Genomic DNA, 56,158 nt, shown 5'->3' on the forward strand with positions numbered 1-56,158 from the left:
ATCACCATTGAGGGTGTAAAGCGCCTGCATTCGGCCACCTACAAGGTGATGCCGGACCGCATCGAGACCGGGACCTACCTGGTTGCCGCCGCCGTCACCGGTGGCCGCGTCAAGGTCAAGGACACTGATCCGACCATCCTTGAGTCCGTGCTGGAAAAACTCAAGGAAGCCGGCGCTGAAATCACCACCGGTGAAGATTGGATCGAGCTGAACATGCACGGCAAGCGGCCAAAAGCCGTCAACGTGCGGACCGCCCCGTACCCGGCGTTCCCGACCGACATGCAAGCGCAGTTCATCTCCCTGAACGCGATTGCCGAAGGCACCGGTGCCGTGATCGAGACCATCTTTGAAAACCGCTTCATGCACGTGTACGAACTGCACCGCATGGGCGCGAAGATCCAGGTCGAAGGCAACACGGCCATTGTGACCGGCATCGACAAGCTCAAGGGCGCGCCCGTCATGGCCACCGACCTGCGAGCCTCGGCCAGCCTGGTGATCTCCGCGCTGTGCGCAGAGGGTGACACGCTGATCGACCGCATCTACCACATTGACCGTGGCTACGAGTGCATCGAAGAAAAACTGCAGATGCTCGGCGCGAAGATCCGCCGCGTACCGGGCTAGTCCCTGCTGCACGGGCGCAGGGAAGCGCCCGCTCGGGGTATGCAATTGCGTATCCCGGCTGAATGTGTTTCAAATCGAGGCTGTAATGGCCTCGATCTGTGTCTGGCGCCGTTTGCGACCAGACCGCAATAGCCTGATGAAGGACTGACGTTTCCCATGTTGACCATCGCACTGTCCAAGGGCCGCATCCTTGACGACACTTTGCCGCTTCTGGCTGAAGCGGGCATCGTGCCGACCGAGAATCCGGACAAGAGCCGCAAGTTGATCATCCCTACGACCCAGGACGACGTTCGCCTGCTGATCGTGCGGGCTACCGATGTGCCGACCTACGTTGAACACGGTGCCGCCGACCTGGGTGTCGCCGGTAAAGACGTATTGATGGAATACGGTGGCCAGGGCCTGTACGAGCCACTGGACCTGCGTATTGCCCTGTGCAAGCTGATGACCGCTGGCCGGGTCGGTGACGTCGAGCCCAAGGGGCGCCTGCGGGTGGCCACCAAGTTCGTCAATGTCGCCAAGCGTTACTACGCCGAGCAAGGCCGCCAGGTCGATATCATCAAGCTGTACGGCTCGATGGAGCTGGCACCGCTGATCGGCCTGGCCGACAAGATCATCGACGTGGTCGACACCGGCAACACCCTGCGCGCCAACGGCCTGGAGCCCCAGGATTTCATTGCTGACATCAGCTCTCGCCTGATCGTCAACAAGGCATCGATGAAGATGCAACACGCGCGTATCCAGGCGTTGATCGATACCCTGCGCAACGCAGTGGAGTCGCGACACCGCGGTTGACCAACCCGCGTAGCCAAACGGCTGCGCCCGTCTATCCGCCTCATAGCCAGAATTCTCAGGTGCCCAAGCGGAAACGACTGCGGGGAAGGTGCGCTGACGTTCAATAACGAATCGCGCCTTACCCCAAAAGGCAAGTTATGTTAGTAGAAGATTCTTTTTCAATACCTAGCGACGCGTAGCCGCCTGCCTTTTGAGGCAAGGCCCTACGGGTTGGTACTGTGGCCGCGCCATGCTGCGTTGCGGGACTTGGTAAGGAAACAACCCTTACCGGCGTCCCGCGCCTTGCCTGGCACGACCGCAGCACCAACGCGATTCGTTATTGAATGTCAGCGCACCTTCGGGCGCCTGAGTTTTTGCCAATCCTATGAGGCCCTCGCTATGACCACGTCCACTGCAATTGCCCGACTCAACGCTGCCGACCCGGATTTCGCCCATCATCTGGATCATCTGCTGAGTTGGGAAAGTGTGTCCGACGACTCGGTCAACCAGCGGGTGCTCGACATCATCAAGGCCGTGCGCGAGCGCGGTGACGCCGCGTTGGTGGACTTCACCCGCCAGTTCGACGGTTTGGACGTCAAGTCCATGTCGGACCTGATCCTGCCCCGTGAGCGCCTGGAGCTGGCCCTGACGCGGATTACCGTGCCGCAGCGCGAAGCCCTGGAACTCGCGGCGGCGCGGGTGCGCAGTTACCACGAGAAGCAGAAACAGGATTCTTGGAGCTACACCGAGGCCGACGGCACCGTGCTGGGCCAGAAGGTCACGCCGCTGGATCGCGCCGGGCTGTACGTGCCGGGCGGTAAAGCCTCGTACCCGTCTTCGGTATTGATGAACGCGATTCCGGCCAAGGTGGCCGGCGTGACCGAAGTGGTCATGGTGGTGCCGACGCCGCGCGGTGAAATCAACGAACTGGTCCTCGCGGCCGCCTGCATCGCCGGTGTCGACCGGGTGTTCACCATCGGCGGCGCCCAGGCTGTCGCGGCGTTGGCCTACGGCACCGAAAGCGTGCCGAAGGTCGACAAAGTGGTCGGTCCCGGCAACATCTATGTCGCCACCGCCAAGCGCCACGTGTTTGGTCAGGTCGGTATCGACATGATCGCCGGCCCTTCGGAAATCCTCGTGGTGTGTGACGGCCTGACCGACCCGGACTGGATCGCCATGGACCTGTTTTCCCAAGCCGAACATGACGAAGACGCCCAGGCGATTCTGGTCAGTCCAGACGTCGAGTTCCTCGACAAAGTCGCCGCCAGCATCAACAAGCTGCTGCCGAGCATGGACCGCGCCGAGATCATCGAGAAGTCGATCAATGGCCGTGGTGCGCTGATCCTGGTGCGCGACATGGAGCAGGCCATCGAAGTGGCCAACCGCATCGCACCGGAGCACTTGGAATTGTCCGTGGCCGACCCGCAAGCCTGGCTGCCGTCGATTCGTCACGCCGGCGCGATCTTCATGGGCCGCCACACCAGCGAAGCCCTGGGCGACTACTGCGCAGGCCCCAACCACGTGTTGCCGACCTCTGGCACCGCGCGTTTCTCGTCGCCACTGGGGGTGTATGACTTCCAGAAGCGTTCGTCGATCATCTTCTGCTCGCCACAAGGCGCTTCTGAGCTGGGCAAGACCGCCTCGGTACTGGCCCGTGGCGAATCCTTGAGCGCCCACGCACGTAGCGCCGAATACCGCATCCTTGAAGACAATAAGGGGAACTGAGATATGAGCAAATTCTGGAGCCCCTTCGTCAAGGACCTCGTGCCTTACGTACCCGGTGAGCAGCCCAAGCTGAGCAAACTGGTCAAGCTCAACACCAATGAAAACCCCTACGGTCCGTCGCCCAAGGCGCTGGCGGCCATGCAGGTCGAGTTGAGCGACAACCTACGCCTGTACCCGGACCCCAACAGCGACCTGCTCAAGCAGGCCGTGGCCCGCTTTTACGGGATCGACGCCGGCAACGTGTTCCTCGGCAACGGTTCCGATGAAGTCCTGGCACACATCTTCCACGCGCTGTTCCAGCACGACCTGCCGCTGTTGTTCCCGGATATCAGCTACAGCTTCTATCCGGTGTACTGCGGCCTCTACGGCATCAAGTCCGACCCGGTGCCGCTGGATGAGCAGTTCCAGATCCGCGCGGCGGACTACGCCAGCCCGAACGGCGGGATCATCTTCCCCAACCCGAACGCGCCGACCGGCTGCGTGCTGGCGCTGGATGCGGTGGAGCAGATCCTCAAGGCCAGCCCGGATTCGGTGGTGGTGGTGGATGAAGCCTACGTCGACTTCGGCGGTGAAACTGCCATCGGTCTGGTGGATCGCTACCCGAACCTGTTGGTCACCCAGACCTTGTCCAAATCGCGCTCACTGGCCGGTTTGCGCGTGGGCCTGGCCGTGGGCCACCCGGACCTGATCGAGGCGCTGGAGCGGGTCAAGAATAGCTTCAACTCCTATCCGCTCGATCGCCTGGCGATTGTTGGCGCGGCGGCGGCGTTCGATGACCGTGCGTACTTCGAGAAGACGTGCCGGTGGGTGATCGACAGCCGCGAAAAGGTTGTCGCGCAGTTGGAGGAGAAAGGTTTTGACGTGCTGCCGTCGGCGGCCAACTTCATCTTTGCTCGTCACCCACGGCACGACGCCGCCGGCCTGGCGGCCAAGTTGCGTGAGCAAGGGGTGATTGTGCGGCACTTCAAGCAGGCGCGGATTGACCAGTTCCTGCGGATCAGCATCGGTACGCCGGAGCAGAACCAGGCGCTGATCGATGGCCTAGGCGAGCTCTAAGTCACACTGAAGATCTAAACATGTGGGAGGGGGCTCAAGCCCCCTCCCACATTCAGTTTTGCAGTGCTGGTTAGATCAGCGGGTCATCCGGCTTCTTGTGCTTCCAGCCATCATTGCCCGGCAGCAGCAGGTTCAAACCAATCGCCACCACCGCACACAGGGCGATGCCCTTCAGGCCGAAATCGTCCGGACCGTTGCCGGTGCCGACCAGCACACCGCCAATCCCGAACACCAGCGTCACCGACACAATCACCAGATTGCGTGCTTCGCCCAGGTCGATCTTGTGGCGAATCAGCGTGTTCATGCCCACGGCAGCAATCGAGCCGAACAGCAGGCACAGAATCCCGCCCATCACCGGCACCGGAATGCTCTGCAGCAGTGCGCCGAACTTGCCGATAAACGCCAGGCTGATGGCAAACACCGCCGCCCAGGTCATGATTTTCGGGTTGTAGTTCTTGGTCAGCATCACTGCGCCGGTCACTTCGGCGTAGGTGGTGTTCGGCGGGCCGCCAAACAGGCCGGCGGCCGTGGTGGCAATGCCGTCACCCAGTAGGGTGCGGTGCAGGCCGGGCTTCTTCAGGTAGTCGCGACCGGTCACGCTGCCCACCGCGATCACACCGCCGATATGCTCGATCGCCGGGGCCAGGGCCACCGGGACGATAAACAGAATCGCCTGCCAGTTGAACTCCGGCGCGGTGAAGTGGGGCAGGGCGAACCACGGTGCGGCGGCAATTTTGGCCGTATCGACCACGCCAAAGTAGAACGCCATGGCAAAGCCCACCAGCACGCCGGAGATGATCGGCACCAGGCGGAAAATGCCCTTGCCGAACACGGCCACGATCACTGTGGTCAGCAACGCCGGCATCGAGATCAGCATCGCCGTCTGGTAATGGATCAACTCGGCGCCGTCGCCGGATTTACCCATCGCCATATTGGCGGCAATCGGTGCCATGGCCAGGCCAATGGAAATGATCACCGGCCCGATCACCACCGGCGGCAGCAGCCGGTCAATGAAACCGGTGCCCTTGATCTTCACCGCGAGGCCCATGAAGGTATAAACGAAACCGGCCGCCATCACCCCACCCATGGTCGCCGCCAGACCGAACTGGCCCTTGGCGAGAATGATCGGGGTGATAAAGGCAAAGCTCGACGCCAGAAACACCGGCACCTGCCGTCCGGTCACCACCTGGAACAGCAACGTGCCCAGGCCTGCGGTGAACAATGCGACGTTTGGATCAAGACCGGTGATCAGCGGCATCAACACCAACGCGCCAAATGCTACGAAGAGCATTTGTGCGCCAGACAGGATCTGGCGCCAAAGCGGGTCGTTGAATTCATCCTGCATGCTCACGCGTCCTTCTGCTTGGTACCGAAGATCTTGTCACCGGCGTCGCCCAGGCCTGGGATGATGTAGCCGTGTTCGTTCAAGCGCTCATCGATGGACGCGGTGTAGATCTGCACGTCCGGATGAGCCTTCTCGACGGCGGCGATACCTTCGGGCGCGGCGACCAGCACCATGGCGCGGATGTCCTTGCAACCGGCCTTCTTCAGCAGGTCGATGGTGGCAACCATGGAGCTGCCGGTGGCGAGCATCGGGTCGATGATCATCGCCAGGCGCTCGTTGATTTCCGGTACGAGTTTTTCCAGGTAGGTGTGGGCCTGCAGTGTTTCTTCATTGCGGGCCACGCCCACGGCGCTGACTTTTGCGCCCGGGATCAGGCTGAGTACGCCTTCGAGCATACCGATGCCGGCGCGCAGGATCGGCACCACGGTGATTTTCTTGCCGGCGATTTTCTCGACCTGGACGGGACCGGCCCAACCGCAGATCTCATAGCTTTCCAGGGGCAGGTCTTTGGTGGCTTCGTAGGTGAGCAACGCTCCGACTTCCTGAGCAAGCTCACGGAAGTTCTTCGTGCTAATGTCGGCGCGGCGCATAAGGCCGAGCTTGTGTCGGATCAGCGGATGGCGGATCTCGCGAGTGGGCATGGGAAAGGCTCCGGCGGCGGGCAAAAAAACCGGCCTAGATTAATCTATCCGAGGGTGTTGTCCTATAGACATCTAGCACGTTAGTCCATTAAGGCTTGAACGTTGCGCTTCACATGCGTACCTTTGCCCGCTTTTCTTGCCACAGCACCCCCTGGAGAGCGCCATGTCCGCTGATCTCGAGCATATCCGTCAAATCATGCGCGAGGCTGACTGCCTGTACACCGAAGCGCAAGTCGAAGAGGCGATCGCCAAGGTCGGCGCACAGATCACCCGCGAAATGGCCGACACCAACCCGGTGGTCTTCTGCGTGATGAATGGTGGTCTGATTTTCGCTGGAAAATTGCTGACCCATCTGCACTTCCCGCTGGAAGCGTCCTACTTGCACGCCACACGTTATCGCAACGAAACCAGCGGCGGCGACCTGTTCTGGAAAGCCAAACCGGAAGTCTCGTTCATGGACCGCGACGTGCTGATCATCGATGACATCCTCGATGAAGGGCATACCCTGGGCGCGATCATCGACTTCTGCAAACACTCCGGCGCCCGCAAAGTCCACACCGCCGTGCTGATCGACAAAGACCACGACCGCAAGGCACGCCCTGAAATGAAAGCCGATTTCGTCGGCCTGCCGTGCATCGACCGCTACATTTTCGGTTACGGCATGGACTACAAAGGTTACTGGCGTAATGCCAATGGGATTTACGCCGTTAAAGGGATGTAATCAAGGCATCGGCGCAGGGTTGGCATGCTATCGTGCCTAGCCTCTGCGTCTGGAGTTGTTCATGAGCCTGTTGATTCGCACCTGCGCCGCCCTGGCGCTGAGCCTCAGTCTGCCGCTGGCCGCCGCCCCGGCGCCGATGCATAGCCAATTCCTGCCGCCGGACGACCTGGCCCTGCGCGCCGCAGCGCCCGATCAGCAGCAACTGTTGCAAGTCACCGAGTACGCGGTGGTGGTGGGTAACCAGCGTCAATCCACGCAACAGCCGATCCCCGTGACGTCGCCGTTGATGATTCGCCTCAAGGGCAAGTCCTTGAACAAAGGCGCGACCATCGCTCAGGTGATCCTCAATTTCGACGCCGAAAGCAAAAGCCTGAAAAAACCGGTGTTCGACGACAAGACCAGAACCCTGACCCTGTCCTACCCCGCGGCCCAATACCGCGTGATCGTCGACCTGCTGCGCAATGACACGGTGTATGTGCAGTTCCTCAGTTATGCCAACGGGCATATCTGGGCGGATTTGCACACCGGCGCCGTTCGCTCCAAATAGCGAGAACGCTGAAGAACCAAATGTGGGAGGGGGCTTGCCCCCGATAGCGGTAGATCAGTCGATTAGATGTCGACTGACACCCCGCAATCGGGAGCAAGCCCCCTCCCACAGTGGTTCTCAGTGCTTTCGAAGCCGGCGCCTCGCAGGTAGACTTCAACCTCCCGTGTAAATGTCTGCAGGCTGGAGTCGGTAATGCGTAAAGATAAGAAACAGGTGATTGGTGACGAGATCGGCGACGATCAAATCAAGTTGTTCCTCGACTTCGAGCCGGTCGACGCGACTTCACCGTCCCTGCACAAGCTGATCAAGGCCTACCGTGGCCTGCGTATCGACGATTTCGAGCGCTTCCTGGGTTTCTTCAAGGCAGCCGGCCTGGACCTCGACGGCAAGGACGAGCATGGCCAGACCTTTGTCGACCTGATCAAGGACCAGCGCAACGCCGCCGAGTACATTGAGCTGATCGATAACGCCCGCGGCTGATCGCAGGCGAAAAAAAGCCCCGCTTCTCAGATCGAGAAGCGGGGCTTTTTTATCTCGAGGCCTTAAGCGTAGCTTTCAGCTTCGTTATTGTGCTCAACCAGTTCCAGGCTGATGTTGTTCTGCGCGTTGATCTTGCGGTACAGCTCGGCGTCGGTCTCCAGGACCTTTTCACGGGCCGGGAAGATCTCGTGCAGCTTGGCCGCCCACTCGCCCGCAGTCTTGGCCGGGAAGCAACGCTCGATCAGTTCGAGCATGATCGACACCGTCACCGAAGCGCCCGGGGACGCGCCCAGCAGTGCCGCCAGCGAGCCGTCTTTGGCCGCGACCAGCTCGGTGCCGAATTGCAGCACGCCGCCTTTTTTCGGGTCTTTCTTGATGATCTGCACCCGTTGGCCGGCCACTTCCAGGCGCCAGTCTTCGGCTTTTGCTTCCGGGTAGAAGCGGCGCAGGGATTCCAGGCGCTGCTCCATGGACTGCATCACTTCGCTGACCAGGTACTTGGTCAGGTCCATGTTGTCCCGGGCCACGGCCAGCATCGGGCCGATGTTGCCGGCGCGTACCGACATCGGCAGGTCAAGGAACGAGCCGTGCTTGAGGAACTTGGTGGTGAAACCGGCGTAAGGCCCGAACAGCAGGGACTTCTTGCCGTCGACCACGCGGGTGTCCAGGTGCGGCACGGACATCGGTGGCGAACCCACGGCGGCCTGGCTGTAGACCTTGGCCTGGTGGTGCTTGACCACTTCCGGGTTATCGCAGCGCAGCCACTGGCCACTGACCGGGAAGCCGCCGAAGCCTTTGCTTTCTTCGATACCCGAGGCTTGTAGCAGCGGCAGGGCCGCACCGCCGGCGCCGAGGAACACGAACTTGGCGTCCACGTCGCGGCTGTTGCCGCTGTTGACGTCCTTGATGCTCACGGTCCAGCCCGCGCCATTGCGCTTGAGGCCGGTCACGCGTTTGCTGTACTTGACCTGCGCATCGGGCGAGCTGGTCAGGTGGCTCAGCAACTGGTTGGTCAGGGCGCCGAAGTTGACGTCGGTGCCGTTCTGCACGCGGGTCGCGGCGATTTTTTCGTCGAGCGGGCGGCCCGGCATCATCAGTGGCATCCACGCAGCCATATCGTTGCGGTCTTCGGTATAGCGCATATCCGAAAATGCGTGGTGCTTGCTGAGGGTTTCAAAGCGTTTTCTGAGGAATGCCACGCCTTTGTCGCCCTGCACGAAGCTCAGGTGCGGCACTGGGGTGATAAAGGACTTGGACGAGCCAAAGGTGCCTTTTTTGGTCAGGTACGCCCAGAACTGCTTCGACACCTCGAACTGGGTGTTGATGTGGACGGCTTTCTTGATGTCGATGGAACCATCGGCGGCCTGGGGTGTGTAATTCAGCTCACACAGCCCGGCGTGGCCGGTACCGGCGTTGTTCCACGGGTTGGAACTCTCCGCGGCACCCGAGTCCATCAGCTCAACGACTTCCAGCTTGAGGCCGGGGTCGAGCTCTTTGAGCAGTACGGCCAGGGTGGCACTCATGATGCCGGCCCCTACCAGTACTACGTCGACTGCTTCGTTATGCGCCATTTAACGCGTCTCCAAAATCTGCAGCACCAAATTGACGGCATGGCTGCCAGGAGTGACGGGGCGGTTCACGTGTTGCCCCAGGTTACCCATGGCCAGGATCGCCATGTCCGTTTCGCAATTCTTTGCAACTTCAGCGCACGCTTCCTGCCGGGCTAATCTGCCTATGAACGCATTCATGGGCGACTGTGGCAATTCGACTTATGGTCAACGGCGTGCGATTAGTGCAATCAATCCGTAGCGGACAGGCTCAAGCTCCGGTTTTTAAGGAGTACTCGGTCCTGTGTGATTGGGCTGTTCCAGACGCTGATGGTGCTTGTACAAACGCCAAACTATTCATTTGCTCGCCACACTCTTGTGAAGTTGTGAAAACCCGTTTTTTTCACGCTCTTTTGAAGACGTGAACCTCAAAAAAGGGCTGCCCAGCCTGGCACCTGGCCCGGAAAACCTTGCCGGCATGCGGCAAAACGGGCAAACAACTCAAGTGGCCGAGCGCAATGGCAGCTCTGGCAGATTCGGTAAAGGCGGGTGGATTGCAAAGAAAACAGCAAGCGCGCCAGCTTCACACGATCTGTGTGGGCGGCTCTCTGTGGGCGATCTGGGGGGCTAATGCCGAGGCATTAACGATGTTGCGAGGCCCGATCAGGAGACGTCCTTATAATCGGGGGGAGATTGTAGCGAAGAACGCTAAGGAAATGGGCGTGTTTTATGACTTTTATTAGGCGTTTGGTCAGGCGGTCAACGGCTGGTGATGCGCCGGCTGTGCCGAGCGCGCGCTGATGCGGGCGCTGGCGGGCAGTGGGTGGTGCATCCAGCTCAAGCGAATTTCTTCGATTTCCACCCAGTCATCGCCGACCGGAGGCTGGCTGCACTCTTTGAAGGCCTGGCAACGACCTTGCGCATCGAGCAGGGCAAATTGGCGAAGGGCGGGCTTGCGTGTAAACAGCGACCAGAGAAAAGACATGGGATCGGCCTCCTGAGATTGAGACCAAGCATGCCTGCGGGGGATGACGAGTCCGTGTATCGACTGTGACATAGAGGTGACATCGAACCCCTACAGTGCCCACAAGTCATAGGTTGTAACTGACGCTAGTTCCCGGCGAGGGCCGCCCGCTATACTGCTGGCCTGTCGGTACTCGATTTCTGGAGAGAAGAGCATGTTGCAACGCCTGTTGTTCGGTTTGATCACTGTGACCAGTTTGGCCCTGGTTGGCTGCGCCAATAGCCCGCAACAACTCAGCCCGCAACCGAAGCTCACCACGCAGTTGGCTCCGGTGGGTCACGGTCAGCCGGTATCGGTGCGTGTGGTGGATGGTCGTCCTTCGCCGACCCTGGGCTCCCGTGGTGGCCTGTATCCGGAGACCGCGCTGGTGTCGGTAAGCGCCGCCGACGTGCTCCCCAAGCTGCAAGCCCAGGCTGAAGCAGCGGTGCGTCTGCTCGGCTTTACCCCGGCGAACTCGCCGGGCGCTCCGCAGTTGACCATCACCCTGGCCGAGCTGAAATACCAGTCGCCCAAAGAAGGCCTGTACGTGACTGAGGCCTCTATCGGTGCGACGTTCAAGTCCGACGTCAGCGCCGGCACCCGTCGCTACAGCGGCCGTTACGGTGCGTCCCTCAACCAGCGCTTCGGCATGTCACCGAACCAGGAAACCAACACCAAGCTCGTCAGCGATGTCTTGAGCGACGCCCTGACCCGGTTGTTCAAGGACCCGAGCATCGGCCAACTGCTCAGCTCGCAATAACGGTTGATAAAAAACCGGGCTCAGCGCTGAGCCCGGTTTTTTTTGCCTGGCGTTTCATGCCGCGGTGTCGATACCGAAGTCGAGCATGCTCACTCCGGTCAGCAGATCTGTCTCCGGCAGGTCCGCATGCTGGTGCCCGCCAAGGGCGCAATACACCAGCCAGTGGCGGTCCTGGACGTTGAACGCGAGGCCGCCGATCAGCGCCTCTTGCTCATCGCTTGGGGCAATCAAATACAGCCGATCCTGGTTTTGCGCGTGCAACATGACAAGCTCCCGAGTGTTCGAAGGGCCATAGAGTGAACGGTTAAGGTGACGTTCAGGTGACGCCGGAAATTACTGGATACATTAGCCGTCAATGGGGGAGGGAGCTTTAGGCGCAGGAGGCGACTATCGTTCAGGTTTGTATCTGAACTGATACCAAGGCACTGTTTCAACGAGGTTTGTGATGGCGCTGCCCGGACTGCTGATCAATGTTGTTGCTCTATTAGTGGCTTGCCCTGGGGCTGCGCTGCTATTCATTACCCGTTTGAAGGAACAGCGCGCCATGGCCAGGCTCGCCGCGCAAAGCGAAGAGCGCGCCATCGACCAGCCCATGCTGTTTCTGGATGTGCGCACCGAACGGGCGCATCGCCTGGCTTATCGTGTTGGTTTCGCCTGCCTGGGGCTCGCGCTGCTGAGCTCATGGATCAGTACGCGTTTTTAGTTGCGCCCTGAAACGACTGTGGGAGCGGGCTTGCTCGCGATAGCGGAGTAACAGTCGGTACATCTGTGACTGAACCACCGCATCGCAGGCAAGCCCGCTCCCACAGGTTTGGATAGGTGTATTACAGCGGGATGCCCGCCTTGACCCGATATTGATTGCGTACTGGTGTTGCATATTGCACCACCAGAAACGGCCGGTGTTCGACCGGGCACTCGTTCAAGCGCCGCTCCCACTCCGCCTTGGCCTTGGCCAGCTCGTCGGCCGGGAAGATATCCGCTGCCTTGGGCACCTGCAATTGCGGGTCGGCGTCAGTCCACTGGGCATATGCCAGGTAGTGAACCGGGAATAAGCGATAACCCCCGAGAATCTGCCGGTCCATTTCCACGGCGAGCAGTTTGGTGTCCTCGAAACGCTCGGTGATCGGCGGCGCAAAGTTCACATGCACCCGGCCCTTGTAGCCGGTAATGCCCAGGGCAATGCTCACATCGTCTTCGCCCTGGGCCTTGGTGTAGGTGCCGGTGGTGGCGCGGATGTACAACTCGCGGGCCTTGGCGGCATCGCATGGGTCGTACTCGTAGCTGATGGACACTGGCGTCAGGTTCAGCGACTGGATCACCTCGGCAAACGGCTCGTCCTTGCGGCTGACGTGAAACATCTTGAGGATCGCCGATTCGGTACGGTCATCCCCATCCTTGGCGCGCCCTTCGGCCTGGGCGATCCAGATCGACTGGCAGTCGTGGCGGATCGAATGGTTGATGTAAGCCGACAGCAGTTGGTACGCCGCCATTTTCTCCTTTCGCCCGGTAATCGAGCGGTGCACGATGAAACTCTTGTTCAGGCGCATCAGGTCGCTGACAAACGGTTTTTGCAGCAGGTTGTCGCCAATCGCGATTCGCGGCGTCGGCAGGCCGGCGTGATACACGGCATAGTTGACGAAGGCCGGGTCCATCACGATATCGCGATGGTTAGCCAAAAAGACGTAGGCGGTGCCCGATTTGAGCTGTTCTACGCCGGTATAGGTCACGCCGTCGGTCGCTCGATCAATGGTGTGGTCGACGTAATACTCGACTTTGTCCTGCAGCGTAGCCACGGTGGTGACACCGGCGAATTCACGGCGCAGCTTGCGGGCGATCATTGGCTTGAGCAGCCAGCCCAAGGCGCCGGCAAAGCGCGGGAAGCGGAAGTGGGTCAGGATGTCCAGAAAGGCCTTGTCACTGAACAGCCGCTCCAGCACTGCCGGGACTTCGCTGTCGTTGTAAGGTCGGATGGTATCGAATTCGCCCATCATGCTCTCTTGTTAGAAACGGCTAGGGTAAGTAGAGGAAATACCAGGGTGTGGCCTGAGTAATGGGCTCGGCCGAAATATAACCCTGTAAATAGACCGGCGATTATACGCACAAGTCACTTGGGAGACTGCGATGCTGGAAACTGCGCTGTACGATTGTCCTTATTGTGGCGAGGTGGTGGAGACCACGGTGGATTTATCCGGCGGTGACCAGACCTATATAGAAGACTGCCAGGTGTGTTGCCGACCGATCATTTTCAGCCTGCAGGTCCATGGTGAAGAGTGGATGCTCGAAACTCGCAGCGAAAACGAATAGCAGGTGCGCCCATGCAGCGAATCTATGAACCGGAAAACCTGATGGAAGGCGAGTTACTGCAGCAGATGCTCGCCAGCGAAGGGATCGAGGCGCATTTGGTGGGGGCCCATTTGCTCGGTGGTACGGGCGAGTTGCCGATTTTCGGGCTGCTGGGGCTGGAGGTGGACAATGACCAGGCCGCCTCCGCCCGCGAGCTGATCACCATCTATAACGGCGCGCAACCGTTGCCCGGTGATGAACCCGACAACTTCCCTGATGTATTGGTCTGTTAGGCTGTCGGTCGGTTTACCCAAGAGTCGTGTTGCCCCATGTGTGGACGTTATGCCCTGTTTCGCTGGAATCCCACGTTTGCTGCCTTGCCGGGCTTTCCGGCGGATCAGCAGGCCCAGTGGAATATTTCTCCGAATGATTCGGTGCTGATCCAGCGCGCCGCCGACGGCCAGCGCACCCTGGCGCGTGCCCGTTGGGGCCTGACGCCGCCTTGGCTGACGGACCTTTCCCGCACCCCGGCGCATGCCCGCGCCGAAACCCTGGCTGAGCAACCGATGTTTCGCGAAGCGTTTCGTCAACGCCGTTGCCTGCTGCCGGCCAACGGTTTCTACGAATGGCGTGGCACTCAGCGTAAGCGGCCGTACTGGCTGACGCCAGGGGAAGGTTCGACGCTGTTTTTCGCGGCTATCTGGGAAGCGTATCCAGTGCAGGAGCAGGTGTGGTTGAGCACGGCGGTGGTGACGCAGGCGGCGCAGAGTCAGCGGCGGCCATTGATTCTGGACGCGGCGGGGCAGGAGGCGTGGCTGAATCCCGAAACGCCCTTGCACGTATTGCAGGGGTTGCTGACCAGTGAGCCCGTCCCTTTGCGCGAGCGGGTTTTGGCCAACATGGTCAACGATCCCAAACTCAATGGGCCGGAGTGCCTGACCCCGGCTTGAATTTTGATCGGATTGATCCAGCCTGTTGCTGTGGCGGGAATGTGGGATGTATCCGAAATTTAGCGTCTACACGTCTGATGTATCTGGCGCCGATACAAATCACCGCCTAGGATACGCGCCATGTTTTCAGGGCGTCTTTCAGGGAGAGTGTGTTGATGAAAAAATCATTGGCCGTAAGTGTATTGGCGGCGGCGGTGCTGCTGGCCGGGTGTCAGTCGGTCAACACCACCAGCGGCGGTGCCGTTGGGGTGGAGCGCAAGCAGTACATGTTCAGCATGCTGTCGAGCCAGGAAGTCGACCAGATGTATGCGCAGTCCTACCAGCAGACCCTGGGTGAGGCCGGCGGCAAAGGCCTGGTCGACAAGACCAGCGCCAACGCCAAGCGCGTGCAGGCCATCGCCAACCGCCTGATCGCCCAGGCGCCCACCTTCCGTCCGGATGCGGCGCAATGGAAGTGGGAAGTGAACCTGATCAAGAGCGATGAGATGAACGCCAACTGCGGGCCGGGCGGCAAGATCTTCGTGTACAGCGCGTTGATCGATAACCTCAAGCTCACCGATGACGAACTGGCGGCGGTGATGGGCCATGAAATCGCCCACGCTTTGCGTGAACATGGCCGTGAAGCCATGTCCAAAGCCTATGGCATCGAGATGGCCAAGCAAGGCGCCGGCGCGTTGTTCGGCCTGGGCCAGGACAGCCTGGCCCTGGCCGATACCGTGGCCAACTACGGCATGACCTTGCCCAACAGCCGCAGCAATGAAAACGAAGCGGACCTGATCGGCCTGGAGCTGGCGGCCCGTGCCGGTTACAACCCGAACGCCGCCATCACGTTGTGGAACAAAATGGCCAAGGCTTCGGAAGGCTCGCCACCGGAGTTCATGAGCACTCACCCGGCCTCCGACAGCCGGATCGCCTCGTTGCAGGCGGCGATTCCGAAGGTGATGCCGCTCTACCAACAGGCCAAGAAGTCCTGATATTCCAACGCTTATGAAGACCCAAATGTGGGAGGGGGCTTGTCCCTTCCCACAGTGGATTGGGTTTGCAGGCTTAGATCCTTAGATCCAGCCGCTGCTCTGCATAGCCTTGTACACCGCCACGATCGCCAGGACGAAAAACGCTGTAGCCGCCAGTCGACGAATCAAGGTCAGCGGCAATTTCTCCGCGGCAAAATTCCCCGCCAGAACCACCGGTACGTTGGCAATCAACATGCCCAGGGTGGTGCCGATAATCACCAGCCACAGCTCAGGGTATTGCGCCGCCAGCATCACCGTGGCGATCTGCGTCTTGTCGCCGATTTCGGCGAGGAAGAACGCAATCAGGGTGGTCAGGAACGGCCCGAACTTGCGCGAGGTACTGGCTTCGTCATCGTCGAGTTTGTCCGGCACCAGGGTCCACAGCGCCGTGGCGCAGAAGCTCGCCGCGAGAATCCAGTGCAGCACCGCTGTCGAGAAGAAACTACCGAACCAGGCACCCACGGCACCGGCGGCGGCATGGTTAGCCAGGGTCGCGGCGATGATGCCGGCGATGATCGGCCAGGGTTTGCGAAAGCGTGCGGCAAGGATGAGCGCGAGCAGTTGGGTCTTGTCGCCGATTTCGGCCAAGGCAACGATTGCGGTAGGTACGAGCAGTGAATCGAGCATCAGGTTGGTTTCCAGGGGCGGGTCGACACGGCTATGACACGTACAGCCTTCCCGCCCCGGGTAAGGTGTGCGTGTCATAGGTCTTGTCAAACCCCGGTCCGTCTGAGCGGACTCCTGGGTCGCATACGCCATGGTCTGTTGACCAAGTATGTTGACGTATGCCGGACGAGCGTGGCGCTCGTGGGAGACTACTCCCCTAGGACGGAGCGGATTCTGCCTAGGCGAAATCCATTCGGCAAGTGTTCTTTTGCAAACGCCGGTCAGCCGCGCTTGGCGCGATAGATGCGAAAACCATTGCCTTCGGCCTTGATCGCACACACGCCCAAGTGCTCTTCGATCAGTGGCTGGTACTTCAGGAAACTGTTGGCAACCAGCCGAAGTTCGCCGCCTTTTGCCAGGTGTTTCGCGGCTTTTCTCAGCAAGTTCTCCGTGGCGAAGTAGTCGGTGTGGACTCCCACATGGAACGGCGGGTTGCTCAGGATCGCGTTCAAGCCCATCGGCGCGGCATCGATGCCGTCTGCGGTCAGCACGTCGGCTTCCAGACCGTTGGCGGCCAGGGTCAGGCGGCTGCTGGCGGTGGCGAAGGCGTCCACATCCAGCATCGTCACCGCATTGTGCGGGTAGCGACGTTTGACCGCCGCGCCCAACACTCCAGCGCCGCAACCGAAGTCCAGCAGGTGGCCACTGGGCAGTTTGTCCAAGTGTTCCAGCAACAATTCGGTGCCGCGATCCAGGCGGCCATGGCTGAATACGCCCGGCAGGCTCACCACTTTCAGCGGCCCTTCGGCCAGCGGCACTTCGAAGACCTGCGCCAGGCTCTCCAGCTCAACCGCTTGCGGCGCGTTGGCCACGGTGACCTGCCACAACTGGCAGTGGCGTGCGTTATCGAGTTTGCGCGGTTTGCCGAAGGGGATCATCTGCTTGGCGGCGCTTTCGATACCGCCTTTTTTCTCCCCCACCAGAAACAGCTCGGCGTCGGGCAGGCGCGCGGCCACGGCGTTGAGCAGGTAGTCGGTCAGGTCCTTGGACTTGGGCAGGAAGATCACTGCCGCATCAAACGCGCGCTGCGGCACATTCACGCCGAACTGGCTGCGCTCGGGGAAACGTGCGTCGAGCGCCGCCTGGTCACCGGCATGCCAGCACCAGCCATGCGCATTGGGCAGGCGGCCGAGCAAATCGTCGGCGGGTAACCCCACGAGCAGCAGGTTGCCTTGAAAAAGTTCGGCCTGACGAAGCAGTACTTCACTGCGCGGATCCATGGTCTGCTCCTTGAAAAGGGGCGCAGTTTATCAACTGACGACGCGCAGCGGGGCGCCGCTGAAAAAGCCGCGGGCGTTTTCCGCCAGTTGACCGACGATCCGCTGTCGCGCTTCGCGACTGCCCCAGGCATTGTGGGGCGTAACGATCAAGCGCGGGATGTCGTCGGCCAGCAGCGGGTTGCCATGCACCGGGGGTTCGACGCTCAGCACATCGGTCGCCGCGCCGCCCAGGTGCCCATTGCGCAAGGCATCGGCCAGGGCCTGTTCGTTGATCAAGCCACCGCGCGCAGTGTTGACGATAAACGCGCCGGGCTTGAGTAGCGCCAGTTCGCGGGCGCCGATCAAGTCGCGGGTGTGTTCGTTGAGCGGGCAGTGCAGCGTCAACGCGTCGACCTGCGCCAGCAGTTCATCCAGCGGCACGCGATCGGCGCGGGCAGGGCGCCCGGGAATAGCGCCGAGTATGACGCGCATGCCGAAGGCTTCGGCCAGCCGCGCGACGGCGCTGCCCAGTTCGCCATGGCCCAGCAGGCCGAGGGTTTTGCCTTCGAGTTCGACGATGGGGTGATCCAGCAGGCAGAACTGCTTGGCCTGTTGCCATTTGCTGGCCTTCACGTCCCGCTGATAGTCGTTCAAACGCGTCGCCAGGTTCAGCAGCAGCATGATCGTATGCTGCGCCACCGACGGTGTGCCGTAGCCCTGGCAGTTACTCACGGTGACACCATGGGTGCGGGCGGCTTCAAGGTCGACGTTATTGGTGCCGGTGGCTGACACCAGGATCAGCTTGAGCTCGGGGCAGGCCGCCAAGGTTTCGCTGTTGAGCGCAATCTTGTTGCTGATGGCGACTTGGGCGCCTTGCAGGCGTTCGAGCACATTCTGCGGCGTGGTCTGCTCAAACAGCTGCAGGTCGCTGAAGCAGTTTCGCAACTCGCTGAGGTCGAGGTCCCCCAAGTCGAGGGATGGGTGATCGAGGAAGACGGCGCGGCGATTGTTCGTCATCAACTGTACCTTTTGTGACAGGGTTCGAAGGCGTAATCTACCGAGCCTATCAGATGAAATAATCTGTTACTTAATGGAGTGAGTATGTACGTCGCCGAGTTTTTGACCGTGGCCCTGATTCACCTGTTGGCGGTAGCCAGCCCCGGCCCGGATTTCGCGGTGGTGGTCCGCGAAAGTGTCACCCACGGCCGCCGCGCCGGGACCTGGACCGCATTGGGCGTGGGTTCGGCGATTTTCCTGCACGTGGGGTACTCGTTGCTCGGCATCGGCTTGATCGTGTCCCAGTCCATCGTGCTGTTCAACGCGCTGAAATGGGCGGCGGCGGCTTACCTGCTGTACATCGGCTTCAAGGCCCTGCGCGCACAGCCGGCCAAGCCTGCCGCTGAAGGCGAACTGCACCGCGAAGTCGGCGAACGCACCCCACGCGGGGCATTTACCGCAGGCTTTGTGACTAACGGTTTGAACCCCAAGGCCACGTTGTTCTTCCTGTCGCTGTTTACCGTGGTGATCAACCCGCACACACCGCTGGCGGTGCAGGCGGGTTATGGCGTGTACCTGGCGGTGGCCACGGCGCTGTGGTTCTGCCTGGTGGCGATGTTGTTCAGCCAGCAGCGGGTGCGTGCAGGGTTTGCGCGGATGGGGCATTGGTTTGATCGGACGATGGGGGCGGTGTTGATTGCGATTGGGGTGAAGTTGGCGTTTACCAGTATGAAATGAGTCGAACTCTCTTACGACCGGCACCAAGATGGAATATGGTTTTGTCCTTGGCGGAACCAGCGGGTTCGAAAGCCATTTTTTGTATAGGCGGCATCACCATCTCCTGTTGGGGAAATCGACTTCACGTACTGGATGGGCGCTTTCCGGTAAAGGGTCGGTAAGCCCCTCGACATCTGTCTTCTCCTCGAATATTTGACCGTTGTTACCGACCAGCCTATAGCTATACGAAGGCAGTCTTTTCCCCCATTCGTCCACAATGAGGTAGCGCCCAAACCCGGGCTTATCCGGTTCTGGGAGCCAGTCGGGTAACAGCTGCGGGCGGGGGTCCAGACAATCGGCATAACGCCAGCGTGAAAAACACTCGGGCGCGCGTCCTGTGCGCAGGCTTTGTAGTTTCCAGAAGTCTGGCGTCGATTGACCATCTGCCACGACACTACCATCGGGATAGGTGAAAGCGGTGTGGTTTCCCTCCTTTTTTTCCTTTGGCCCCGCCGAATAAACTATGAAATCGGAATGTATGACTGGTTCGAAATATACCTGCCGCGCCTGTAATGCTTGGTAACTGAGGTAAATGCTGCCCTCGCCGGCCAAGCCCACAGTTTTTTTGTAAGGCCCCAAAAACTCTTCATCGACCCAAGGGTAGTAATCCTTCTTGATCGTCAGATCGCCTTCAACCTTGATATCAGCCCCACCCCGTGGCGAGTCGTTGTAGTCAAATATCACAACCACGCCCCCGCCTCCCCCAGAGGTCACATTCTCGCCAAAACGCGTCGGATCGGCATAAACCACGCCAAAGGTCACATTCGCCAAATGCCAGCGGCACGCGCCACCGCCATCTTTCGGTAGTTCCACTTGGTAGAGATCACTCTGCCCCTGGCGCTCCAGTTCCTTGTAAACCGAGTGATGACCATCCCGTTCAGTGCGCTGGCCGCTGGCGCCGTAGTCGACACGCTTACAAATGGGTGAGCGATACATCACCCACATAGTTTCGGTTTTCAGCTCCTTGGGCAGTTTCACGGTGACGGTTATTTTTTCGCTGTTAGCAGGCGGGGCCAGGCTGTGGTCCTGACGGCATCCACTGAGACTGAAAAACATCGCGCACACAACCGTGAGCAGGCGGAGGAACCGGATTTCGTCCTTTCGCGTGTGAATAGGCTTAACCATAGGTTTTCTCGTAATAAGCTTTTGGGTCGGCAATGGCGTTAAAGCGCTGCAGCGCCTCGGCGCCACCTGCTACTTGCTGGGTGATATGCAGGGCTTGGTCTACCAGACGCTGTAAGTCGAGGAACACGCGATTGCGGGCCAGTTCGTCCTCGTGAATGCTCGCGTAGTAATCCTTTAGCTGTTGTTCGAACTTGCGCCGTTGGACCTGTCGCTCCAGCAATGGATCGCGCTCGGCGTCAATCGATTCCAGTAATTGGTTATGGATATAGGGTTGGTATTGCGACATGAAGTGATCGCCAATACGCGGCATTCGCCCCGTCGTCGGGTTGCTGTAGCGAGGGAAGAACCGGGCACGACTTTCGGCGTTCAGCGACGTGTTCAGGCACTGCGTGGCCTGCTCGACTTGCTGGTCACCGTCCTCGCTCAGGCTGGGGACCAAATACAGCTTGGCTTTTTCCGGCAGTTCGTAGGCGATAGTGCTGCGATAAGGCGTGCCATCGGGTTTGCGGTAAGCGGGGTATGGTGTGATCTCCTGTTGCTGGTGTTGCTCGGCCCGGAAAAACATGGCGATCTCACCGTGATGGCTGAACGGGTCTTCATGTTTGAATACTGCGCTGGAGACGGCTTGACGTAGCGACCAACTAAACCCGGCGAGCAGGCCGACAGGGCCATAGGCGTCATATAGGTAATTGTCCAACGCGGCCTCGGGGGGGACGCGAGGAATGGCGTCCATGTCATTGACATGGCGAAAGTGCCATAAGTCGCCCAAAAACTGTACGGCGTGGAGGGTGAAGGTGCGGGGCATGCCGTAGGTGTAGAGCAGGGGGTTATGGTTTTTCAGCGAGGCCGCGTGGATGAGGCCGAGGGCGCCGCCCAGGCTATGGCCGCAGATGAACAATTTTTTATCGCGAACACCACCAAGAATCGTCTTGCCAAAATCAGTATCAAAAACTCTTCTCGCTACCTCAAATGCATCGCGAAAGCCAAGGTGCACACTGCCCACAGCAGTAAGGTCAGGGCAAGGAACCTTAGGCTCGCAAACCGCAGCGATCTCCGGTTTCACAGGACGAAAGGTCGCATCGGTGATGAGGTCAGCAAGCCCTTCCATCTCAGTGCCACGCCAAGCCACCAACACTTGGGAAACACTGATAGCGTAAAACAACTGGGTATGACCTTCCGGCACGTCTGCCTTAGCGGTATCCAAGGCTTTGATCGTCAAATAACGATCACTGAAAGGCACATCAACCACCACACATGGCCATGCCTGGCCGTTATCCCAAACCCGAGGTGTACGTGACAAATCCAGGCATTGCTGCTCGAAAAACTCGTTGACGGAACCCAGTTCGCGTTCATCCCGCGTGCTATACGCCAGAATACTCATCAACCCCAGGTTGTAGGCATTGACCAGGCTGTACCCAGACTGGTGATGCAACATCAGAGACCAGGCGCGAAATGGGCAGACTTCCAGCACATGACGACGGTCCAGTTCATCGCCACTGACGGTGAAGCCGTTGAACTTTCGTTCCGGGAAATGAAACGCCGGTAGCTGATTCGAATCATTCAAGGGGGGCTGGAATGTTGGTTGTCGGTCACATAATTGACCGATTCGTAGATAGTGGTAGCAGCGCCCCGCAGCCAGCGCCTGCTTCTCAATCGGCGAAAAGCCTGAGCGTTGCGGGCCATACAGCGGTGTACGATCCCCGATAACCGGTCGAGGCGGCTCCGCGCGCTCAGCACGCAAACGACGCGTTTGCAGTTGATCGGCCAAAGGGTTGGCCTCCATCAACAACGTGATAGGCAGCGGATGCAAGCCCTCGATGCGAATCACACCCTCGGCATCGCTTTGGCCAAGAAACTCCGGCACAACACGCTCACGAGTGGCCTCATTCACCGCACGGTAAGGCAGGTTCGCCAGGGGCTCGCCCTGCTCATCCAGCAATTGGAACTCTATCCAATGCCGTTTCTGTTTTCCGCCGATGAAATCCTTGTTCGGGTTGAGTGTGTCCGTGCGGTGCATGGGATCGTTGTGCATAGCGGTCCTTTAGCGATGGGTGCGACGAAAGTCCAAAGCGTAAAGAGTTGCTATCCGTGACGAATGTCGGAAGGTTCGCCTTTCAGCGAAGGGTGCTTCCTGATCTTATTTGCTTATGTCCCGAAGCGGATACTGGCGCAAAGCTAGCATTCACAGGAGGCTGCAAATCATTCCTTTGGCTGATTTGGCCGGCACCTAACGTCTCTACAGTGCAGGTCTTCAAGCCAAGACCGTGCAGTCATAAAAAGGGATTCGTATGTTGCAGACCCGTGTTATCCCGCCCGCCGAAGGTGCGTACCAATATCCGCTGTTGATCAAACGCCTGCTGATGTCCGGGGCCCGTTACGAGAAGACCCGGGAAATCATCTACCGCGACAAGCTGCGCTACACCTATCCGACCCTGATCGAGCGGGTCGCGCGCCTGGCCAATGTGCTCACTGACGCCGGGGTCAAGGCCGGTGATACCGTCGCTGTGATGGACTGGGACAGCCACCGTTACCTGGAATGCATGTTCGCGATCCCGATGATCGGCGCGGTGATCCACACCATCAACGTGCGCCTGTCGCCGGAACAGATTCTCTACACCATGAACCACGCCGAGGACCGCTTTGTGCTGGTCAACAGCGAGTTCGTGGGGCTTTACCAGGCGATTGCCGGGCAGCTCACCACCGTCGACAAAACGTTGTTGCTGACCGATGCGGCCGAGAAAACCGCTGAGCTGCCGAACCTGGTGGGGGAGTACGAAACCCTGCTGGCCGCCGCCAGCCCGAAGTACGATTTCGAGGATTTTGACGAAAATTCTGTCGCCACCACCTTCTATACCACCGGCACCACCGGCAACCCCAAGGGGGTGTACTTCACCCATCGCCAATTGGTGCTGCACACCATTGGCGTGGCGACCATCATGGGCAGTGTCGACAGCGTGCGCCTGCTGGGCACCAACGACGTGTATATGCCGATCACGCCGATGTTCCATGTGCATGCCTGGGGCCTGCCGTATGTGGCGACCATGCTGGGCCTGAAACAGGTCTACCCCGGGCGTTACGATCCGGAATACCTGGTGGAGCTGTGGCGCAAGGAGAAGGTCACCTTCTCCCACTGTGTGCCGACCATCCTGCAAATGGTGCTCAACGCCAAGGCCGCCCAGGGTGTGGACTTTGGCGGCTGGAAAATCGTCATCGGCGGCAGCGCCCTCAACCGCACGCTGTATGAAGCGGCCAAGGTCCGTGGGATTCAGCTGACCGCTGCGTATGGCATGTCCGAGACCGGGCCGCTGGTGTCCTGCGCCCATCTTAACGATGAGCTGATGGCCGGCACCGAAGACGAGCGCACCAGTTACCGCATCAAGGCCGGTGTGCCCGGGCCCTTGGTGGAAGCGGCGATCATCGACAGCGACGGCCATTTCCTGCCTGCCGATGGCGAGTCTCAGGGCGAGTTGGTGTTGCGTGCGCCGTGGCTGACCGAGGGCTACTACAACGAGCCGCAAAAGGGCGCCGAGCTGTGGGAAGGTGGCTGGATGCACACCGGCGACGTGGCGACCCTCGACGCGTTTGGGGTGATCGATATCCGCGACCGCATCAAGGACGTGATCAAGACCGGCGGCGAGTGGGTCTCGTCCCTGGCCCTTGAAGACCTGGTCAGCCGCCACCCGGCGGTACGCGAAGTAGCGGTGGTGGGCATCGCCGACCCGCAGTGGGGCGAGCGCCCGTTTGCCTTGCTGGTGGTGCGTGATGGCCATGTGATAGGGGCTCGCGAGCTCAAGGAACACCTCAAGCCGTTCGTGGAATTGGGCCACTTGAGCAAGTGGGCGATTCCAAGCCAGATCGCCATTGTTACTGAAATTCCCAAGACCAGTGTCGGCAAGCTCGACAAAAAACGTATCCGCATCGACATCATTGAATGGCAGGCCAACAACAGTACGTTCCTGTCCACCCTTTGATGCCCTTCGCCGTGCCCGTTCGGGCACGGCAATGCTCTATCTCGCGGCTTCACTTGTGATTTTCCGATTTTCAGCCATCCTTGCCGCGTCGGCCTTCGTCGACGTGGCGAAAGGGCTGTGGCAGACGGGTCGGTGATGCAAATCACACTTTAGAGGGATCAAGCGGTACCCCCTGCTGGCTATAGTCCCTCTCAGAGTTTTTCAAGGATGTTGCGCTTCGAGCCACGGGGGCTCGGTTGCCGGGGCGGCATTGGAATCGTTGTATTCCGGCCGTTACATGCATCACAGAAAGAACTCACTGCCATAACAATAATGCACATGGAGTAGCGTCGATGACCTCAGTAAACCAGTTCTGGCGCCGGGCAAGATTGCCCCTGGCTGTCAGTCTCGCCTCTACGCTCGCCGGGCCGGCATTCGGCGTCAGTTTCAACATTGGTGAAATCGAAGGTAGCTTCGATTCGTCGCTTTCGGTGGGGGCCAGCTGGTCGACAGCCAAGGCCAACCGCGACCTGATCGGCGTCAACAATGGTGGCAAGGGCTTGTCCCAGACCTCCGATGACGGCCACTTGAACTTCAAGCGCGGCGAGACGTTCTCGAAGATCTTCAAGGGTATCCATGACCTGGAGCTGAAATACGGCGACACCGGTGTGTTTGTGCGGGGCAAGTACTGGTATGACTTTGAGTTGAAAGATGAAAGCCGCCTATTCAAGGACATCAGCGACAACAACCGCAAGGAAGGCGCCAAGTCCTCCGGCGGGCAGATTCTCGACGCGTTTATCTACCACAACTACGCCATTGCCGATCAGCCAGGCAACGTGCGGTTTGGCAAGCAGGTAGTGAGCTGGGGTGAAAGTACCTTCATCGGTGGCGGCATCAACTCCATCAACCCGATCGACGTGTCGGCGTTCCGTCGCCCGGGGGCTGAGATCAAGGAGGGCTTGATTCCGGTCAACATGTTCTATATGTCGCAAACCTTGACCGATAATCTGTCGGCCGAGGCGTTTTATCAGTTGGAATGGGACCAGACCGTCACGGATAACTGTGGAACGTTCTTTTCGCAGCCGGACGTGATATCCGACGGTTGCAGCGACAACCTGCGGGTGCTTAACAGCCGCCGTTTCCTGCCTGGTGCAGTCCTCCCCGGTCTTGCTGCCAATGGTGTGGACGTCAATAACGAGGGTGTTCTCGTTCGCCGTGGTGCGGATCGCGACGCTCGCGATAGTGGTCAATTTGGTGTTGCATTCCATTACAACTTCGAGCCGCTGGACACGGAGTTCGGCGCTTACTTCATGAATTACCACAGCCGTGCGCCTATTTTCAGCGCCCAGGGCGCACCGCAATCTGCTTATACGGGGCCAACCGGCCTGCCGGGGTCGTTGCGCCCACTGGTGGTCGCGGGCAACTCCAACTATTTCGTCGAATACCCTGAAGACATTCGTCTGTATGGTCTGAGCTTCTCCACCACCTTGCCTACAGGCACCGCGTGGAGTGGTGAGTTGAGCTATCGCCCTAACGCCCCTGTTCAACTGAGCACCACTGACATCCTCTACGCGGGTGTCACCCCACTCCCAGGCTACGGCAATGCATCGGTGTTGAAGGGGAGTCCAGGCCAGGATCTGCATGGCTATAACCGTAAGGAAGTGACCCAGTTCCAGACCACCTTCACGCACTTCTTCGACCAAGTCATGGGTGCAAGTCGCCTGACCACCGTGGGTGAAATTGGTGTGACCCATGTGGGTGGCCTGGAAAGCAGATCAGAAGCGCGCTATGGCCGTGACCCGGTCTTTGGTCCGGGGGAGCTGCCAGGCGGCTTCTGTAATGCACTCAACAACTCGACGGCGCAAGGCGGGGGTCTAGCCAACGCGGCTAACCTAAACACCAACTGCAACAACGATGGCTTCACTACCGCGACGTCCTGGGGCTACCGCGCACGCGCCATCTGGGAATATCCGGACGTCTTCGCCGGGGTCAACCTCAAGCCTAACGTGGCCTGGTCCCACGACGTAAAAGGTTATTCTCCAGGCCCTGGCGGTAACTTTGAAGAGGGTCGCAAAGCGGTCAGCCTGGGGCTGGATGCTGAATACCAGAACACCTATACCGCGAGCCTGGCTTACACCAACTTCTTTGGTGGCAAGTTCAGTACGGTGGATGACCGCGACTTCGTTGCCCTGAGCTTCGGCGCCAACTTCTAAGCACACTGCATTTCAGGAAGAACCAGAACATGAAAATAACTAAAAGTCTGTTGCACGTCGGTGTGCTTGGGCTGTCGATCCTGGCGAGTAACGTCATGGCGGCGGTATCGGCGGATGAGGCCGCCAAGTTGGGCACGACCCTGACCCCGATGGGCGCCGAAATGGCCGGTAACGCCGCAGGCACCATTCCTAAATGGTCGCCGTTGCCGACGAATGCCGGCGCCGTCGACGCCCGTGGTTTCCTGGCCAACCCTTACGCCAGTGAGCAACCGCAATTCACCATCACCGCGCAAAACGTCGAGCAATACAAAGACAAGCTGGCGCCGGGGCAGTACGCGATGTTCAAGCGCTACCCGGAAACCTTCAAGATGCCGGTCTACCCGACCCATCGCGGCGCCACCGTACCGGCCGAGGTGTTTGCCTCGATCAAGAAGAACGCCACCACCACCAACCTGGTGTCCGGCGGTAACGGCCTGGAAAACTTCGAAACCGCCGTGCCGTTCCCGATTCCGAAAAGTGGCGTTGAAGTCATCTGGAACCACATCACCCGCTACCGTGGCGGCAGCGTGACCCGCCTGGTGACCCAGGCCACGCCGCAGACCAACGGTTCGTTCAGCCTGGTGTATTTCAAAGACCAGTTCGTGTTTCGCGACAAGATGAAAGACTTCGACCCGAAAAACCCCGGCAACGTGCTGTTCTACTTCAAGCAGCAAGTGACCGCGCCGGCGCGTCTGGCGGGTGGTGTGCTGCTGGTCCACGAAACCCTCGACCAGGTGAAGGAACCGCGCTCGGCGTGGGTCTACAACGCCGGCCAGCGTCGTGTGCGCCGGGCGCCGCAAGTGTCTTATGACGGGCCGGGCACCGCCGCCGACGGCCTGCGTACCTCCGACAACCTCGACATGTACAACGGTGCGCCGGACCGCTACGACTGGAAACTGGAAGGCAAGAAAGAAATCTACATCGCCTCCAACAGCTACAAGATCGACGATCCGAAACTCAAGTACGTCGACATCATCAAGGCCGGCCACATCAACCAGGACCTCGCACGCTACGAGCTGCGCCGCGTGTGGCACGTGGTCGCGACCCTGAAGGAAGGCCAGCGCCACATCTACGCCAAGCGTGATTTCTTCATCGACGAAGACACCTGGCAAGCGGCGGTGATCGATCACTACGACGGTCGCGGCCAACTGTGGCGCGTCGCCGAAGCCCATGCCGAGAACTACTACGACAAGCAAGTGCCGTGGTACGCCCTGGAAACCCTCTACGACCTGCAGTCCGGCCGTTACCTGGCCCTGGGCATGAAGAACGAAGAGAAGCAGGCGTATGACTTTGGCTTCATCTCCGGCATCAGCGACTTCAGCCCGGCGGCCCTGCGCCAGGACGGTGTTCGCTAAGCTCCACGCGTAGCCAAATGTGGGAGGGGGCTTGCCCCCGATAGCGGTCTGACTGCCAATAAATCTATTGGCTGACCCAGCGCAATCGGGAGCAAGCTCCCTCCCACATTTTTTGTCGCAGTTCTTTTTCAGGCAAATGTTGCAAAGATCTACAAACCCGCCGTTTTTACCGCTAGTCTGCGGACATCTGCAATGCCGACAACAGCCTTCTACAAGAGCCCGGCGATGACTGATCTGTCCCGAATCCACGGGCCTGCCAGCGCGGTAATCCCGACGCTGGAAGGTCGCTTCTACAGGCCTCCGTTGCCTGACGGCTACGTGCTGCGACCGCGCCTGTGCGAACGGCTGAGCGCCGGCCTGGAAGGGCGATTGCTACTGGTCTGCGCCCCCGCGGGGTTCGGCAAGAGTTCGCTGGCGGTCGAGTTCTGTCAGAGTCTGCCGGCCCATTGGCAAAGTCTTTGGTTGGGCCTGAGCCCACGGGATAACGACCCCGGTCGTTTCCTCGAGCGGCTGCTCGACGGCTTGCAACAATACTTCCCGCAATTGGGTGCCCAATCCTTGGGCCTGCTGAAAATGCGTCAACGTCACCAGCCGTTCGCCTTCGAAGAATGGCTCGATGGCTTGCTCGATGAGCTGGCGGTGCATTTGTCCACGCGTGCGCCTTTGTTGCTGGTGCTGGATGACTACCATTTGGCCCAGGGCCCGGTGCTTGATCGCTGCCTGCAATTTTTCCTCAATCATTTGCCCGATGGCCTGCTGGTGCTGGTTACCAGTCGCCAGCGCCCAGATTGGCACCTGGCGCGCTTGCGCCTGTCTCGGCACCTGCTGGAGTTGCATGAGCAAGACCTGCGCCTGACCCACGCCGAATCCCTGGCGGTGCTGGATCGCCACAGCAGTTCGCTGCGCGGCGAGGCGCTGGATAATTTGATCCGGCGCAGTGAAGGCTGGGTCGCCGGCTTGCGTTTCTGGCTGTTGGCGGCCTCCGAAGCGGGGAATGAAGGCGCCTTACCGCAGAGTCTGCACGGCGGCGAAGGCTTGATACGCGACTATTTGCTGGAAGAAGTGATCGATTGCCTGCCGGCAGAAGTCCAGGCATTCCTCTATGAAACCGCTTCGCAGGAACGCTTTTGCAGCGAACTGTGCGACGCCATACGCGACGCTCATGACAGCGCGGAAATCCTGCGTTACTTGCAGGCTCACCAGGTATTTCTGGTGCCGCTGGACGAGCAGGGGCACTGGTTCCGTTACCACCATTTGTTTTCCGACCTGCTGCGCACCCGGCGCGCGAGCAGCGCCGTGCTGCCGCCCGCCAGCCTGCACCTGCGCGCCTGTCGCTGGTTCAACGCCCAGGGGCTGATCGATGAAGCGGTCGAGCAGGCGTTGCGCGCCGGTCATCTGGATGTGGCGGCGAACCTGGTGCAGAACCTCTCCGAGGAGCAACTGCTGGCCGAGCAGAACGTCGGCATGCTCCTACGCTGGAAAATGGACCTGCCCGACAGCCTGCTGATCAGCACGCCCCGGTTGATCGTGCTGTACAGCTGGGCCTTGGGCCTGGCCTGTCAGTTGGATGCGGCGGAAGAACTCTCGAGCTACCTCAGCCGCTTCCTGCCGGCACCATCGGCCACCGCGCAGAAGTCGATGCTGGCGCAGTGGCTGGCGCTGAGCGGGATCATCGCCCGGGGCCGAGGCGACCGCGAGCTGACCCAGCGCTATTGCAGCGAAGCCTTGGAAAGCCTGCCGCAGCGCCGTTACGGCCAGCGCCTGATGTGCCTGTCGACCCTCTCCAACCTGGCGATCGTCGACGCCGACCTGTGGCGCGCCCGTGGCTTGAACCGCGAATCCCTCGAATTGGCGCAGCGCGTCGGCAACCCGCTGTTCGAGGCCCTGGCCCATTACGACCGAGCGCGGGTCTTGCAGGCGCGCGGCGAAATCCTGCGCTCGCTGGATGAAGTGCGCCAAGGCCTGCAGCGCTTGCACGACCTGTCGCCCCAGCGGCTATACGCCGTGCGCGCCCGATTAGCGCTTTACGAAGGCTACCTGCTGCTGACGCGTTATCAGCCGGAAGCCGGCCTGGACCGCCTGCGCGCCGGCCTGGCCGAAGCCCGCGCCTGCCGGGATATCAGCGTGCTGATCGGGCATTGCGTGATTGCCAACTTCGAAGGGCGCCGCGGCGACTTCGCCAAAGCCTTCGCCGAACTGGCCGAGGCCGAACGTCTGATGCACATCTGGGACGTGCCGCCGATTTACTACCTGGCAATGATCACCCTGATCAAATGCGAGCTCTGGCTAGCCCAGGGGCGTACCGACCTGGCCGACGCCTGGCTGACCCGCCTGGGGCAAACCTACAACGGTGAACACGCGGCGGCCGCCCCGGAGTTTCATCCGCATCTGCCACAGCATATCGAGCTGCAGCAGGCCGCGCTGGATGCCATCCGTCATCAACCGGCGGCGGCCCTCCAGCGGCTCGAAGACCTGGCGCAACACGCCCACAGCAGCGGGCGCCAGATGATTGCCCTGATGGCGCTGACCCAGCAGGCGCAGTTGCTGCTGGAGAACGGCCTGGAGGCCAAAGCGCGAGAGGTGTTGGCCCGCGCACTTGAAGCCGGGGCCGGGGGGGCGCTGCAACCCTTCCAGCGATTGCTTGAAGGGTATCCCGACTGGATGCGCGATCAACTCGGCCAAGATCCCCATGGGGCATTGAACCAGTGCCTGTTGGCGCTGCTGCCGGCCGTCGCGGTCAGCGAGCCGGCGCCCAACCATCAAACCCTGAGCGTCCGCGAGCTGGCGGTACTGCAACTGATCGCCCAAGGCTGTTCGAACCAGGAAATCAGTAAGCGACTCTTCATTTCCCTGCACACGGTCAAGACCCACGCCAGCCATATCAACAGCAAACTGGGGGTGGAGCGGCGCACCCAGGCGGTGGCGCGGGCGCAGGAGCTGCGGTTGATTGGTTAAAGAGTGAACGCCGTGACGAGCGAGCTTGCTCGCGGTGGGCTGCGAAGCCACTCCAGTCTGGTTTAATAGTGCAATTATTCTGGCGAGATTCGCCCGAAACTACCCTTCATTTGCACCCGAGGCCCGTTCATGGACACCGCAAAGCCGACCCTCATCCGCGAAACCTTCCCCGTCGGCCCGTTGCAGTGCAACTGCACCATCATCGGCGATCCCATCAGTAAAAAAGCCATCGTGGTCGATCCCGGCGGCAATCACGAACTGATCCTGGCGCGGCTCGATGCGCTGGGTCTCAAGGTAGTAAGCATCATTCACACCCATGCCCACCTGGATCACTTCCTGGCTTCCGGCCAGTTGAAGGAGAAGACCGGCGCGACCCTGCACTTGCACAAGGCCGACCAGTTTCTCTGGGACAACCTGGAGATGCAGTGCCAGATGTTTGGCGTGCCATATACGCCGGTGCCGCCCCCGGACCGTTGGCTGGCCGACGATGAAGAACTGGCCTGCGGTTGCGGCGTAGCATTGCATACGCCGGGGCACACGCCGGGGTCGATGAGTTTCTGGTTTGCCGACGCCAAGCTGCTGATTGCCGGGGATACGCTGTTTCGCCGGGGCGTGGGCCGCACGGATTTGTGGGGCGGGGACCAGGCGGCGATCGTGCGGTCGATCAAGCAGCGGTTGTATACGTTGGATGAGGCCGCGACGGTGGTGACCGGTCACGGGCCGGATACGCGACTGGGTGATGAGATGCGTGAGAACCCCTTTGTGCGCGCGTGACTGCAGCGCAAGCGGTCAAGGCCTGTAGCAAAAAACTCAGCTTGTGTTCAGCGTGGGTCTGCTACGGTTTGTGCAGCGACGGTAGTCCTGAATCTTTTGTTACAGGTCGGGATACGTCTACGGAATTTTTACCGTTTGTCGCGTTCAAAGCTCGGCAAAGATCCATTGTCCATGTCCTCTGCACCCAGAGTGCAAAAGTAGGAGCTTCTCCATGTTCACTCCGCGTCGTCTGCTAGTTGTCGCTACTGCCGTAGCCTTGTTATCTGGCTGTGCTTCACCTAATCCGTATGACGGTAGCAGCCAGGGACAGGCGAGTAATGAATCCGGTGGCATGAGCAAGACCGCCAAGTACGGCGGCCTCGGTGCCCTGGCCGGTGCGTTGGCCGGTGCGGCCATCGACCATAACAACCGTGGCAAGGGCGCGCTGATCGGTGCGGTCGTCGCGGGGGCAGGCGCAGCGGGTTATGGCTACTACGCCGACCAGCAGGAAAAGAAACTGCGCGCAAGCATGGCCAATACCGGGGTTGAAGTTCAGCGCCAGGGCGATCAGATCAAACTGATCATGCCGGGTAACATCACCTTCGCCACCAACTCGGACGCGATCTCCAGCAGCTTCTACATGCCGCTGAACAACCTGGCCAACTCGCTCAAGCAGTTCAGCCAGAACACCATCCAGATCGTGGGTTACACCGATAGCACTGGCAGCCGCCAACTGAACATGGACCTGTCCCAGCGTCGTGCGCAGAGTGTGGCGAATTACCTGACATCCCAAGGCGTCAGCGCTGCCAACCTGAGCGCTCGCGGTGCCGGTCCGGATAATCCGATTGCCAGCAATGCCGACGTCAACGGGCGCGCTCAGAACCGGCGTGTAGAAGTGAACCTGGGCCCAATCCCGGGCCAGCAGTACGGCCAGCCAGGTGCCCAGCAACAGGCGCCGCAGCAGAACAACCAGTTCCAGGGCAACCCGTACTCGCAATACCAGTAATCACCCGCTAATAAAAAGGGCGCCCTGCAGTGAATGCAGGGCGCCCTTTTTTATGGCTGTCGGTTACATCAATCGATGTACTCGAACACCTTCACGATCCGCTGCACGCCGGATACACCCTGTACCAGGTTCGCCGCACGGGTCGCTTCCGCCTGGGTCAGCAGGCCCATCAGGTAAACGATGCCGTTGTCGGTGACGACTTTGATGCGCGAACCGGGAATTGCGTTATCGGTCAGCATCTGCGCCTTGATCTTAGTGGTCAGCAGCGCGTCGTTGCTGATGGCCAGCAGGGTGATCGGGTCCATCACCTGCAATTCGTTGTGGACCTTCTTGACCCGCTGCACGGCCGAGGCGGCTTGTTCGGCCTGGGCCTTGAGGTCGGCACGCGGCGTTTGGCCGGCGAGCAGTACCACGCCGTTGAAGCTGGTCACGACGATGCGCGACGCGCCATTGCCCAGGTCCGTAGCGGCCTTGGCGACGTTGACCTCGACCTTGGTTTCGATCAACGAGTCGTCAATCTTGCTGCCGAAGGTGCGGGTGCCCTTGTCGTCCTGGATGGGGGTGTCACGTGTCGCGGTGATTGCCGTGCTGCAGCCGCTGATGCCGAGGCACAGCGCGATCGCCAATAGGCTGAGGCGTTTAACGGTCATTCTTCACTCCCGAACAGTTGGCTGTCGATCAGATCACACAGGCAGTGGATCGTCAGCAGGTGGACTTCCTGAATACGTGCGGTGACATTGGCCGGGACGCGAATCTCCACGTCCTCGGGCAGCAGCAGCGAGGCCATGCCGCCGCCGTCGCGACCGGTCAATGCTACGACAATCATTTCGCGATCATGTGCGGCCTGGATCGCCTGAATAATATTCGCCGAGTTGCCGCTGGTGGAAATCGCCAGCAGCACGTCGCCCGGTTGGCCCAGGGCGCGGATCTGCTTGGAGAAGATTTCGTTGTAGCTGTAGTCGTTGGCGATCGAGGTGATCGTCGACGAATCGGTGGTCAAGGCAATGGCCGGCAGGCTCGGACGCTCGCGCTCGAAGCGGTTGAGCAGCTCGGACGAGAAATGCTGGGCGTCGCCGGCCGAGCCGCCGTTGCCGCACGAAAGCATTTTGCCCTCGTTGAGCAAGGCGTTGACCATGACCTGACTGGCTTGCTCGATGTGCGGTGCAAGTACGTCCATCGCCTGTTGCTTGGTGTCGATGCTGGCCTGGAAAAGCTGGCGAATTCGGGATTGCATGTCCATCTGTGTGACCTTAAGTAGCGCGGCTATTTGGCACAGGAATGTGCAGCCCGCAAAGCAAAGAGCAAAAGTGTGTGGTGAAGATGTCCGGCGAATCAGCTGTCGAAGGCATCTTTGAGCCAGTTCAAATCAGCTTTGCCAGACGGTGTGCTTTCAATGGCAACCACATCGAAACGGCAGGGGGAATCGGCCCAGCGATGCTCCTTGAGCAGGAAAAACTGCGCGGCGAGTATCAGCTTCTGACGCTTGCGCCCGTCGATACTGGCGAGCGCGCCACCCCATTGTGCGTGTTTTCTGTAGCGGACTTCGACGAATACTACTGTATCGCCGTCAAGCATGACCAGATCAAGCTCGCCGCGGTTACACAACCAGTTCTGCGCCAGAAGGCGCAGACCCTGTTGTCGAAGGTACTCAAGTGCTTGGAGTTCGGCATCCTTGCCGCTTTGTGCGCTGGACCTCTCGGGCATCAGCGTGGGGTATCGGGCAGACGCTGGACCTCGCCGCTGACGAACTTCGCCCACGGCATCTGGCGGTCAACGCGCTGGTTGGCGCTGATGCCCAGGCTGCCCGAGAGGCCGTCAATGCGTGTGTCCGGCAATGCCTTGAGTTGGCCCACGCGTGGCGCCAGGCGGTAGGCATCGACGCCCATCGCGTACAGGCGGCCAAGGCTGCCATTGGCTTGTGGCCATTGTGCGGCAACCTGGTTGCGCAGCGGGTCGGTGGTGTTGAGCAGCCAAGGGGTTTCGCAGAACATGACGTTGGTCATGTCCAGGTACTGGTTCTTGTCGCCGCTGGCGCTGAACACGTGGGAGGTTGCATACACCGGCACGTCGCCGGCGTACTGGAAGTTCAGGGTCGGCTTGATCTGCTGGGCCAGTTGCGGGGTGACGGCCAGGAAGATGAACTCGATGTCCTGGCGACGCGAAGGCTGTGCGGCGACGTCGGTGCCGACGGCGCTTTGCAGGCTCTTGGCACGGCCTTCGCTTTTGCGCAGTTGAAACAGATCGGCGATCTGCTGGGCGAGGGCGACCGGTTGGTCGACGTACTCGACGCCGACAACGGTGCCGCCGTTGGCTTCCCAGTCCTGACGGAAGGCCTTGTAGACACGCTCACCCCATTCGCCACGGGGCACCATCGCGGCCGCGCGGTGCAGGCCGTCGGCACGGGCGCGGCGCGAGACTTCGCGAGCTTCGTCTTCAGCTGCCAGGCCGAACTGGAACAGTTGCGCCGGGTTTTGATCGGCCTCGCTGTAGTTCAATGCCAGGGTGGTAATCGGCAATTGCGGGCGCGCGCTGAGCTGTTTGACCAGCGGTTTTTCCAGCGGGCCGACGACCAATTGCACGCCGGCGGCCTTGGCCTTGGCGTAGAAGTCGTCGAGGGACGTCAGGCGCGAGCTGTCATAGAACTCGATGACCGGCGGCTTCTGCCCGGCTTGTTCAGCCTGGTAGTGCGCGGCCATGAAGCCTTCGCGTAGCGCTTTGGCAACGGCGGCCAGTGGGCCTTCCTGCGGCAGCAGCAGGGCGATCTTGTTCAGCGGCTGGCTCGCCAGCTCCTTGAGCTTGGTCAACGGCGCCGGCAGTTGCACGGCAGCCGGGTGACCTGGATTCTGCGCACGCCACGTGTCGATGGCGGCTTGCTGTTGCTCCAGTGTGCCGGCGCCCTTGACCGCCTGGGCCAAGGTGATCCAGCCGTCGAGCGTTGGGTTGCCGCTGGCTTGCAGCTGTTCGGCCGGCAGCGCGGCAATCAACGCCCAGATGGCTTCATGGTTGCTCTTCGCGGCGTCGCCGGTCAGCAGTGGCGCCATGGCCACACGCTCGCGAGCGGCGGCCAGGGTCTGGCCGTCGGCTTCATAAGCGCGCGCATGTACGGTGCCGGTGCGAACCTGCTGTTCGGCCGGCAGCTCCTTCAGGTTTTGCAGGCTGGGGTGGTTCAACGCCGTCAGCGCGGCCTTGGGCTGGTTGCGCGCCATGGCCAGTTCGGCGGCCAGGGTGCTGGCGAATATCTGCGCGGCGGGCTTGAGAGCATCCAGTGGCACCTGCGCAAGAATCTGCGACGAGCGGCCAGCGTTGTTCTGGTGGTAGGCCATGTCCGCCGCACTCAAGCGCAGCAGTGCAGCTTTTTCGGGGGTGTTGGCGGTGGTCGCCTGTTCGAGCAGTTGTTCGATACTGGCGTCCGGGGTCCGTGGCAGGTCGCCAAGGCTGGACGAGGGCGAGCTGGCGCAGGCGCCCAGCAAGGCAGCGAGGCAGAGGGCGGAGAGCAGCCGCAGACAAGGGATCATGTAAATGTTCCTGATACCGATCAAATTAGCGTGGAATTGTACCCAAGCACTGGCCCAGGCGCGATGTTACTGGCGTGAAACCGTCAATTTAGATGGTGCAAATGTTGCGTTTGGGTGGCTACGGCCGACCGACGGCTGAAACGGCATCCATCTCGATGGCATATTTCCAGGGCGCCTACGCGCTACAATGCGGCTTTTGCCAACCATCGAGGTGTGCGTTTTGACTGCTCCAGGTCCTTTGAATTCCACTGCAGGCTCGCTTTTTGTCGTGGCGACGCCCATTGGCAACCTGGACGACATCAGTGCCCGGGCGCTTAAAGTGTTGCGCGACGTTAAATTGATCGCGGCGGAAGACACTCGGCACTCCCAGCGTTTGATGCAGCATTTTGGGATCAGCACGCCATTAGCCGCCTGCCACGAGCATAACGAGCGCGAAGAAGGCAGCCGTTTTATCACGCGCCTGCTGGCCGGTGACGATGTGGCGCTGATCTCCGATGCTGGCACCCCGCTGATTTCCGACCCCGGTTACCACCTGGTGCGCCAGGCGCGTGCCGCGGGAATCAATGTAGTGCCTGTTCCGGGCGCATGCGCGTTGATTGCGGCGTTATCGGCGGCGGGGTTGCCATCGGATCGTTTTATCTTCGAGGGTTTCCTGCCGGCCAAGGCGGTGGGGCGTCGCGCACGTCTTCAGGCACTTAAAGAAGAGCCGCGCACGCTGATCTTCTATGAAGCCCCGCATCGTATCCTCGAATGCCTGCAGGACATGGAGCTGGTGTTCGGTGGCGAACGCCTGGCGCTGCTGGCCCGCGAGCTGACCAAGACCTTCGAGACACTCAAGGGGTTGCCGCTGGAAGCGCTGCGCGCGTTTGTCGAAGGTGACAGCAATCAACAGCGTGGCGAGTGCGTGGTGCTGGTGGCGGGTTGGACGGCGCCGGAAAATGAAGACGCCGTCGGTGGCGAAGCCATGCGTGTTCTGGATCTGCTGCTCAAGGAGATGCCCCTTAAGCGAGCGGCAGCGCTGGCGGCGGAAATTACCGGGGTGCGCAAGAATGTGTTGTATCAGGCCGCACTGGATAAACAGAAAGCCGAATAGTTCCGGGGTTAAACCGGTATTCCGTCTGGACGTGATGGCATTGCTGCACTTTTAATACTTGTCCTAAGCCCGTCGTGCCGTTAACCTTCGCGGCGGAGAGTCGATTGGACAGTCGCTGCCTTCTATGAAAATTAGGGGGGGGAGGAAAGTCCGGGCTCCATAGGGCGAAGTGCCAGGTAATGCCTGGGAGGCGTGAGCCTACGGAAAGTGCCACAGAAAATAACCGCCTAAGCACTTCGGTGCCGGTAAGGGTGAAAAGGTGCGGTAAGAGCGCACCGCACGTCTGGCAACAGTTCGTGGCTAGGTAAACCCCACTTGGAGCAAGACCAAATAGGGTCCCAAGGCGTGGCCCGCGCTGGGACCGGGTAGGTTGCTAAAGATGTCCAGTGATGGCCATCGTAGACGAATGACTGTTCAAGACAGAACCCGGCTTATAGATCGACTCTCCACCTTTTTTCCTTCTGTCCGAATCTCGGACAGAAACCCGGTAGTAACGCAAGAATCCCTCCCTGCCAAATGATTGGCAGATGCATCTTCGTAATACCAAAAAAATCTTACTCTTAATAAATTACTTTAACTTTGAGCCATAGCTCTTTGAGCTATTAGTGCTTATTGAGCCAAAAATACCGCCGAACTCTGGTTTCTCCTCCTTTTACGCTCCTAAATCTCCGTTCTGTAAGGCTTTTCCTTGAATCCGCGCCTTGACGGTGTGGTGGGCGCATTCCTATAGTGTGCGCAAGTGGCGGAAAGTGGCACAAAGTGGGTTTTTTGAACGTAAAACGCTAAAATTGGGAGAAACGCATCTGTGTTTCGCGGAGCCAACGCTATCAGTCTCGATGCAAAAGGCCGTCTCGCTATGCCGAGCCGGTATCGTGACGAGCTCATTTCGCGAAGTTCCGGACAGTTGATCATCACGATCGATGCCGTTGACCCTTGTTTGTGTGTTTACCCCCTCGATGAGTGGGAGTTGATTGAAACCAAGCTGCGCGCCCTGCCTTCATTGCGTGAAGAAAACCGCCGTCTGCAGCGTTTGCTGATTGGTAATGCCGTCGACCTCGAGCTCGATGGCAGCGGTCGTTTCCTGGTGCCACCGCGTCTGCGCGAGTACGCCAAACTCGACAAGCGCGCAATGCTGGTGGGCCAACTGAACAAGTTCCAATTGTGGGACGAAGATGCCTGGGATGCTGTTTCTGCAGCTGACCTGGCTGCTATTCAACAACCGGGCGCCATGCCTGATGAACTGCGTGATTTGATCCTGTGACTATTGATAGCGGCTTTAACCACATCACCGTACTGCTTGACGAAGCCGTTGAGGCTCTCGCCGTACGCGCGGATGGCTGCTATTTGGATGGCACCTTCGGCAGGGGCGGGCACAGTCGGTTGATACTCAGCCAGCTCGGGTCCGACGGTAAACTCCTCGGGTTCGACAAAGACCCCCAAGCGATTGCCACCGGGCAAGCGCTAGCGGCCGAAGACGGCCGCTTTGTCGTTGTACAACGCAGCTTTGCCGAGCTGGGTGCCGAAGTCGCCGAACGCGGCATGGCAGGCAAGGTGGCCGGGGTTTTGCTCGACCTGGGCGTGTCTTCGCCACAGCTCGATGACCCGGAGCGCGGTTTCAGTTTCATGAACGACGGCCCGCTCGATATGCGCATGGACCCCACCCGTGGTATCAGTGCTGCGCAGTTCATCGCTACCGCACCGGTGGAAGAAATCGCCCGTGTGTTCAAGGAATACGGTGAAGAGCGCTTCGCCGGCCGCATGGCGCGTGCCGTGGTCGAGCGCCGGGAAATCCAGCCGTTCGAGCGCACCGCCGACCTGGCCGAAGTGCTGAAAGTCGCCAACCCTGCCTGGGAAAAGGGTAAGAACCCCGCCACCCGTGCGTTCCAGGGCCTGCGCATTCACGTCAACAACGAATTGGGCGATCTGGAAGCAGGCCTCGACGCCGCGCTGGAAGCCTTGGAAGTGGGGGGGCGCCTGGTGGTGATCAGCTTCCACTCCCTGGAAGATCGCATCGTCAAGCTGTTCATGCGTCGCCTGGTCAAGGGTGAGTCCGACAACCTGCCGCGTAACCTGCCGGTACGTTTCGAAGCCTTCGTGCCGAAAATCAAAGTCCATGGCAAACCGCAGTTCGCTTCCGAAGCTGAACTCAAGGCCAACCCACGTTCCCGTAGCGCCGTCATGCGCGTCGCGGAGAAGTTGCGGTGAGCAGGCTTTTCGCCAAGCCCCTCCCGGGCGGTAGCTTCTTTATGTTGCTGCTGTTTATCGGCGTGTTGGTGTCCGCGATCGCGGTGTCCTACAGCGCCCATTACAACCGCCAACTGCTCAATACCCTGTACGGGGAATTGAGCGTGCGCGATAAAGCGCAGGCAGAGTGGGGCCGGTTGATCCTCGAGCAAAGCACCTGGACCGCCCACAGCCGCATCGAAATACTGGCCACCGAACAGCTGAAGATGCACATCCCGAGCGCGGCCGAAGTTCGAATGGTGGCGCCATGATGAAACTCGAAGGCGCACTTTACCCGTGGCGCTTCCGCCTGATGCTCGGCTTGCTGGCCTTGATGGTCGGCGCAATCGCCTGGCGGATCGTCGATCTGCAGGTAGTCGACCGCGACTTCCTGATCGGCCAGGGCGATGCCCGTAGCCTGCGACATATTCCGATTCCTGCACACCGCGGCCTGATCACCGACCGTAACGGTGAGCCCCTGGCCGTCAGCACACCGGTGACCACGCTGTGGGCCAACGCCAAGGAATTGCAGGTGGCCAAGGACAAGTGGCCACAACTGGCTGCCGCGTTGGGTCAGGACCCGAAAGCCTTGGCCGAGCGCCTGGAAGCTCAGGCCAATAAAGAATTCATCTACCTGGTTCGCGGCCTCACCCCCGAACAAGGCCAGCAAGTGCTCGACCTAAAAGTCCCGGGTGTCTACGGCATCGAGGAGTTCCGCCGCTTCTATCCGGCCGGTGAAACCACCGCGCACATGGTTGGCTTTACCGACATCGATGACCATGGCCGCGAAGGCGTCGAGCTGGCCTACGATGAATGGCTGGCCGGCGTGCCCGGCAAGCGACAGGTCATCAAGGATCGACGCGGCAGACTGATCAAAGACGTCCAAGTCACCAAAAACGCCAAGGCCGGAAAGCCCTTGGCGTTGTCGATTGACCTGCGCCTGCAATACCTGGCCAACCGCGAGCTGCGTAACGCGATCATCGAGAACGGCGCCAAGGCTGGCAGCCTGGTGATCATGGACGTGAAGACCGGCGAGATTCTCGCCATGGTCAACCAGCCGACCTATAACCCGAACAACCGTCGCAACCTGCAACCGGCGATGATGCGCAACCGCGCGATGATCGACGTGTTCGAACCGGGTTCGACCATGAAAGCCATCTCCATGAGTGCCGCCCTGGAAACCGGGCGCTGGAAGCCCAGCGACAAGGTCGAGGTCTACCCTGGCACCCTGCAGCTGGGCAAATACACCATTCGTGACGTGTCCCGTACCGAAGGTCCGGTGCTGGATCTGACAGGTATCCTGATCAACTCCAGTAACGTGGGCATGAGTAAGGTTGCCTTCGATATCGGCGGCGAAACCATCTACCACCTGGCGCAAAAGATCGGCCTGGGCCAACCCACCGGCCTGGACTTTCCGGGTGAGCGTGTGGGCAACCTGCCTAACTATCGCGACTGGAAAAAGGCCGAGACCGCCACGCTCTCCTATGGCTATGGCCTGTCGGTGACCGCGATCCAACTGGCTCACGCTTTCTCTGTATTGGCCAACAACGGTCGAATGGTTCCTTTGAGCCTGATCCACGTCGACGAAGCGCCGAAAGCGACCCAGGTGATTCCGGAAAACGTCGCCAAGACCATGCAAGGTATGCTGCAACAAGTGATCGAAGCACCGCGCGGCGTATTCCGTGCCCAGGTGCCGGCGTATCACGTGGCTGGCAAGTCGGGTACTGCGCGTAAGACCTCGGTCGGCACCAAAGGCTATGCCGAGAACTCCTATCGCTCGCTGTTCGCCGGCTTCGGTCCGATGAGCGACCCGCGCTACGCGATCGTCGTCGTGATTGATGAGCCCAGTAAAGCAGGCTACTTCGGTGGCCTGGTGTCGGCGCCGGTGTTCAGCAAAGTGATGTCCGGCACCCTGCGCCTGATGAACGTCACGCCGGACAACCTGCCGCCGACCCAACAAGCGAACGCCGGACCGCCGGCCGCCGCGGTAAAAGCCAATGGAGGGCGCGGCTGATGTCTCTTAGCCTGAACAAGATTTTTGCCCATGCCGGTCGCGATCTGCTGATCCGCGAGCTGAGCCTGGACAGTCGTAATGTACGCGCCGGGGACCTGTTCCTGGCGGTGCCTGGCGGCAAATACGATGGTCGGGCACATATCTCCGATGCCCTGCAACGCGGCGCCGCAGCCGTGGCTTATGAAGTGGACGGCGCCACCGTGCTGCCGATCACCGACGTGCCGTTGATTCCCGTCAAAGGCCTGGCCGCGCAACTGTCGGACATCGCCGGGCGTTTCTACGGCGATCCGAGCCGCCACCTGAACCTGATTGGCGTGACCGGCACCAACGGCAAGACCAGCGTGACCCAACTGGTCGCCCAGGCCCTTGACCTGCTGGGTCAGCACTGCGGCATTGTCGGCACCCTGGGCACCGGTTTCTATGGCTCGCTGCAAAGCGGCCTGCACACCACGCCGAACCCGATCGCCGTGCAAGCGACCCTGGCCGACCTGAAAAAGGCCGGTGCCAAGGCGGTTGCCATGGAAGTGTCGTCCCACGGTTTGCACCAGGGCCGCGTTGCCGCGCTGGCTTTCGATGTGGCGGTGATGACCAACCTGTCCCGCGATCACCTGGACTACCACGGCACCATGGAGGCCTACGGCGCCGAGAAGGCCAAGCTGTTTGCCTGGAATGATCTGAAATGCCGCGTGGTGAATCTGGATGACGCGTTCGGCCGCGAGCTAGCTGCCCAGGACAGCGAAGCGCGCCTGATCAGCTACAGCCTGGAAGACCCCCGCGCCTACCTGTATTGCCGCGAAGCCCAATTCAACGACGAGGGCGTGCGCGCCACGTTGGTGACGCCGCAGGGCGAGCACCATTTGCGCAGCACCCTGCTCGGCCGTTTCAACCTGAGCAACGTGCTTGCCGCCATCGGTGCCTTGCTCGGCCTGGACTATGCCCTCGATGAAATCCTGCAGGTGCTGCCGAAGCTGGAAGGCCCGGCCGGACGCATGCAGCGTTTGGGTGGCGGTTCGCAGCCGCTGGTGGTGGTCGATTATGCCCACACGCCGGACGCACTGGAAAAAGTCCTGCTGGCCCTGCGCCCGCATGCCAAAGGCAAGTTGCTGTGCCTGTTTGGCTGTGGCGGTGATCGCGATCGCGGCAAGCGTCCGTTGATGGCCGAGATTGTCGAGCGCCTGGCCGATGGCGTGCTCGTCACCGACGACAACCCGCGCAGCGAAGATCCAAGCCAGATTTTCGACGACATCCGCGTCGGCTTTAAAGACGCATCCAAGGCCAGCTTCGTTGCCGGTCGCGGCGCGGCTATTGCCCAATTGATCGCCAGCGCCAGTGCCGACGATGTCGTGGTACTGGCCGGTAAAGGTCACGAGGATTACCAGGAAATCAACGGCGAACGCCACGCTTTCTCCGACTTGGTCGAGGCCGATCATGCCTTGACTGCCTGGGAGGTCGCCCATGCTTAAAGCGATGAAATTCAGCGAACTGACCCAGGCCCTCTCGGCGCGCATGCTGTCGGGTGATTGCAGTTTCAATGGCGTCAGTATCGACAGCCGCGCGATCAAGCCAGGCCAACTGTTTGTCGCCCTGGCCGGTCCGCGTTTCGACGGCCATGACTACCTGAATGACGTTGCCGCCAAAGGCGCGGTTGGTGCCCTGGTGCAGCGCGAAGTGGCAGATTCGACCTTGCCGCAATTGCTGGTGACCGATACACGCCTGGCCCTGGGCCAACTTGGCGCGCTGAACCGTGCTGCCTTCGATAAGCCCGTGGCAGCCATTACCGGCTCCAGCGGCAAGACCACGGTCAAGGAACTGCTCGCCGGTGTCCTGCGCACGCGCGGGCCGGTGCTGGCCACCCGTGGCAACCTGAACAACGATTTCGGCGCACCGCTGACCCTGCTCGAACTGGCCCCGGAACACACGGCGGCCGTGATCGAGTTGGGTGCTTCGCGTGTCGGCGAAATCGCCTACACCGTGGCGCTGACCAAGCCTCACGTGGCCATTATCAACAACGCCGGCACCGCCCACGTCGGCGAGTTCGGCGGCCCGGAAAAAATCGTCGAAGCCAAGGGCGAAATCCTCGAAGGCCTCGATGCCTCGGGCACTGCTGTTTTGAATCTTGACGACAAGGCCTTCGAGACCTGGCGTGTACGCGCCGCCGGTCGCAAGGTGCTGACGTTCGCCGTGCTGAATGCAGCGGCCGATTTCCATGCGTCGAACATCACGCTCGACGCCCGTGGTTGCCCGTCCTTTACCTTGCATTCGCCGCAAGGCGAAGAGCGCGTGCAGTTGAATCTGCTGGGCAACCATAACGTCGCCAACGCCTTGGCGGCTGCGGCTGCGGCTTACGCCCTGGGCGTGTCGCTGTTCGGTATCGCCACCGGCCTGGGCGCGGTGCAACCGGTCAAAGGCCGTACCGTCGCGCAATTGGCCAGCAACGGCATGCGTGTGATTGACGACACGTACAACGCCAACCAGTCCTCGGTCTGCGCCGCCATTGATCTGCTCAAGGGCTTTGACGGGCGCAAGGTACTGGTGCTGGGCGATATCGCCGAACTGGGCGATTGGGCCGAACAGTCCCATCGGGAAGTCGGCGCTTACGCCAGCGGCAAAGTCGACGCGCTCTACGCCGTCGGCCCGAACATGGCCCATGCCGTCGATGCCTTCGGCCCCGGTGCGCGGCATTTCGCCACCCAGGCCGAGCTGATCCAGGCGCTGCGTGCGGGCGAACAAGATAAACACACAACCATTTTGATCAAGGGATCGCGCAGCGCGGTGATGGAAAACGTCGTCGTGGCCTTGTGTGGCTCAAGTACGGAGAAACATTAATGCTGCTGCTGCTGGCTGAGTATCTGCAACAGTTCCACAAAGGCTTCGCGGTCTTTCAGTACCTGACCCTGCGCGGGATTCTGGGCGTGCTGACCGCGCTGTCTCTGTCGCTGTTCCTGGGGCCGTGGATGATCCGCACCCTGCAGAACCTGCAAATTGGTCAATCGGTTCGCAATGACGGCCCGCAGTCGCACCTGTCCAAATCCGGTACCCCGACCATGGGCGGCGCGCTGATTCTGTCGTCCATCGGTATCAGCACCTTGCTCTGGGCCGACCTGCACAACCGCTACGTCTGGGTAGTGCTGGCGGTGACCTTGTTGTTCGGCGCCATCGGCTGGGTCGATGACTATCGCAAAGTGATCGAGAAAAACTCCAAGGGGCTGCCAAGCCGCTGGAAGTATTTCTGGCAGTCGGTCTTCGGCCTGGCCGCCGCGATTTTCCTCTACACGACGGCTCCAAGCGCCGTCGAGACTACCTTGATCATCCCGATGCTCAAGGATGCGAGCATTCCGCTGGGCATCGGCTTCGTGGTGCTGACCTACTTCGTCATCGTCGGCTCCAGCAACGCGGTGAACCTGACCGACGGCCTCGACGGCCTGGCGATCATGCCGACGGTGATGGTGGGCGGTGCGCTCGGCATCTTCTGCTACCTGTCGGGTAACGTGAAATTCGCTGAATACCTGTTGATCCCGTATGTGCCGGGCGCCGGTGAACTGATCGTGTTCTGCGGCGCGCTGATCGGTGCCGGCCTGGGCTTCCTGTGGTTCAACACCTATCCCGCACAAGTGTTCATGGGCGATGTCGGCGCACTGGCGCTGGGCGCGGCCCTGGGCACCATCGCGGTGATCGTTCGCCAGGAAATCGTGCTGTTCATCATGGGCGGTGTGTTCGTGATGGAAACCCTGTCGGTGGTCATCCAGGTGGCGTCCTTCAAATTGACCGGGCGCCGCGTGTTCCGCATGGCGCCGATCCACCACCACTTTGAACTCAAGGGCTGGCCTGAGCCGCGTGTGATCGTCCGATTCTGGATCATCACCGTGATTCTCGTACTGGTCGGCCTTGCCACCCTGAAACTGAGGTAGAAACGAGTGTCCCTGATCGCTTCAGACCACTTCCGCATCGTTGTCGGCCTCGGCAAGAGCGGCATGTCCCTGGTTCGCTTCCTGGCGAACCGGGGCACGTCGTTTGCCGTCGCCGATACGCGGGAAAATCCACCGGAGCTGGTCACGCTGCGCCGTGACTACCCGCACGTGGAAGTGCGTTGTGGCGAGTTGGATGTCGAGTTTCTGTGTCGTGCCGACGAGCTTTACGTGAGCCCCGGCCTGGCCCTGGCGACACCGGCCCTGCAAGCCGCAGCGGCGCGTGGCGTGAAGCTGTCCGGCGATATCGACCTGTTCGCGCGCAACGCGAAGGCGCCGATCATCGCGATCAGCGGTTCCAACGCGAAAAGCACCGTGACCACCCTGGTTGGCGAGATGGCGGCTGCGGCCGGCAAGCGCGTGGCCGTGGGCGGCAACCTCGGCACCCCGGCGCTGGACCTGCTCAGCGACGACGTCGAGCTGTACGTGATGGAACTGTCGAGCTTCCAGCTGGAAACCACCCACGACCTGGGCGCTGAAGTGGCCACCGTATTGAACGTCAGCGAAGACCACATGGACCGCTACAGCGGCCTGCCGGCCTATCACCTGGCCAAGCACCGGATTTTCCGCGGCGCCAAACAAGTGGTGGTCAACCGCCAGGACGCCTTGAGCCGTCCGTTGATGGGCGAGGGCCTGCCGTGCTGGACCTTTGGCCTGGGCAAACCCGACTTCAAGGCTTTCGGCATTCGTGAAGAGAACGGCGAGAAATACCTGGCCTTCGAATTCCAGAACCTGATGCCGGTGCGCGAGCTGAAAATCCGTGGCGCGCACAACCAATCCAATGCCCTGGCGGCCCTGGCGCTGGGGCATGCCGTTGGCTTGCCGTTCGACGCCATGCTCGCGAGCCTGCGCACCTTCGGCGGCCTTGAGCATCGCTGCCAGTGGGTCCGCGACTTGAATGGCGTCAGCTATTACAACGACTCCAAGGCCACCAACGTCGGTGCCGCATTGGCCGCCATCGAAGGCCTGGGTGCCGATATCGATGGCAAGCTGCTGCTGATCGCCGGTGGCGACGGCAAAGGCGCCGACTTCAAGGACCTCAAGGGACCGGTGGCCGCCCATTGCCGCGCCGTGGTGCTGATGGGCCGCGATGCCGACCTGATCGCTGCCGCCCTCGGTGATGCGGTGCTGCAAGTGCGCGCCAGCTCCCTCGACGATGCGATTGCCCAGTGCAAAGCCTTGGCCCAGCCGGGTGATGCGGTGCTGCTGTCGCCGGCGTGCGCCAGTTTCGACATGTTCAAGAACTACGAAGAGCGCGGCCAGCTGTTCGCCCGCGCCGTGGAGGCCTTGGCATGAATCTCAACTTCCGTAACATCATCAAGCCGTACCCGTCGCCGATCATTACCGGGCGCGGTATCGACCTCGACTTCCCGATGCTCGCCGGTTGCCTGGCGTTGCTGGGCCTGGGGCTGGTGATGATTACGTCGGCGTCCTCCGAAGTGGCGGCCGTGCAGTCGGGCAACACCCTGTACATGATGATCCGTCACCTGGTGTACCTGGTGATCGGCCTCGGCGCGTGCATCGTCACCATGATGATCCCCATCGCCACCTGGCAGCGCCTGGGTTGGCTGATGCTGATCGGTGCGTTTGGCTTGCTGATCATGGTGATCCTGCCCGGCATCGGCCGCGAGGTGAACGGTTCGATGCGCTGGATCGGCTTCGGTGCGTTCAACGTGCAGCCGTCGGAAATCGCCAAGGTGTTCGTGGTGATCTACCTCGCCGGCTACCTGGTACGTCGTCAGAAGGAAGTGCGCGAGAGCTGGATGGGCTTCTTCAAGCCGTTCATCGTGCTGCTGCCCATGGCTGGCCTGTTGCTGATGGAACCCGACTTCGGGGCCACCGTCGTGATGATGGGCGCCGCTGCAGCGATGCTGTTTCTCGGCGGGGTCGGGCTGTTCCGCTTCACCTTGATGGTGGTGCTGGCGGTAGCCGCCGTGACCGTGCTGGTGCAGGCGCAACCCTACCGGATGGCCCGTCTGATCACCTTTACCGACCCGTGGTCCGACCAGTTCGGCTCCGGCTACCAGTTGACCCAGGCGCTGATCGCCTTTGGTCGCGGCGAGTGGCTGGGCGTGGGCTTGGGTAACAGCGTGCAGAAACAATTCTACCTGCCGGAAGCGCACACTGACTTCGTGTTCTCGGTGCTCGCCGAAGAGCTGGGCGTGGTCGGCTCGCTGTGTACCGTCGCGCTGTTCGTGTTCGTGTGTGTGCGCGGCATGTACATCGGCTTGTGGGCCGAGAAGGCCAAACAGTATTTCGCTGCGTATGTGGCGTATGGCTTGTCGTTCCTGTGGATCGGCCAGTTCCTGATCAATATCGGCGTGAACGTCGGCCTGCTGCCGACCAAGGGCCTGACCTTGCCGTTCCTCAGTTACGGCGGCAGTTCGTTGGTGATCTGCTGCGCCTGTCTCGGCTTGCTGCTGCGCATCGAGTGGGAGAGTCGCACCCACTTGGGCAGCGAAGAGATGGAGTTCAGCGAAAGCGACTTCGCCGAGGAGCCGACCCATGGGCGCTAACGTGCTGATCATGGCGGGCGGCACCGGGGGCCATGTGTTCCCGGCCCTGGCCTGTGCGCGCGAATTCCAGAACCGTGGCTACACCGTGCATTGGTTGGGGACGCCGCGCGGCATCGAAAATGAATTGGTGCCGAATGCCGGCTTGCCGCTGCATCTGATCAACGTCACCGGTCTGCGCGGCAAGGGCAAGCTGTCCCTGCTCAAGGCGCCGTTCGTGTTGCTCAAGGCGATGTGGCAGGCACGCAAGGTCATCCGTGAATTGCAGCCGGTGTGTGTGCTCGGTTTTGGCGGTTATGTGACCGGCCCCGGCGGCGTTGCGGCCAAACTCGCTGGCGTGCCGGTGATCGTGCATGAGCAGAACGCTGTCGCCGGCACCGCCAACCGCTTGCTGGTGCCGCTGGCAGCGCGGGTCTGCGAAGCGTTCCCGAATACCTTCGGCGCGTCGGACAAACGCCGCACCACGGGTAACCCGGTGCGCACCGAACTGTTTATGGACATCGCCCGTGAAGCCTTGGCCGGGCGCAAGGCGCACCTGTTGATCCTGGGCGGAAGCCTGGGCGCCGAGCCGCTGAATAAATTGCTGCCGCAAGCGCTGGCGCAACTGCCTGTGGACTTGCGCCCCGAGGTCTTCCACCAGGCCGGCAAGCACCACGATGAAGTGACTGCCACGCGTTATCGCGAGGCCGGTGTCGAGGCCGATGTGCAGCCCTTCATCAAAGACATGGCCCAAGCCTATGGCTGGGCCGACCTGGTGGTCTGTCGCGCTGGTGCGCTGACCGTCAGTGAACTGGCCGCCGCCGGTCTGCCGTCCTTGCTGGTGCCTTTGCCCCACGCGATCGACGATCACCAGACCCGCAACGCCGAATATTTGGCCGGGGAGGGCGCTGCCTTCCTGCTGCCGCAAAGAACGACTGGCGCCGCCGATTTGGCCGCACGCCTGACCGAGGTTTTGATGCAACCGGAACGACTCAACAGCATGGCGAGCACCGCACGCCGCCTGGCCAAACCTGACGCAACCCGCACCGTAGTCGATATCTGCCTGGAGGTGGCCCATGGTTGAGAATCAGAAAGCCATGCCGCAACCGGAAATGCGCCGTATCCGTCGTATCCACTTCGTCGGGATCGGCGGCGTGGGCATGTGCGGTATTGCCGAAGTGTTGCTGAACCTGGGCTACCAGGTGTCCGGCTCCGACTTGAAAGAGTCGCCGGTCACCGAGCGCCTGAAGTCCTTCGGTGCGAAAATCTTTATCGGCCACCACGCCGAGAACGCCACCGAGGCCGACGTGCTGGTGGTGTCCAGCGCTGTGAATACCTCCAACCCGGAAGTGGCCACCGCCCTTGAGCGTCGCATTCCGGTGGTGCCTCGCGCCGAAATGCTGGCCGAGCTGATGCGCTACCGCCATGGTATTGCCGTCGCCGGCACCCACGGCAAGACTACTACCACCAGCCTGATCGCCTCGGTGTTCGCCGCTGGTGGCCTGGACCCGACCTTTGTGATCGGTGGCCGCCTGAATGCAGCCGGCACCAATGCCCAGTTGGGCACCAGCCGCTACCTGATCGCCGAAGCTGACGAAAGCGATGCCAGCTTCCTGCACCTGCAACCGCTGGTGGCCGTGGTCACCAACATCGACGCCGACCACATGGCGACCTACGACGGTGACTTCAATAAGTTGAAGAAAACCTTCGTCGAGTTCCTGCATAACCTGCCGTTCTACGGTTTGGCGGTAGTGTGCCTGGATGACCCGGTGGTGCGTGAAATCCTGCCGCTGGTCAAGCGTCCTACCTTGACCTACGGCTTCAGCGAAGACGCCGACGTGCGTGCGATCAATGTGCGCCAGCAAGGCATGCAGACGTTCTTCACTGTGCTGCGCCCGGACCGCGAACCGCTGGACGTGTCGGTGAACATGCCGGGCAACCACAACGTACTCAATTCCCTGGCGACCATCTGCATTGCCTCCGACGAAGGCGTCAGCGATGAAGCCATTGTCGATGGCCTGTCGGGCTTTGCCGGCGTGGGCCGGCGCTTCCAGGTCTATGGGCAACTGCCGGTGGAAGGTGGTGACGTGATGCTGGTGGACGACTACGGTCACCACCCGACCGAAGTCGCTGCCGTGATCAAGGCCGTGCGTGGTGGCTGGCCGGAGCGTCGCCTGGTGATGGTCTACCAGCCGCACCGCTACAGCCGCACCCGCGACCTGTATGACGATTTCGTCAATGTACTGGCCGATGCCAACGTGCTGCTGCTGATGGAAGTCTATCCGGCCGGTGAAGAACCGATCCCCGGGGCGGACAGCCGCAAGCTGTGCAACAGCATCCGTCAGCGTGGCCAGTTGGACCCGATCTACATCGAACGCGGTGTGGACCTGGCGCCGATCGTCAAGCCGCTGCTGCGTGCCGGCGACATCCTGCTGTGCCAGGGTGCCGGTGACATCGGTGGCCTTGCGCCTAAATTGCTGGCGAGCCCCTTGTTCGTAAAAGAAGCGTTTGCCGCAGAAAAGGGGAAGTCGAAATGACCACCCACTACGGCTCCCTGTTCTCCACCATCGCCCCCGCCGACTTCGGCCGCGTGGCGGTACTGTTCGGCGGCAAGAGCGCTGAACGCGAAGTGTCGCTCAAGTCCGGCAATGCCGTGCTCCAAGCGCTGCAGAGCGCGGGCGTGAATGCGTTCGGTATCGACGTGGGCGACGACTTCCTCGCCCGGCTGCAGGCCGAGAAGATCGACCGCGCCTTCATCATCCTGCACGGCCGTGGCGGTGAAGACGGCAGCATGCAAGGCCTGCTGGAGTGCGCCGGGATTCCTTACACCGGCAGCGGCATCCTCGCGTCGGCGCTGGCCATGGACAAGTTGCGCACCAAGCAGGTGTGGCACAGCCTGGGGATTCCAACCCCGCGTCACCGCGTGTTGTGCAGCGAAGACGATTGTATTTCTGCAGCCAAGGAACTGGGCCTGCCTTTGATCGTCAAACCAGCCCATGAAGGCTCCAGTATCGGCATGGCTAAAGTGAACTCGGCCGCCGAATTGATCGACGCATGGAAAGCGGCAAGTACCTACGATTCGCAAGTGTTGGTGGAACAGTGGATCCAAGGTCCCGAGTACACCATCGCCACCCTGCGTGGCCAGGTATTGCCGCCCATCGCCTTGGGCACGCCCCACACTTTCTATGATTACGACGCCAAGTACCTGGCTTCCGATACCCAGTACCGGATTCCCTGTGGCCTTGACGCAAGCAAAGAACAGGAACTGATGGACCTCACGGCGAAAGCCTGTGAGGCGCTGGGTATCGCCGGTTGGGCGCGGGCAGACGTGATGCAGGACGACCAAGGGAATTTCTGGTTCCTGGAAGTCAACACCGCACCGGGCATGACCGACCACAGCCTGGTCCCTATGGCCGCTCGCGCAGCCGGTCTGGATTTTCAGCAGTTGGTGCTGGCGATCCTGGCGGCCAGCGTTGCCGGTGAAGAAAGGCAGCGAGGCTAAGACATGAAAGGCGCATCGCTTCGTCATCAGCCCCCACAAGTACCCGGCCGCAAGCCGGTGCCACGGGGTGCCAGCCGGATGGTGGCTAAAGAGCCGATGTCGGCGCGCCTGCCGAAAGCCAACTTTGGTTTCCTCAAGGCGCTGTTCTGGCCGGTGTTGCTGGTGGTGTTGGGCTTCGGCACTTACGAAGGCGCGCAGCGTCTATTGCCTTACGCCGACCGACCGATCACCAAGATCAGCGTACAGGGCGACTTGAGCTACATCAGCCAGCAAGCGGTACAGCAGCGCATCGGTCCGTTCCTGGCGGCGAGTTTCTTCACCATCGACCTGGCCGGTATGCGCCGGGAGTTGGAGCAGATGCCGTGGATCGCCCATGCCGAAGTCCGCCGTGTATGGCCGGACCAGGTGACGATCCGCCTGGAAGAACAACTGCCCGTGGCCCGTTGGGGCGATGAAGCGCTGTTGAACAACCAGGGCCAGGCGTTCACTCCGCGTGAGCTGGCCAACTACGAGCACCTGCCGCAGCTGTTCGGGCCGCAGCGGGCGCAGCAGCAAGTGATGCAGCAGTACCAGGCCTTGAGCCAGATGCTGCGGCCGCTGGGCTTCTCCATTGCACGCCTGGAATTGCGTGAACGGGGCAGCTGGTTTTTGACGACCGGGGCAGGCAGTTCCGGCCCGGGCATCGAGTTGTTGCTGGGACGCGACCGCTTGGTGGAAAAGATGCGCCGCTTTATTGCCATCTATGAAAAGACCTTGAAAGAACAGATTACGAACATTGCGAGCGTCGACCTGCGTTACGCCAACGGCCTTGCCGTCGGCTGGCGTGAACCGGCTGCGCCCACGGCAGCGCAACCCGCTGTCGCGAAGAATTAAGAAGAGGCAGGACCCATGGCAAACGTGCAAAGCGGCAAAATGATCGTCGGTCTCGATATCGGCACCTCCAAAGTGGTGGCGCTGGTGGGCGAGGTCGGGGAAGACGGCACGATCGAAATCGTCGGTATTGGCACGCATCCGTCCCGGGGCCTGAAGAAGGGCGTGGTGGTGAACATCGAGTCCACCGTGCAATCGATCCAGCGCGCCATCGAAGAAGCGCAGCTGATGGCCGGTTGCCGGATTCACTCGGCGTTCGTCGGCGTGGCGGGCAATCACATCCGCAGCCTGAACTCCCACGGCATCGTGGCGATCCGCGACCGCGAAGTCAGCGCGGCCGATCTTGAGCGCGTGCTCGACGCGGCCCAGGCCGTGGCGATCCCGGCTGACCAGCGTGTGCTGCACACCCTGCCGCAGGACTACGTGATCGACAACCAGGAAGGCGTGCGCGAGCCCCTGGGCATGTCGGGCGTGCGCCTGGAAGCCAAGGTCCACGTGGTGACCTGCGCGGTCAATGCCGCACAGAACATTGAAAAGTGCGTGCGCCGCTGCGGCCTGGAAATCGACGACATCATTCTCGAGCAACTGGCTTCGGCCTACTCGGTACTGACCGACGACGAAAAAGAACTGGGCGTGTGCCTGGTCGACATCGGCGGCGGCACCACCGACATCGCGATCTTCACTGAGGGTGCGATCCGTCACACCGCCGTGATCCCGATTGCCGGCGACCAGGTCACCAACGACATTGCCATGGCGTTGCGTACACCGACTCAGTACGCCGAAGAGATCAAGATCCGCTATGCCTGCGCCCTGGCCAAACTGGCCGGTGCCGGTGAAACCATCAAGGTGCCGAGCGTGGGCGACCGTCCACCGCGCGAGTTGTCGCGCCAGGCCTTGGCCGAAGTGGTCGAGCCACGTTACGACGAGCTGTTCACCCTGATCCAGGCGGAACTGCGTCGCAGTGGCTACGAAGATTTGATCCCGGCCGGCATCGTGCTGACCGGTGGCACCTCGAAGATGGAAGGCGCGGTCGAACTGGCCGAAGAGATCTTCCACATGCCGGTTCGCCTGGGCGTGCCCCATGGCGTCAAAGGCCTGGGCGACGTGGTGCGCAACCCGATTTATTCCACCGGTGTGGGCTTGCTGTTGTATGGGCTGCAAAAGCAGACCGACGGCATTTCCCTGTCGGGTCCGAGCATCCGCGACAGCTACCGCGGCGACGACGAAGCGAAAGCGCCGTTGTTCGAACGGTTGCAGGCGTGGGTCAAAGGCAATTTCTAACGATTTACCGCAGCACCGCACCACTGTTGTAGAAGCATGCAGTAGGCGAAAAAACTAGAGAACACGAAAGGAGAGGGAAAATGTTCGAACTCGTAGACAACATCCCCGCAAGCCCGGTCATCAAAGTGATCGGTGTCGGCGGTGGCGGCGGCAACGCTGTCAACCATATGGTCAAGAGCAACATCGAAGGCGTTGAATTCATCTGCGCCAACACCGATGCCCAGGCGCTGAAAAGCATCGGCGCGCGGACCATCCTGCAATTGGGCACAGCCGTGACCAAGGGCCTCGGCGCCGGCGCCAACCCGGAAGTCGGCCGTCAAGCCGCTCTGGAAGACCGCGAGCGTATCGCTGAAGTGCTGCAAGGCACCAACATGGTGTTCATCACCACCGGCATGGGCGGCGGTACCGGTACCGGTGCAGCGCCGATCATTGCCGAAGTGGCCAAGGAAATGGGGATTCTGACGGTCGCTGTCGTGACCCGTCCGTTCCCGTTCGAAGGTCGCAAGCGTATGCAGATCGCCGACGAAGGTATCCGTCTGCTGTCTGAAAGCGTCGACTCGTTGATCACCATTCCCAACGAGAAGCTGCTGACCATCCTGGGCAAGGACGCGAGCCTGCTGTCCGCGTTTGCCAAGGCTGACGATGTACTGGCCGGTGCCGTTCGCGGTATCTCCGACATCATCAAGCGTCCGGGCATGATCAACGTCGACTTCGCCGACGTGCGTACCGTGATGAGCGAAATGGGCATGGCGATGATGGGCACTGGCTGCGCCAGCGGTCCGAACCGTGCGCGTGAAGCCACCGAAGCGGCCATCCGCAACCCGTTGCTGGAAGACGTGAACCTGCAAGGCGCACGCGGCATCCTGGTGAACATCACCGCCGGTCCTGACCTGTCCCTGGGTGAGTACTCCGACGTGGGTAGCATCATCGAAGCCTTTGCTTCCGAGCACGCGATGGTCAAAGTCGGTACCGTTATCGATCCGGACATGCGCGACGAACTGCATGTAACCGTGGTTGCGACCGGCCTGGGCGCAAAAATCGAGAAGCCTGTAAAGGTCATCGACAATACCGTTCACACCAGTCACAGCAGTCACGCCAGCCAAGCGGCTGCCGCTCCAGCGCCTTCGCGCCAGGAACTGCCGTCGGTGAACTACCGTGATCTGGACCGTCCGACCGTGATGCGCAATCAGGCTCAGGCCGGTGCTGCGGCGTCCCGCAGCCCGAATCCGCAAGATGACCTGGACTACCTGGACATCCCGGCATTCCTGCGTCGTCAGGCCGATTAATGGAATGTATCAGGGCTATGAAGGTGATTGGTGTTCAGCAAAGGTCTGGTCTGCTATCATCGCCAGCCTTTGTTGATACCAGTTCGCAATTTGCGCTGAAGCGGTCCAAGCCATGATTAAACAACGCACCCTGAAGAATATTATTCGTGCCACAGGTGTAGGTCTGCACTCCGGGGAGAAGGTATACCTGACCCTCAAACCTGCACCTGTCGACACCGGCATCGTGTTTGTTCGTGCCGACCTGGACCCTGTGGTGCAGATTCCTGCTCGCGCGGAAAACGTTGGCGAAACCACGATGTCGACCACATTGGTCAACGGTGACGTCAAGGTGGACACGGTGGAGCACTTGCTCTCGGCCATGGCTGGCCTGGGCATCGATAACGCCTACGTCGAGCTCTCCGCGTCCGAAGTCCCCATCATGGATGGCAGCGCTGGTCCCTTCGTATTCTTGATTCAATCTGCCGGCCTGGAAGAACAGGACGCAGCCAAGAAGTTCATTCGCATTCTGCGGGAAGTGACAGTAGAAGACGGCGACAAGCGCGCCACCTTCGTCCCGTTCGAAGGCTTTAAAGTGAGCTTTGAGATCGATTTCGATCACCCGGTATTTCGTGACCGCACCCAAAGTGCAAGCGTGGATTTTTCCAGCACTTCGTTCGTAAAAGAAGTCAGCCGCGCCCGTACCTTTGGTTTCATGAGTGACATCGAGTACCTGCGCAAGCATAACCTCGCACTCGGCGGCAGCGTTGAAAATGCCATTGTGGTCGACGCGGATGGTGTACTGAACGAGGACGGCCTTCGTTATGAAGACGAATTCGTGAAGCACAAGATCCTCGATGCAATCGGTGACCTCTACCTGCTGGGCAATAGCCTGATAGGCGAGTTCAAAGGCTTCAAGTCGGGCCACGCCCTTAACAACCAGCTGCTGCGCAAGTTGATTGAGCAGACAGACGCTTGGGAAGTCGTGACCTTCGAAGATGCCAGCACCGCACCGATCTCTTACATGCGTCCCGTTGCGGCGGTGTAAGTAACAACTCTCTTTCTTTAGTTTTAAGGGCTGCCTTCGGGTGGCCTTTTTTATTGCCTGTGGTTCGCTCGCCACAATGGCCTGTTCGCCTCAGTTATCGCTCCGGCGCATCCACGATACGATTGCGCCCGGTGTGCTTGGCCTCATACAGTGCCTGGTCCGCACTGAGCAGCAAATCCTCCAGGGACATGCGACTGCGCTTGTCCCAGGTACTCAGGCCGATGCTCACGGTGATCGGCCGTTCATCTCCCTCCACCCGTGGCAAGTGCTCGACGCCACTGCGGATATGCTCGGCAATCAGCCACGCGCCCCTGATATCGGTAGCCGGCAACACCACGGCGAACTCTTCACCGCCATAACGTGCGGCCAGGTCGGCTGGGCGACGGATGTTGCTGC

Annotated in this window: 53 protein-coding genes, 1 other RNA gene and 1 riboswitch (2 of these 55 cut by a window edge); of the genes, 38 read left to right on the forward strand and 16 right to left on the reverse strand. The window is 60.7% G+C overall.

Features of this window, described 5'->3' with window-relative positions:
* The 4 genes from murA to hisC form a co-directional block, all read left to right on the forward strand.
* Positions 1-621 carry the 3' end of a UDP-N-acetylglucosamine 1-carboxyvinyltransferase gene (gene murA, locus J2Y83_RS04075; RefSeq protein ID WP_247395978.1) on the forward strand. 645 nt of this gene lie to the left of the window's left edge, so only the last 621 of its 1,266 coding nucleotides appear in the window; the start codon falls outside the window, past its left edge; it ends in the stop codon at positions 619-621.
* Positions 622-777: 156 nt separating this feature from the next.
* Entirely contained in the window at positions 778-1,413 is a 636-nt protein-coding gene (gene hisG, locus J2Y83_RS04080) for an ATP phosphoribosyltransferase (protein ID WP_010567704.1), read from the forward strand.
* 378 nt (positions 1,414-1,791) lie between these two features.
* Positions 1,792-3,117, forward strand: coding sequence for a histidinol dehydrogenase (gene hisD / locus J2Y83_RS04085; protein WP_253393426.1), 1,326 nt, complete (start codon positions 1,792-1,794; stop codon positions 3,115-3,117).
* A 3-nt stretch (positions 3,118-3,120) separates the two neighbouring features.
* The gene (gene hisC, locus J2Y83_RS04090) at positions 3,121-4,173 is read left to right on the forward strand and encodes a histidinol-phosphate transaminase (protein WP_253393427.1); all 1,053 of its coding nucleotides are present in this window, start codon (positions 3,121-3,123) and stop codon (positions 4,171-4,173) included.
* 70 nt (positions 4,174-4,243) lie between these two features.
* Here the strand turns inward: hisC and J2Y83_RS04095 are convergent, their stop codons facing one another.
* Both J2Y83_RS04095 and upp read right to left on the reverse strand, forming a co-directional pair.
* Positions 4,244-5,518 carry a uracil-xanthine permease family protein gene (locus tag J2Y83_RS04095; RefSeq protein WP_247395975.1) on the reverse strand — a complete coding sequence of 425 codons (1,275 nt, stop codon included), beginning with the start codon at positions 5,516-5,518 and terminating at the stop codon, positions 4,244-4,246.
* A gap of 2 nt (positions 5,519-5,520) precedes the next feature.
* Complete coding sequence (gene upp, locus J2Y83_RS04100; protein ID WP_253393428.1) at positions 5,521-6,159, reverse strand: uracil phosphoribosyltransferase; 639 nt, start codon at positions 6,157-6,159, stop codon at positions 5,521-5,523.
* 163 nt (positions 6,160-6,322) lie between these two features.
* Between upp and J2Y83_RS04105 the strand changes: the two genes are divergently transcribed.
* The 3 genes from J2Y83_RS04105 (at position 6,323) to J2Y83_RS04115 (ending at position 7,907) form a co-directional block, all read left to right on the forward strand.
* Positions 6,323-6,880 carry a hypoxanthine-guanine phosphoribosyltransferase gene (locus J2Y83_RS04105; RefSeq protein WP_247395973.1) on the forward strand — a complete coding sequence of 186 codons (558 nt, stop codon included), beginning with the start codon at positions 6,323-6,325 and terminating at the stop codon, positions 6,878-6,880.
* 61 nt (positions 6,881-6,941) lie between these two features.
* Positions 6,942-7,427: a hypothetical protein gene (locus tag J2Y83_RS04110; RefSeq protein ID WP_253393429.1), complete on the forward strand. Its 486-nt coding sequence runs from the start codon at positions 6,942-6,944 to the stop codon at positions 7,425-7,427.
* Between the two features lie 192 nt (positions 7,428-7,619).
* Entirely contained in the window at positions 7,620-7,907 is a 288-nt protein-coding gene (locus tag J2Y83_RS04115) for a PA4642 family protein (protein WP_017845962.1), read from the forward strand.
* Between the two features lie 62 nt (positions 7,908-7,969).
* Here J2Y83_RS04115 and mqo read toward each other — a convergent pair whose 3' ends face one another.
* Together mqo and J2Y83_RS04125 are read right to left on the reverse strand one after the other, a co-directional pair.
* The gene (gene mqo / locus J2Y83_RS04120; RefSeq protein ID WP_253393430.1) at positions 7,970-9,478 is read right to left on the reverse strand and encodes a malate dehydrogenase (quinone); all 1,509 of its coding nucleotides are present in this window, start codon (positions 9,476-9,478) and stop codon (positions 7,970-7,972) included.
* A 727-nt stretch (positions 9,479-10,205) separates the two neighbouring features.
* The gene (locus J2Y83_RS04125) at positions 10,206-10,439 is read right to left on the reverse strand and encodes a hypothetical protein (RefSeq protein WP_253393431.1); all 234 of its coding nucleotides are present in this window, start codon (positions 10,437-10,439) and stop codon (positions 10,206-10,208) included.
* A gap of 193 nt (positions 10,440-10,632) precedes the next feature.
* Here J2Y83_RS04125 and J2Y83_RS04130 point away from each other — a divergent pair, with 193 nt between their 5' ends.
* Positions 10,633-11,217, forward strand: coding sequence for a YajG family lipoprotein (locus J2Y83_RS04130; protein ID WP_247395969.1), 585 nt, complete (start codon positions 10,633-10,635; stop codon positions 11,215-11,217).
* Positions 11,218-11,271: 54 nt separating this feature from the next.
* On the opposite strand, the gene J2Y83_RS04135 is transcribed toward J2Y83_RS04130, so the two are convergent.
* A complete protein-coding gene (locus J2Y83_RS04135) occupies positions 11,272-11,481 on the reverse strand; it encodes a hypothetical protein (RefSeq protein ID WP_253393432.1) in 210 nt (69 codons plus the stop codon).
* Between the two features lie 181 nt (positions 11,482-11,662).
* Here J2Y83_RS04135 and J2Y83_RS04140 point away from each other — a divergent pair, with 181 nt between their 5' ends.
* Entirely contained in the window at positions 11,663-11,920 is a 258-nt protein-coding gene (locus tag J2Y83_RS04140) for a hypothetical protein (protein WP_253393433.1), read from the forward strand.
* A gap of 121 nt (positions 11,921-12,041) precedes the next feature.
* On the opposite strand, the gene J2Y83_RS04145 is transcribed toward J2Y83_RS04140, so the two are convergent.
* Positions 12,042-13,205, reverse strand: coding sequence for a 1-acyl-sn-glycerol-3-phosphate acyltransferase (locus J2Y83_RS04145; protein ID WP_253393434.1), 1,164 nt, complete (start codon positions 13,203-13,205; stop codon positions 12,042-12,044).
* A 133-nt stretch (positions 13,206-13,338) separates the two neighbouring features.
* Between J2Y83_RS04145 and J2Y83_RS04150 the strand changes: the two genes are divergently transcribed.
* The 4 genes from J2Y83_RS04150 (at position 13,339) to J2Y83_RS04165 (ending at position 15,424) form a co-directional block, all read left to right on the forward strand.
* On the forward strand, positions 13,339-13,521 hold the full coding sequence (locus J2Y83_RS04150) for a CPXCG motif-containing cysteine-rich protein (protein WP_247395965.1): 183 nt from the start codon (positions 13,339-13,341) through the stop codon (positions 13,519-13,521).
* Between the two features lie 11 nt (positions 13,522-13,532).
* Entirely contained in the window at positions 13,533-13,793 is a 261-nt protein-coding gene (locus J2Y83_RS04155) for a putative signal transducing protein (RefSeq protein WP_253393435.1), read from the forward strand.
* Between the two features lie 36 nt (positions 13,794-13,829).
* On the forward strand, positions 13,830-14,450 hold the full coding sequence (locus J2Y83_RS04160; RefSeq protein ID WP_253393436.1) for an SOS response-associated peptidase: 621 nt from the start codon (positions 13,830-13,832) through the stop codon (positions 14,448-14,450).
* Between the two features lie 155 nt (positions 14,451-14,605).
* Entirely contained in the window at positions 14,606-15,424 is an 819-nt protein-coding gene (locus J2Y83_RS04165; protein WP_247395959.1) for a M48 family metallopeptidase, read from the forward strand.
* An 81-nt stretch (positions 15,425-15,505) separates the two neighbouring features.
* On the opposite strand, the gene J2Y83_RS04170 is transcribed toward J2Y83_RS04165, so the two are convergent.
* The 3 genes from J2Y83_RS04170 to J2Y83_RS04180 all read right to left on the reverse strand — a co-directional run bounded on the left by J2Y83_RS04170 (position 15,506) and on the right by J2Y83_RS04180 (position 18,345).
* A complete protein-coding gene (locus J2Y83_RS04170; RefSeq protein ID WP_247396011.1) occupies positions 15,506-16,090 on the reverse strand; it encodes a TMEM165/GDT1 family protein in 585 nt (194 codons plus the stop codon).
* Between the two features lie 88 nt (positions 16,091-16,178).
* Positions 16,179-16,300: riboswitch (yybP-ykoY riboswitch) on the reverse strand.
* A gap of 50 nt (positions 16,301-16,350) precedes the next feature.
* Positions 16,351-17,349: a class I SAM-dependent methyltransferase gene (locus tag J2Y83_RS04175; protein WP_253393437.1), complete on the reverse strand. Its 999-nt coding sequence runs from the start codon at positions 17,347-17,349 to the stop codon at positions 16,351-16,353.
* A 30-nt stretch (positions 17,350-17,379) separates the two neighbouring features.
* The gene (locus tag J2Y83_RS04180; RefSeq protein ID WP_253393438.1) at positions 17,380-18,345 is read right to left on the reverse strand and encodes a 2-hydroxyacid dehydrogenase; all 966 of its coding nucleotides are present in this window, start codon (positions 18,343-18,345) and stop codon (positions 17,380-17,382) included.
* Positions 18,346-18,429: 84 nt separating this feature from the next.
* Here J2Y83_RS04180 and J2Y83_RS04185 point away from each other — a divergent pair, with 84 nt between their 5' ends.
* On the forward strand, positions 18,430-19,062 hold the full coding sequence (locus J2Y83_RS04185; protein ID WP_253393439.1) for a LysE family translocator: 633 nt from the start codon (positions 18,430-18,432) through the stop codon (positions 19,060-19,062).
* 93 nt (positions 19,063-19,155) lie between these two features.
* Here J2Y83_RS04185 and J2Y83_RS04190 read toward each other — a convergent pair whose 3' ends face one another.
* A complete protein-coding gene (locus tag J2Y83_RS04190; protein ID WP_253393440.1) occupies positions 19,156-20,226 on the reverse strand; it encodes a hypothetical protein in 1,071 nt (356 codons plus the stop codon).
* Positions 20,219-22,258 (reverse strand): lipase family protein, encoded by a 2,040-nt coding sequence (locus J2Y83_RS04195; RefSeq protein ID WP_253393441.1) that lies wholly within the window; start codon positions 22,256-22,258, stop codon positions 20,219-20,221. The genes J2Y83_RS04190 and J2Y83_RS04195 overlap by 8 nt, the downstream gene beginning before the upstream one ends.
* Positions 22,259-22,514: 256 nt before the next feature.
* On the opposite strand from J2Y83_RS04195, the gene J2Y83_RS04200 reads away from it, so the two are divergent.
* The 6 genes from J2Y83_RS04200 to J2Y83_RS04225 all read left to right on the forward strand — a co-directional run bounded on the left by J2Y83_RS04200 (position 22,515) and on the right by J2Y83_RS04225 (position 32,497).
* Complete coding sequence (locus J2Y83_RS04200; RefSeq protein ID WP_253393442.1) at positions 22,515-24,197, forward strand: fatty acid--CoA ligase; 1,683 nt, start codon at positions 22,515-22,517, stop codon at positions 24,195-24,197.
* A 332-nt stretch (positions 24,198-24,529) separates the two neighbouring features.
* Positions 24,530-26,389 carry a DUF1302 domain-containing protein gene (locus J2Y83_RS04205; RefSeq protein WP_253393443.1) on the forward strand — a complete coding sequence of 620 codons (1,860 nt, stop codon included), beginning with the start codon at positions 24,530-24,532 and terminating at the stop codon, positions 26,387-26,389.
* 29 nt (positions 26,390-26,418) lie between these two features.
* Positions 26,419-27,783 carry a DUF1329 domain-containing protein gene (locus tag J2Y83_RS04210; protein ID WP_253393444.1) on the forward strand — a complete coding sequence of 455 codons (1,365 nt, stop codon included), beginning with the start codon at positions 26,419-26,421 and terminating at the stop codon, positions 27,781-27,783.
* Positions 27,784-28,008: 225 nt separating this feature from the next.
* Entirely contained in the window at positions 28,009-30,738 is a 2,730-nt protein-coding gene (locus tag J2Y83_RS04215) for a LuxR C-terminal-related transcriptional regulator (RefSeq protein WP_253393445.1), read from the forward strand.
* A gap of 129 nt (positions 30,739-30,867) precedes the next feature.
* The gene (locus J2Y83_RS04220) at positions 30,868-31,512 is read left to right on the forward strand and encodes an MBL fold metallo-hydrolase (protein ID WP_253393446.1); all 645 of its coding nucleotides are present in this window, start codon (positions 30,868-30,870) and stop codon (positions 31,510-31,512) included.
* Positions 31,513-31,723: 211 nt separating this feature from the next.
* Positions 31,724-32,497 (forward strand): OmpA family protein, encoded by a 774-nt coding sequence (locus tag J2Y83_RS04225; protein ID WP_253393447.1) that lies wholly within the window; start codon positions 31,724-31,726, stop codon positions 32,495-32,497.
* Positions 32,498-32,565: 68 nt separating this feature from the next.
* Here the strand turns inward: J2Y83_RS04225 and J2Y83_RS04230 are convergent, their stop codons facing one another.
* The 4 genes from J2Y83_RS04230 to J2Y83_RS04245 all read right to left on the reverse strand — a co-directional run bounded on the left by J2Y83_RS04230 (position 32,566) and on the right by J2Y83_RS04245 (position 36,012).
* Positions 32,566-33,147, reverse strand: coding sequence for a BON domain-containing protein (locus J2Y83_RS04230; protein ID WP_247406343.1), 582 nt, complete (start codon positions 33,145-33,147; stop codon positions 32,566-32,568).
* The gene (locus tag J2Y83_RS04235; RefSeq protein WP_003171862.1) at positions 33,144-33,737 is read right to left on the reverse strand and encodes a phosphoheptose isomerase; all 594 of its coding nucleotides are present in this window, start codon (positions 33,735-33,737) and stop codon (positions 33,144-33,146) included. The genes J2Y83_RS04230 and J2Y83_RS04235 overlap by 4 nt, the downstream gene beginning before the upstream one ends.
* Before the next feature lie 92 nt (positions 33,738-33,829).
* Positions 33,830-34,201, reverse strand: coding sequence for a YraN family protein (locus tag J2Y83_RS04240; protein ID WP_247406349.1), 372 nt, complete (start codon positions 34,199-34,201; stop codon positions 33,830-33,832).
* The gene (locus tag J2Y83_RS04245) at positions 34,201-36,012 is read right to left on the reverse strand and encodes a penicillin-binding protein activator (protein WP_253393448.1); all 1,812 of its coding nucleotides are present in this window, start codon (positions 36,010-36,012) and stop codon (positions 34,201-34,203) included. Before J2Y83_RS04245 ends, J2Y83_RS04240 begins: the two co-directional genes overlap by 1 nt.
* A gap of 187 nt (positions 36,013-36,199) precedes the next feature.
* On the opposite strand from J2Y83_RS04245, the gene rsmI reads away from it, so the two are divergent.
* The 18 genes from rsmI (at position 36,200) to lpxC (ending at position 55,762) form a co-directional block, all read left to right on the forward strand.
* A complete protein-coding gene (gene rsmI / locus J2Y83_RS04250; RefSeq protein WP_253393449.1) occupies positions 36,200-37,105 on the forward strand; it encodes a 16S rRNA (cytidine(1402)-2'-O)-methyltransferase in 906 nt (301 codons plus the stop codon).
* Positions 37,106-37,201: 96 nt separating this feature from the next.
* Positions 37,202-37,555, forward strand: an RNA gene (rnpB, locus tag J2Y83_RS04255) — RNase P RNA component class A.
* 355 nt (positions 37,556-37,910) lie between these two features.
* Complete coding sequence (mraZ, locus tag J2Y83_RS04260; protein ID WP_003171868.1) at positions 37,911-38,366, forward strand: division/cell wall cluster transcriptional repressor MraZ; 456 nt, start codon at positions 37,911-37,913, stop codon at positions 38,364-38,366.
* Positions 38,363-39,310 (forward strand): 16S rRNA (cytosine(1402)-N(4))-methyltransferase RsmH, encoded by a 948-nt coding sequence (rsmH, locus tag J2Y83_RS04265; protein WP_373423731.1) that lies wholly within the window; start codon positions 38,363-38,365, stop codon positions 39,308-39,310. The genes mraZ and rsmH overlap by 4 nt, the downstream gene beginning before the upstream one ends.
* The gene (gene ftsL / locus J2Y83_RS04270) at positions 39,307-39,600 is read left to right on the forward strand and encodes a cell division protein FtsL (RefSeq protein WP_247403609.1); all 294 of its coding nucleotides are present in this window, start codon (positions 39,307-39,309) and stop codon (positions 39,598-39,600) included. Before rsmH ends, ftsL begins: the two co-directional genes overlap by 4 nt.
* Complete coding sequence (locus tag J2Y83_RS04275; protein ID WP_253400342.1) at positions 39,600-41,342, forward strand: peptidoglycan D,D-transpeptidase FtsI family protein; 1,743 nt, start codon at positions 39,600-39,602, stop codon at positions 41,340-41,342. The genes ftsL and J2Y83_RS04275 overlap by 1 nt, the downstream gene beginning before the upstream one ends.
* A complete protein-coding gene (locus J2Y83_RS04280; RefSeq protein ID WP_247403610.1) occupies positions 41,342-42,805 on the forward strand; it encodes a UDP-N-acetylmuramoyl-L-alanyl-D-glutamate--2,6-diaminopimelate ligase in 1,464 nt (487 codons plus the stop codon). Before J2Y83_RS04275 ends, J2Y83_RS04280 begins: the two co-directional genes overlap by 1 nt.
* The gene (locus J2Y83_RS04285; protein WP_253393450.1) at positions 42,798-44,168 is read left to right on the forward strand and encodes a UDP-N-acetylmuramoyl-tripeptide--D-alanyl-D-alanine ligase; all 1,371 of its coding nucleotides are present in this window, start codon (positions 42,798-42,800) and stop codon (positions 44,166-44,168) included. Before J2Y83_RS04280 ends, J2Y83_RS04285 begins: the two co-directional genes overlap by 8 nt.
* Entirely contained in the window at positions 44,168-45,250 is a 1,083-nt protein-coding gene (gene mraY / locus J2Y83_RS04290; protein ID WP_247403613.1) for a phospho-N-acetylmuramoyl-pentapeptide-transferase, read from the forward strand. Before J2Y83_RS04285 ends, mraY begins: the two co-directional genes overlap by 1 nt.
* Positions 45,251-45,256: 6 nt before the next feature.
* Positions 45,257-46,603 carry a UDP-N-acetylmuramoyl-L-alanine--D-glutamate ligase gene (gene murD, locus J2Y83_RS04295; RefSeq protein ID WP_253393451.1) on the forward strand — a complete coding sequence of 449 codons (1,347 nt, stop codon included), beginning with the start codon at positions 45,257-45,259 and terminating at the stop codon, positions 46,601-46,603.
* Positions 46,600-47,823, forward strand: coding sequence for a putative lipid II flippase FtsW (gene ftsW / locus J2Y83_RS04300; protein ID WP_057004267.1), 1,224 nt, complete (start codon positions 46,600-46,602; stop codon positions 47,821-47,823). Before murD ends, ftsW begins: the two co-directional genes overlap by 4 nt.
* Entirely contained in the window at positions 47,813-48,883 is a 1,071-nt protein-coding gene (gene murG / locus J2Y83_RS04305; RefSeq protein ID WP_253393452.1) for an undecaprenyldiphospho-muramoylpentapeptide beta-N-acetylglucosaminyltransferase, read from the forward strand. Before ftsW ends, murG begins: the two co-directional genes overlap by 11 nt.
* Complete coding sequence (murC, locus tag J2Y83_RS04310; protein ID WP_253393453.1) at positions 48,876-50,336, forward strand: UDP-N-acetylmuramate--L-alanine ligase; 1,461 nt, start codon at positions 48,876-48,878, stop codon at positions 50,334-50,336. Before murG ends, murC begins: the two co-directional genes overlap by 8 nt.
* Positions 50,333-51,301 (forward strand): D-alanine--D-alanine ligase, encoded by a 969-nt coding sequence (locus J2Y83_RS04315; protein WP_253393454.1) that lies wholly within the window; start codon positions 50,333-50,335, stop codon positions 51,299-51,301. The genes murC and J2Y83_RS04315 overlap by 4 nt, the downstream gene beginning before the upstream one ends.
* A 3-nt stretch (positions 51,302-51,304) precedes the next feature.
* Positions 51,305-52,174: a cell division protein FtsQ/DivIB gene (locus J2Y83_RS04320; protein WP_253393455.1), complete on the forward strand. Its 870-nt coding sequence runs from the start codon at positions 51,305-51,307 to the stop codon at positions 52,172-52,174.
* Positions 52,175-52,189: 15 nt separating this feature from the next.
* On the forward strand, positions 52,190-53,452 hold the full coding sequence (ftsA, locus tag J2Y83_RS04325) for a cell division protein FtsA (RefSeq protein ID WP_017845923.1): 1,263 nt from the start codon (positions 52,190-52,192) through the stop codon (positions 53,450-53,452).
* A gap of 80 nt (positions 53,453-53,532) precedes the next feature.
* Positions 53,533-54,738, forward strand: a complete 1,206-nt coding sequence (ftsZ, locus tag J2Y83_RS04330; protein WP_247401408.1) for a cell division protein FtsZ — start codon at positions 53,533-53,535, stop codon at positions 54,736-54,738.
* Between the two features lie 112 nt (positions 54,739-54,850).
* The gene (lpxC, locus tag J2Y83_RS04335; protein ID WP_003171886.1) at positions 54,851-55,762 is read left to right on the forward strand and encodes a UDP-3-O-acyl-N-acetylglucosamine deacetylase; all 912 of its coding nucleotides are present in this window, start codon (positions 54,851-54,853) and stop codon (positions 55,760-55,762) included.
* Positions 55,763-55,856: 94 nt separating this feature from the next.
* On the opposite strand, the gene J2Y83_RS04340 is transcribed toward lpxC, so the two are convergent.
* Positions 55,857-56,158, reverse strand: partial view of a sensor domain-containing diguanylate cyclase gene (locus J2Y83_RS04340; protein ID WP_253393456.1) — the end only. 1,192 nt of this gene lie beyond the right edge of the window; the window shows 302 of its 1,494 coding nt (coding positions 1,193-1,494); its start codon lies beyond the right edge, outside the window; its stop codon occupies positions 55,857-55,859.

The organism is Pseudomonas marginalis (assembly GCF_024169655.1).
GTDB classification, from domain to species: Bacteria; Pseudomonadota; Gammaproteobacteria; order Pseudomonadales; family Pseudomonadaceae; genus Aquipseudomonas; species Aquipseudomonas paraveronii.

Bases quoted from the DNA above. Each gene is read 5' to 3' on its own strand.
- J2Y83_RS04190 (WP_253393440.1), bottom strand. From the start codon at position 20,226: ATGGTTAAGCCTATTCACACGCGAAAGGACGAAATCCGGTTCCTCCGC.
- hisD (WP_253393426.1), top strand. From the start codon at position 1,792: ATGACCACGTCCACTGCAATTGCCCGACTCAACGCTGCCGACCCGGAT.
- J2Y83_RS04235 (WP_003171862.1), bottom strand. From the start codon at position 33,737: ATGGACATGCAATCCCGAATTCGCCAGCTTTTCCAGGCCAGCATCGAC.
- J2Y83_RS04185 (WP_253393439.1), top strand. From the start codon at position 18,430: ATGTACGTCGCCGAGTTTTTGACCGTGGCCCTGATTCACCTGTTGGCG.
- J2Y83_RS04280 (WP_247403610.1), top strand. From the start codon at position 41,342: ATGTCTCTTAGCCTGAACAAGATTTTTGCCCATGCCGGTCGCGATCTG.
- J2Y83_RS04195 (WP_253393441.1), bottom strand. From the start codon at position 22,258: ATGCACAACGATCCCATGCACCGCACGGACACACTCAACCCGAACAAG.
- J2Y83_RS04110 (WP_253393429.1), top strand. From the start codon at position 6,942: ATGAGCCTGTTGATTCGCACCTGCGCCGCCCTGGCGCTGAGCCTCAGT.
- J2Y83_RS04315 (WP_253393454.1), top strand. From the start codon at position 50,333: ATGACCACCCACTACGGCTCCCTGTTCTCCACCATCGCCCCCGCCGAC.
- hisG (WP_010567704.1), top strand. From the start codon at position 778: ATGTTGACCATCGCACTGTCCAAGGGCCGCATCCTTGACGACACTTTG.
- J2Y83_RS04245 (WP_253393448.1), bottom strand. From the start codon at position 36,012: ATGATCCCTTGTCTGCGGCTGCTCTCCGCCCTCTGCCTCGCTGCCTTG.
- lpxC (WP_003171886.1), top strand. From the start codon at position 54,851: ATGATTAAACAACGCACCCTGAAGAATATTATTCGTGCCACAGGTGTA.
- J2Y83_RS04230 (WP_247406343.1), bottom strand. From the start codon at position 33,147: ATGACCGTTAAACGCCTCAGCCTATTGGCGATCGCGCTGTGCCTCGGC.
- upp (WP_253393428.1), bottom strand. From the start codon at position 6,159: ATGCCCACTCGCGAGATCCGCCATCCGCTGATCCGACACAAGCTCGGC.
- J2Y83_RS04200 (WP_253393442.1), top strand. From the start codon at position 22,515: ATGTTGCAGACCCGTGTTATCCCGCCCGCCGAAGGTGCGTACCAATAT.
- J2Y83_RS04095 (WP_247395975.1), bottom strand. From the start codon at position 5,518: ATGCAGGATGAATTCAACGACCCGCTTTGGCGCCAGATCCTGTCTGGC.
- J2Y83_RS04285 (WP_253393450.1), top strand. From the start codon at position 42,798: ATGCTTAAAGCGATGAAATTCAGCGAACTGACCCAGGCCCTCTCGGCG.
- J2Y83_RS04145 (WP_253393434.1), bottom strand. From the start codon at position 13,205: ATGGGCGAATTCGATACCATCCGACCTTACAACGACAGCGAAGTCCCG.
- J2Y83_RS04220 (WP_253393446.1), top strand. From the start codon at position 30,868: ATGGACACCGCAAAGCCGACCCTCATCCGCGAAACCTTCCCCGTCGGC.
- ftsA (WP_017845923.1), top strand. From the start codon at position 52,190: ATGGCAAACGTGCAAAGCGGCAAAATGATCGTCGGTCTCGATATCGGC.
- J2Y83_RS04170 (WP_247396011.1), bottom strand. From the start codon at position 16,090: ATGCTCGATTCACTGCTCGTACCTACCGCAATCGTTGCCTTGGCCGAA.
- J2Y83_RS04125 (WP_253393431.1), bottom strand. From the start codon at position 10,439: ATGTCTTTTCTCTGGTCGCTGTTTACACGCAAGCCCGCCCTTCGCCAA.
- J2Y83_RS04175 (WP_253393437.1), bottom strand. From the start codon at position 17,349: ATGGATCCGCGCAGTGAAGTACTGCTTCGTCAGGCCGAACTTTTTCAA.
- J2Y83_RS04140 (WP_253393433.1), top strand. From the start codon at position 11,663: ATGGCGCTGCCCGGACTGCTGATCAATGTTGTTGCTCTATTAGTGGCT.
- J2Y83_RS04115 (WP_017845962.1), top strand. From the start codon at position 7,620: ATGCGTAAAGATAAGAAACAGGTGATTGGTGACGAGATCGGCGACGAT.
- J2Y83_RS04135 (WP_253393432.1), bottom strand. From the start codon at position 11,481: ATGTTGCACGCGCAAAACCAGGATCGGCTGTATTTGATTGCCCCAAGC.
- J2Y83_RS04320 (WP_253393455.1), top strand. From the start codon at position 51,305: ATGAAAGGCGCATCGCTTCGTCATCAGCCCCCACAAGTACCCGGCCGC.
- J2Y83_RS04225 (WP_253393447.1), top strand. From the start codon at position 31,724: ATGTTCACTCCGCGTCGTCTGCTAGTTGTCGCTACTGCCGTAGCCTTG.
- ftsW (WP_057004267.1), top strand. From the start codon at position 46,600: ATGAATCTCAACTTCCGTAACATCATCAAGCCGTACCCGTCGCCGATC.
- rsmI (WP_253393449.1), top strand. From the start codon at position 36,200: ATGCGGCTTTTGCCAACCATCGAGGTGTGCGTTTTGACTGCTCCAGGT.
- J2Y83_RS04275 (WP_253400342.1), top strand. From the start codon at position 39,600: ATGAAACTCGAAGGCGCACTTTACCCGTGGCGCTTCCGCCTGATGCTC.
- J2Y83_RS04155 (WP_253393435.1), top strand. From the start codon at position 13,533: ATGCAGCGAATCTATGAACCGGAAAACCTGATGGAAGGCGAGTTACTG.
- J2Y83_RS04105 (WP_247395973.1), top strand. From the start codon at position 6,323: ATGTCCGCTGATCTCGAGCATATCCGTCAAATCATGCGCGAGGCTGAC.
- J2Y83_RS04150 (WP_247395965.1), top strand. From the start codon at position 13,339: ATGCTGGAAACTGCGCTGTACGATTGTCCTTATTGTGGCGAGGTGGTG.
- mraY (WP_247403613.1), top strand. From the start codon at position 44,168: ATGCTGCTGCTGCTGGCTGAGTATCTGCAACAGTTCCACAAAGGCTTC.
- J2Y83_RS04215 (WP_253393445.1), top strand. From the start codon at position 28,009: ATGACTGATCTGTCCCGAATCCACGGGCCTGCCAGCGCGGTAATCCCG.
- J2Y83_RS04165 (WP_247395959.1), top strand. From the start codon at position 14,606: ATGAAAAAATCATTGGCCGTAAGTGTATTGGCGGCGGCGGTGCTGCTG.
- J2Y83_RS04205 (WP_253393443.1), top strand. From the start codon at position 24,530: ATGACCTCAGTAAACCAGTTCTGGCGCCGGGCAAGATTGCCCCTGGCT.
- hisC (WP_253393427.1), top strand. From the start codon at position 3,121: ATGAGCAAATTCTGGAGCCCCTTCGTCAAGGACCTCGTGCCTTACGTA.
- J2Y83_RS04210 (WP_253393444.1), top strand. From the start codon at position 26,419: ATGAAAATAACTAAAAGTCTGTTGCACGTCGGTGTGCTTGGGCTGTCG.
- mqo (WP_253393430.1), bottom strand. From the start codon at position 9,478: ATGGCGCATAACGAAGCAGTCGACGTAGTACTGGTAGGGGCCGGCATC.
- J2Y83_RS04240 (WP_247406349.1), bottom strand. From the start codon at position 34,201: ATGCCCGAGAGGTCCAGCGCACAAAGCGGCAAGGATGCCGAACTCCAA.
- murC (WP_253393453.1), top strand. From the start codon at position 48,876: ATGGTTGAGAATCAGAAAGCCATGCCGCAACCGGAAATGCGCCGTATC.
- J2Y83_RS04160 (WP_253393436.1), top strand. From the start codon at position 13,830: ATGTGTGGACGTTATGCCCTGTTTCGCTGGAATCCCACGTTTGCTGCC.
- murG (WP_253393452.1), top strand. From the start codon at position 47,813: ATGGGCGCTAACGTGCTGATCATGGCGGGCGGCACCGGGGGCCATGTG.
- ftsZ (WP_247401408.1), top strand. From the start codon at position 53,533: ATGTTCGAACTCGTAGACAACATCCCCGCAAGCCCGGTCATCAAAGTG.
- J2Y83_RS04180 (WP_253393438.1), bottom strand. From the start codon at position 18,345: ATGACGAACAATCGCCGCGCCGTCTTCCTCGATCACCCATCCCTCGAC.
- J2Y83_RS04130 (WP_247395969.1), top strand. From the start codon at position 10,633: ATGTTGCAACGCCTGTTGTTCGGTTTGATCACTGTGACCAGTTTGGCC.